Origin of the sequence: Paraburkholderia sp. BR10882, from assembly GCF_040948855.1 — a bacterium.
GTDB lineage: Bacteria > Pseudomonadota > Gammaproteobacteria > Burkholderiales > Burkholderiaceae > Paraburkholderia > Paraburkholderia nodosa_A.
The window spans coordinates 1-57,671 of sequence record NZ_JBFPKP010000024.1 but is presented as its reverse complement, the minus strand read 5'-3'; the positions used below and the strand labels follow the sequence as shown (position 1 = coordinate 57,671).

Below are 57,671 nucleotides of genomic sequence, written 5' to 3'. Positions count from 1 at the left end.
GTGCCCTCGGGTTTTCGCATTTCAGGGGCCGACTTGCGAAAGACGACGCGGGCGCTGCGGATGCGAATTTTGCGCCGATTGCAGCGGCCCTGCCCGCAGACTCTGGTCCATTGGTGGCGGTTGGCACGGACCTTGATGGGGCATCAGTCAAAGGGCCGTTGTCTAGCTGAAAACGGTGGTCCCGATACGAAAGGGCGCCACCTTTTATCGCCTCCATTAGAATCTCGCTTGCTTTGAAGTAACGTTCTGGCACCGCGTCCACATCTATCCCGAAGTAACCTCGCTTGATCGGAAGAGAGCCGAGCCTGTGCTGTTTCGAACCCACCACCGTTCAGGTGATAAAGCATGCAGATCTCTTCAAGCGCAAGTAGCGGATGACGAAGGCTATAAGCAGCATGACTAGAGGGCCGAGACGAAGTTACGCGGCGCGCTGTGCGACGCTCGACAGGAACGGCGTCGTCAATGCGCCGTAAAATGGTGCTCCGCCAGAGGGTAGGCGTAAAAGCCTCGCTGTTGACAGGCTTCGGCTAGCCCGAGGCGGTCCACGTATTGTTGTCCAATTGCGCAAATCGTCGTCGTCCAAGATGCCGAAGGCCCGCTTAGGCGGTAAAGCGTTTCTCATTCAACTCTCTCCAACTTATATCCGGATACCGGCCTAGATTGAGGTGAATCAGGGTTTGCGGGTGCGATTACCGTTTTGGTCGTCGCGCTCCAGCCCATAGACATCCCCCTCAAGCTCCGTCGCTTCTGCCAGAACTCCGGTGATAAGGTCCATATCCTTGGCGGTCAAGGTGAGACCTGAGATGGCGACGTTCGAGGCTAGATGAGTGCGGTCGCGCGCGCCGATGATGACGGCCGCCACCCCCGGTCGGTCGAGCATCGCAGCGCTGGCGACTGTGGCGATGTCGGATCCGTGCCGGTCCGCGATCTGGCGGAGCATTGTCAGAAGGGCCTGGAATAGATCCCAACCGCCGATGTCGTCGATAATCCGCTTATATTTGACCAGCGAACGGTTCTCCAGCTCCCATGTCGGTTCCGGTGCGCCGAACCATCTGTCGGCGAGGAAGCCGCCTGCCACGGTTCCATAGCACAGAAGGGGGATACCGTACTCGACTGCCGCCGCAGCCATCCGCCGCTCTGGACGTCCGTCGAGCAGCGAATACTGCACCTGCATGCAGGTAAACGGCACTCCTGCGTTCACGATCTCCAGCATATGGTAAGTGTCGAAATTGGTGCCGCCGATCTTATCAATCTTGCCGGCGCGGCGAAGATCATCGAGCCACAGCGCCACCTCGATCCAACGTGGCTCTCGGTATTCCCACCAGTGGAGTTGTACGAGGTCGAGCCGCTCCTGGTTGAGGCGTTGCAGTGACTGGTCGATCACCCTCTCGACATAAGACTTGCTGATGCGCCGTAGTATGTCTAAATGCGGCACAAATTTGGTATGGACTTTGATTCGGGCGAGGGCCTCTTCCCCTCGCAGATCGCGATAGCGCCTTCTAAAATGACCGATCAGTTCTTCGACCCCGGTATAGATGTCGGCACAGTCGAAGGTGGTTATTCCGGCATCCGCGAAGGCCACCAGGTCCGCCACGGGATCTTCGCTTCGGGGCGTGCAGTGGCCACTCGCGAGTTGCCAGCCTCCGTGGATCACTCGTGAAATCTCGTAGTTTGGGGCGAGCTGGATACTCTGCATCTTAGTTGCGCCTTATAACGGTCATCATGGTGCGGCCCCGGTGTGCTTGCGAGGGGTTGAACTGGCATTGCCAACGCCGATCGGATAACTAACCATATAGGAGGAAAGCCGACCGATCGGGAGGTTGGCGCGCTTGGAATTCGCTGAGTATGGACATGCGGAAGGCTGATACGCAGGCCTGCCACTCCTAAAGCCTCCTGCCGTTCCCCGATCCGTTCTATGGCCATTTGTCCGACCTTGACGTTCATACGACCCGCTCCAGCATCATCCGACCAGCTTCCGCGTAGTGCCGCTGGTGGACCATGGCGTGTTGCGCAGCCGCCTGCAGATCGCGCAGCCGCCGCTGAAGTGGTGAAGATTCATACACTGCGACACCGCCGGCCAGGGTAAAGCAGGCATGCGCTGCGCGGGCACAGATCGTCGCAATCCAGATTCCAGTCTGTATGCCCTCGCTGTACAGCGCTTGGCCATTCAGCGTGCCGGCCAAGGCGTGCCGCCAGTGACTCTCCGCCTGAACCTGCATGGCCGCCCGCGCCGCACGCACATCTGCCTCAATTCGGCCCAGCTCGCCCAAGACCATCTCCGAGTCGCGCATAGGAGCCGGCGCTCGAAGTTGTTGCCTGCCGCTTTGGGCGAGCTCGGCAACATCCGACAACGCGCCCTCCGCGATGCCTACGCAGACCGCGCCAATAAGCACCGACTGGAGGTGCCGCCAAGCTTGATAAAGCGGTCCCGGTTCGCATGATGCGCCAGCCGGAAAGTCGAAAAAATTGGCCTCCGACGCGAGTACGTTCTGTAGGGCTATGTGGTGACTGCCGGTACCTCTGAGGCCGGAGGCGTGCCAAGTGTCTTCAATATGCCAAGCCGAGGCCGGCAAGGCGACACCCCGGACCAAGGCTGGCCCGGCATCCCCTGCCGGGCCAAGGAGTGGCTTTCCTCCTTCCGACATGACACACAGACCCGCCATCCAGTCGGCGTTGCGGCAACAACTGGCGAACGGCCAACGGCCGCTGATCTGCCACCCACCTGGCACTTTCTCGGCGGTGCCTCCAGGCATGGATACGCTAGCTATGATGATGTCCGACTTCTCCTGATACATCAGATCGTAAGTCTGTCTCGGCAATCGAGGGCTCATAATTGCCGATGAAATGCCGATCATCGCGGTCCAGCCGACTGACCCGTCGAGCCGAGCCAACGCGCTGATCACTTCCATTCCCCAAGGCAAATCTAACTCTAATCCTCCACGGCTGCGTGGCACGAACACGCGGAACACCCCGATCGATCGCAATTTCTCGATAAGGTCGGACGGCATGCATCGTCCGGCTTCGATTTCGGTTACGCGCGCGAGCATGTCCGGGGCAAGATCGCGAATCGCGTCGAGGATCCGACCGGCTGCAACTGACGAGATCTCCAGGCCCTCGTCGTCAGACGGGGCTTGAATTTCAGCTTGATGCCCCTTTGGCACCGGGCGATCTGACTCGTGTAGAGCATTACTTTGCTTCATTAGTTTCAGCATGTGTCTGATTAATTAAATGAGCGAGCATGCCTTCACCTATGACAGGTTCAGTGCGGCGGTGGTTAGTTGTTGCGCCTTACGTCATGATTGACCAGCATTACGCGGTTCTCGTGCTAATCGCCTACCCGGCTGCAGTCTATATGCTATTGGTTCTGTGACGGGCAGCGTGCGTTCATTTCTGTGGTTTATGTGGCAAGCATCAATTGTGGCTGTAGGCGGGGGATTGGTGAGCCGGACCATGGGTTTTCCTCCTGTGCGCTTAGCGTGGTTGGAATGCAAGACCCGCGCAAATAGGCACTCGCGGTTCGGCCTCGGGTTGACAAATCTATTGTTCGTCGACGGATCTAATACTTTATACACGCTTTCAGAAGTGTGCCTCGCGTTCAGTAGAGACGCAAGGCAATTAATATCAAAAGAATTGAAATGTCGTTCAGTTATAGTAATGTCGCAATCATTGCATCGCCGAGAGATGACCGCTCAGATATTCCAGTTGACGGTTTCGCGTTCACCGCGCGTGACAATCGTCTTATCCACATGGCGTTGAGCTGTATGCTTGCATGCTGGAAGTCGATCGGTGCGGCGCCGTCAAAACCCGGCGCGAGCGATGCTAACCCGCGTTTAGATTCTTAACGGCAGGCCACTCACACCTCAGCAGAAAGCATGCTGCCAAGGAGTAAATGTAGCGAAAAAAGGCGCGTCATGCGGGTGGGCATGACGCGAAGGGAATAACCGCCGATGTCGACCCAACTGCGTTAATGTCCGACTATCAGGACTAGCGAGGGCACTGTAACGTAAGATGTCTCGATGAAGAAAAGAAAATCGCTTTATCACGGCCACCGCTTCCCAGCGGCAATCATTAGTCTCGCGGTTCGGCGGTGTTTCTGGTTCCAATTTAGCCTGTGTGATATTGAAGAACTGCTGTTCGAGCGCGCTGTCGTTGTCAGTTACGAGACGGTGCCGAAAACAGCCATCAACCTACGCGTGAGCGCGAACGCCGGATGTGTGGTTTCCGCGATCCTGGTCGCACACAAGCGTTCTTATCGAGCTTCGGACCGATTCGCCAGCACTTCGCGCTCAAGCGACATTTACTGCGTGCATCACTCTATCGCAAACAGCTCGACGCACGCTCTGCCGGGTGGCATCGCTTCACTAGGCTCACCCAAGATCCGTCCAATTTCTGAGCGAATGTACGTCCTGTGCGCTCTTGCATCTCGTACCTTAACGTGACAACGCCAATTCTACGGGTGAGCCCGTCTCCCAAGAACCATATGATGCATATCAACGTCGATGTCGAGTCGCATGAGTATCTTTGCGAATGCAGGTGCGCAAGCGTGCGGCAAGCCGTTAGCGCGTGGCGCACCGCGTTTACTAACATTTTCAAAGTATTGTCACAATGACGAGACAGTACGAGCATGAAATCCAAACGTCATCCCTATGGCCGGAAACTGGATCACGTGAGGTTGCAGGCAATGCGCCAGCAAGCAGTGAAGCCGTTGGCGAACGACAGGACGTGGCGAGTGTAGTGGCGGCCTGCGGGGTGAACGAACGCAGCGTCTATCGTTGGCTGGCCGACTTCGCCAACGGCGGACAAAGCGCCTTGCTCGTCGAGCCGGTCCTCGGCCGGGCGCCAAGGTCACTGCCGAGGAGATGCGCTGGCTGGCGCAAGCCGTACGGGGCCTCACGCCGTTGCAGTTCAAGTTTTAATTCGCACTGAAGCTGGACGACTATGAAGAATATGATCGACACCGACACGATGGAGCGGCGCGAGCGAATCCGAAAAAAGGCCTTCGAATTCGCCGAAAGCGGTGCCTTTACCAATTGGCAAGCAATTGGGGTGGCGCTCCGCTCACAATTTCCAACTAGTCACGTGGAGGATATCCTCGCGAGCCCATTCTGTCGTCTGGATCTGAATAATCGATGCGACAAAGCCCGCCGTCACGATCTGTCCGATAAAGATATTCACGAGCGAGACGGCAAGCAAGGAGGCATTGAATAGCGATCAACCGATCTTGCGCGAGATGCTCAATGCGTTGCGCTGGATGGCTCGCGCTTGGGCGGCGTGGCGAGTGCTGCCGACCAATTTATACGCCGTGGCAACTCGTGTACCAGCAGACACAACGATGGCTGGCGGCCGTCTGTTTGGCTTTTTCAAGTCGAAGGCGGTTAGAATGAGAGGGTGAAGAGGAACAAAACGCCGTACTATGGTTTGCGTTTTCCGGCCGCGATCATCAGCTGCGCGGTACGCTGGTACTACCGCTTTAACCTGAGCCTGAGCGACGTGGAGGAGTTATTGCTCGAGCGCGGCGTGATGGTCAGCTACGAGTCGGTGCGAAACTGGTGCGACCGGTTCGGGGCCCACGCGGCGCGGGAAAGCCGCGCGCGCAAAGCCTGGCTCCACCTGGCATCTCGATGAAATGTTCGTGAAGCTGCGCGGCGGGTCGTACGTGCTGTGACGCGCGGTGGACGAACATGGAGCAGAGCTTAGATGTGCTGCTGCAAGAGCGCCGCGACAAGGCTGCGGCCAAACGCTTCTTCAGGGGGGCTCTGCTCGCACCCCCGGTGCCCACGAAGATCGTTACCGACCAGTTGCGGAGCTACCCGGCAGCCAAAGCGGAAGTGACCGAGCTGGTCGGTGTGAAGCACCTCTTCGTGAAGGCCTCTGCCGGGGTCAACAACCGCGCCGAGAATAGCCACCAGCCCACGCGCGGGCGTTAGTGTCAAACGCAGGGGTTTCGCGATCCACACCGAACGCAGGCGTTTCTTACGCGCTTCGGACCGATCCGTCAGCATTTCGGCGTTGCCCCGGCATCAAATGAGCGCAGCCTGCCATAGAGCTGAACTTCAGGCGCACCTGCGCTGCTGGTTTGAGTGGACCGGTACGAACTGCATGGTTATCTGATAAGGATGCCTATTGTTAATGGGGTTTGGCAAACTCCATCGCTTAACTTGACAAAGCCAGACAAGGCATTCCAGACGTGGAAGCCGACCGCACCGAAGGCGGCCGGTTCGAACTGATCGCATCGACTAGCACGGAGGACAGAATCAGGTGAAAGGCGATACGTACAAGCACCTCATCGCCGAGTTGCAAAAGTTGAACCGGCGCATTGAGAGTGCGAGGCAGGACGAACGGCAAAACGTTTTGCGGGAGATTCGTGAGAAGATGACCGAGTGGGATATTACTTCGAACGAGCTCCGGCGATATCGACGTGGCACGTACCACATGAAGCCGGTTCTCGCGAAGTACCGAGACCCGGCCACTGGCCGCGAGTGGAGCGGCCGGGGCCGTGAACCGGCCTGGATCGCTGGCAAGGATCGCAGTCTGTTCCTCATCGAGAGCGACGATGCACCAGCCGGCACGCTGCGGGCCGTTCGCGCTGGTTAACTCTCTCTCGGCCTGCGCTACGTCGAGCCTCGTTGCGAGTCTCTGGCCAGGTGCGGCCGCACGTAGGCGCCCGCCGCGCGGAGTTCATCTCGGTTTCGGTTTGTGCCTGTGGCCGTTTCCCTGATTCGCCGTCCTGTCACGCACAATAGCTAACCCGCTACGGCCATCAAGGGCCGCGCGGAGCTGCGACGCGTCGAGCAGGGACTGTGCGAGACGCTCGGAATTCCGAGCGCGGTAGGATGATATCCTGAGCAGGGATGATCGCGTCCTTTTTGACTGAAGCGTAAGTGGCGGATGAAGCAGCTGCTAGTTCGAGGCAGAGCCGGCCATCGACGGTGAGATTTTTTGACAGTCGCAGGGTGAACCTTTGCAAGATAATCTGCAACGCCAATTTATGGTAAGACGAAACGCTTCAACAGCGTGTTAGACGCTCAATGGCCCCGGCTACCGGGCGAGGGATAACCGACAGGGCGGCGCAGACAATCAAGCGACGCCCGAAGGGATCTGTCAGATTTTTAGTTGCGGAGGTCATAAGACTACTAAGATTTCGGAAAGTGCTCTGCATGACTACATGAAAAGTCTTGTTTTCGTGCCGTTTGGCACGAAAACCCGCAGCGTGCTCATGCAACATGCATTACTCTCCGCGGTATGTAGCCACCTGCTCCATCAGTTGGCGCTCCGAGCGAACGCTGTAAAGCATCCAGACTAGCATGGCTCGCAGCAACTTCCCTGGCGCGACGCTCGACCGTCCAAGCGTGGTCAAGTTCATCTTTTCCATGTGTTCCATTGGATACCAAATAAGGTGCTTTTTCAACGATACAATGGACTAAAAGGGGCATCAATATGATTGAAGTATCCAGAAGAAATAACCATTTATATAAAGCGAATTGGTGCTGCTAGGATTTGTGCCTCATCGTCACTGAGCCGTGTATGAGCGAAGAATCGGATTCCGTCCGCGTAAATCGTAGTGCAAGTGGGCCCGCGCCTATCATGGCCATCGCGTCGATGTGCAGCGTACAGCTTGGTGCCGCGTTGCCGCGGCCCGTGATGGCACAATATGGTACGTTCAGCACGACTTGGGTGTGCCTTTGTTTCGCGGGCGTGGTACCGTCAATCGTGGTGCGACCGCCGCTTCAACCTTCTCCGGCGGCGCTAGATCGCCGCCATCGTCCTCGGTAGTGCGATGGCGGGCATGACGCTGTGCTACTTCGAAGCCGTCCGGCGCGTGCGTGTCACTCGGTCTTGCAGTCGCCATCAGCTTTCTCGGGCCGCTCTCCTTCGGTCGGTAGCCGCAAGTTCCGCATGCAGTGTGGCCCGTGCTTGCGCTGGCCGGCGTCCTGCCGCTTGCGCAGCAGGACGGCATGTAGGTCCCCTGGTTCGGGGCGCTCGTGTTTCCGATCGGGTCTGCGAGAAATCGTCAAGAATGGTGTATGCGGGTCGGTGGCATGATCAGGCGGCCAGCGCTTGATGGCCAGCATCGGATGTGGCCGTCAGACATAGGCCCACGCCAGCAGACTGTATCTTGGCATCGAACGCGACGGCCCGCTGCCGACGACGGTGTGGAACCGCTTCGTCGAATGGTAATCGGACCGCTATAACAAGACGGTCACTGAGGCCGCGGGCCGCGCCTTTTGTCTCGACACCGTCAAGGGTTCGCTGGAAAGAAACCTCGATCTTCTGCATGACTTGATCCAGCGCACGAGCGATTCTGGCATCTCCCGCTAAGGGGGCGATTAGCATGGTTTGATCAAAACGTGCAAATCGCATGAGGGCAAAGACGCAAAACGGTAGCGCTGGAACGGAACTTCCTGCACTTCGGCTCGGGCAGTGGCGGCGAAAGGGTTGCCGCAATCTACGCGCTGGTCGCCACGGCCAAGCTGAACGGCCTCGACCCCGAAGCTCTGCGCTACGTCATTGCATGTATCGCCGATCATCCAGTCAGTCGCGTCGGCGAACTGCTTCCGTGGGTAATTGCCGATCATCTCAAGAACGACCACGCCTGAGAATCCTCAAGCACTCACCGGTGTCAAGAACGGCCTGCACCGTACGCTTACGCGAGGACTGGAGGCGGCCACATCACTCGGTGGTGACGGCGAAGTTTTTGGACGCGAAAGACAGGCCACTAGGCGACGACGTGATCTCGAAGCCGTACTGAACCTCACCAAGCACGACGTCATCGAAATAATTCCGCGACTTGAGGTAATTCATGAACGCCAGCACGTCGAGCGTGGTGTGGTCGGTCTTTGTTGTGCGAAGAAACGAATAGACCGTGTTACGGCCGTTGCTGCCCACGTAGACATTCCAGGTACCACCCGACAGCGGGACATCTTTCTGAATTGGGATCGCACAGCCGGAGAACGTCCAGTTCGCGGAAATCGGTTTGACGTTGCCGCAGCCATCAGGCAATCCGGTATAGTTGAGCCAGACCATGATTTCGTGCGCATTGTTTCCGGCCCAGATATCGAAGGTCGATTCCCAAGCGCCGCCGTAAGGCGTGGTCGATGAGACGACAGCGGTCAGCGAGTTAAGCGAACTGAGTGGCTTGTTGACCGCGTATCCGATGTGCGGATAAGACTTGATGTGGCCGGTGTCGGGTTGTTTTGAAGAGACGCCCCAGTCAACGTTGCTCTTGGCCCAGATCGTCTGCTTGCCTGCGGCGACACCTTGGCAGGGCGCCCAAACGTCATTGTTGAACGTATAGCTACCGTAGGAGCTAGAAGCAAAAAGGAGATCGGCCGGATAGCAGGACGAGGCTTCGGGCGAAGTTGCAGACCAGCCATCGGCCTGTGCTTCTGCACTGCAAACCATCAAAACTGTGGCGGCACAGCCGGCGAGGAATGGCGTTCGCGGCATAAGGTTGCTGTCTCCTATACAGTGGATGATGTCAGTCGAGATTGGTCTCTCTTGGCTTTTAGGGGATATGAGCGGTAACTTTGCGGAACTATCATTCACTCATCCTGTTGCCACTTTTGACCGCCGGTCGGAACCAGCGGCGTTGGTCAAACGGGAACAGAACGTAGTCGCGAACCGTATGCGGTTCCGGTTGGTTGCGAAGACCCACTTCCGGCCATTCCTCTTTATCCGGCCAGTATGCCGTGCGAAAAACCGTGTCCCAGATGGTGGTGAAGAACCCATAGTTTTGGTGCCGGTGATGCGACTCCATTGAGTGGTGAATGCGGTGAAACTGGTTATCGCCGATGATGTATCGGAGCGGCCCGAGATTCACGCGCGTGCTAGAGTGAGAAAGATGTGCCTGAAAACTAATTAGCGTCATGGCAATCGCGGGCACGACACCGGAATTGAAGTGGATTAGCGCGAGTGGCAGTGCTACAAACACCGCGTAAACAAGCGGTTCGGAAATGTGATGATTACAGTTCCACGCGGTCAGCTCGCGGATCGAGTGATGAGTGGCATGCAAGCGCCACAGGAGCGGAATTGCGTGCTGTGCGCGGTGCATCCAGTAGTAAAAGAAGTCGCCGGCAATTGCAACCAGGACGCCAGAAAGAACCGCCATAAACACGCCGACAATCGTGTTGCCGGAATGGAACAACGCCCCAAAATCGACTGTCAGGAGTGGTTTCACCCCTAGCCACTGCAGCCCCATAGCGTAAAGGTGCCAGATTAATGCACCACAACCAATGCGGATTATCCAGTTCCGCACGCCTCGAATGTATGACGCAAAACTGTAGCGGTAGGCCGGATAGATCAGCTCGAGTACGACGCAGACGTTAGCGAACACCATCACGAGCTCTAATGAGCTCACGAAGAACCGGGCCATCTGATCAATATCGACAACGTGCATTCATTTGCTCCGGCGAATCGGCGCTCTATGCGCGAGCCTAGATTAAAGCGGTAATCGTCAGGCAGCCGCCTTACAGCTGTCGCTTCACCGGTCCGAAACTATTTGGTCCGGCGCGTCCTATAAATACCGATTCGGCATGCCATTCGATGTGAGGGTGGTAGTGCGCGGGTTGCACCTAGCAGATCAAGCAACATCAGTACCGTAGTACTTCAAACCATATCAAACTATAACCGTGACGACTGCACGGTAAGTTTTAGTATGCATCGCTTCGCGCCATTGCGAAAATCAATTGTTTGGATAGGAAACATTCGTATTCTAAATGCCGTTTTCGCTTCCGTCGTAAGTACTGGCGGCATTCAGCCACAGCTGACTTGCCGCAGGAGTTGATTGCCACACTGTTCACCGATCCTGCTCTTCTGCGGATAGGACGGCAATCTCATCGCGGCCGACCGTCCTTCCTATGCCGTCACAGTTGGGTTGGCGCGGCACGAAACCCACAGCAGCGAGTCGGTCTCTCAAGGACATCTGGGCACTAGGAGACGCGAGAAACCACAGCTGGCATTCAACGATTTGACTTCCCTGCCTGATGCACCGATATCGCCCTACATCATAGTTGAGCGGATGGGCAAGTGCGGAAGAGCCAACGGCCGTTCGGTGAAGGGGCCTGTATGGTCCAGCGACGTGGTGTCCTCGGGGCGGAAATGTCCAAAGTCCCGGTGCCGGACTGACAACGTGACAACGCCGACGATTAGCGGCTGATAGTGCAGTCTGGTTCTATGTGCGCGTAAGCGATCAGGTCTGGCTAATTGCGCATCGTCAGATGCCTCGATTTTACTAAAACTTTCTGAGGGATTTTGATGGCGCAGAACGGTCCTCTTCGAGGCGCCATTGCGCGCGACCGTCCGCTCAAATCTTCCGTGAGGAACGGACCGTGTCACGTCGGAAACAGATATCTGACAGCCTCTTGTCTAGTCTCTTCCACTCCTATTACGTCAGTAATCAGTCCATCAGCCTTTAAAAGATTAGGATTCTGGATCTCGTCAGATAGCTTCCGCATCGTGTCTTTAATAGCGCCTTCAGCACCAGACATCAGTTTGCCCATCGTGTCCGGGCTAAAAACGCCGATGTGTGCGTGCGGATACGCCAGCACGGCTATTGGATCGAATCCGGGGCCGCTCATCGCATACACACCGCCGGTGTAGGCTTTTCGGACGACAAGGAGTAGCTTAGGTACGTGGCATCTGACATGTGCTCTGAACAACTCCGCTGCTGCCAAAAATATACCGCTACTTTCAGCTTCCCTGCCTATCATGAACCCGGGAACGTCGGCAAGGAAGATGATTGGCATGCTGGTCTTTGCAGCTATGTTTATCATTTTTGCCATCTTGGCCGCGGATTTCCGGTGGATGGCGCCGCTGTTGAATCGCGGGTTGTTTGCCACGATTGCCGCGAAATGTCCCTTAATGCGCGCATAGCCCGTCAATGCTTCTCGTGCGTATTCGGCGTTTGTTTCAGTGAAGCTGCCTTTGTCCACAAAAGAAAGCAGCAAATGATGCATGTCATAGGGGGTGCGATGATTGGACGGAATCAAATTTTCAAAATCGACTGCGTCGGGTTCCTCATATTCAAGCGTGGTCGACGGTGTGCCTTTGACGAGGCAGCGTAGAAAATCTCTTACGCATTCAAACAAATGGCGTTCATCTTTGAACGCGAGCTGAACTGACCCCGAGCCCCGGCAGTGAACGTCTGTTCCGCCAAGCGAATGAAGATCCGACTGCTCAGCCAGCATCGCCTTCACCATATCCGGACGGCCCATACATAGAGCCCCTTTCTCAGTCATCAAAACCAGATCGGCGAGCATGATCGGAAGAGCCAACGGGCCTGACGTCGGTCCTAGTATTGCTGAGATCAGCAGATTGGCTTCTGCTAACTCTGCGAGCGACGCGCTGACCCTGCCCATCCCTGCTGGAGACAAAAGCAATCTCGACATATCTGATGAAATTACTTTCGTTGTATCGAAACTGCCCACCTCTCCCGGATGATCCTGAATGTATATCAACGGAGCCCGCTGGTCCCGGGCCTGATTCACAGTGCTTATGATTTGCTCGGCAGTACGCCATTGTCCGGTTCCATTGAACATACAGTCTTGTCCACGATTCATGACCAGAAATGACTTGACCGAATTGATTAGTCCCTCGCCGCAGAGGAAGTGGGCGTCCGCTCTTGGATCATGTTCGACAAAGCTACCCGCATCAAAAAGCATGCCAACTCTTTGCAACGAAATCTGCATGAACTGTTTACCTCCTGGCAGTGCGTGAGCGTTTGGAAGTCCAGCGCCAGCGCGATTGAGAGTCGCGTACGCTACGAAGCAAGAATCTCCTCCACAGCGGCCGCCATCAGAAGGAGCCGGCGGTCTTGGCCACGTGCGGCATCAAGGCTCAATCCCACGGGTAATGCATCGTTCGGCGCCACAGGCAAGGTAATGGAGGGCATTGCGACATTGCTTGCGAGGTCGGTGTTGCGTATTACGTCTGCGAACAGTCCCGGACGCTGTGCATCGCTAACGTGAGGAGTGCTGCGCGGGACAGTGGGATAAGCTAGAAAATCGATCCATCGAGCGTTGAGCAGCGCATTCATTTGTAGCCGCAAGTCGTTAATGTTCTGCACTGCGGCGGAATAGTCTTTCGCGGAAATCAAACTTCCGTCAAGGTGTTGATGAATGATGCTCCTCACGCACTTGTCATGGATGTTGTCGAACACAGCATTAACCCTGCTTCCCCATCCAAACGAGAGCAGTGCGCGCGGAAAGTCCGTAAAAAATTCGTAAACTGGAATAGTAAAAGTGCCGAACTTATTTAATTCTGAAACAACAGCGTCATCGAGGTCGACGCACTGAAAGCCTGCACGAGTGAGACGCCTGATCGCCTGCCAGGAATGCTTCCGAACATCATCATCCAAGTCGTTCCACATGGAGCTTGGAAGACCGATTCGACAGCGAGTATTTGTTTGTTTTGGCGGGCTTTGGCTATCGGAGCTCAGCAAGTCGTATAGAAACAATGCGTCTTTTGCCGAACGCGTCAGGAGGCCCGGTGAATCCTTCGTGCGTGAAACCGGAATGATCCCGGATGAAGACCACCGGCCACTTGTTGGTCTGAAACCGACTATGCCGCAAAAGGCTGCGGGTATCCTCACCGAGCCGCCAGTGTCGGTTCCGATCGCCATCGGGACAATACCGGCTGCCACAGCTGCGGCGGAGCCGCCGCTGCTTCCGCCGGCCAAATGGCCCGGAGCCGCCGGATTGCCCACGGTTCCCCAATGGGGATTGACGGACGTGATTCCAAAGCTCAGTTCATGCATGTTGTTCTTGCCGGCGACGACGGCACCGAGGGATTTGAGCTTTCTGACCACAAGTGCGTCGCGTGTGGCTATACAATCTACCATGCCCGGTGTCCCGGCGGTTACAGGGAGTCCCTTGACGCAAATATTGTCTTTTGTAGAAAAAGGAATGCCGTAGAGTGGCGCGCCTCGCAGATTGTCCCTCGCCCTCGCGAAGTGAGCCTCCGGACTGCGAGCACGTATGAAGCAGTTTAGATGTGTCTGGTTAGCGTCTGCGTTCAGCGCGCGATCCCGGATCTCTTCCGCTGTAACTGCTCCAGACCTTATGACGTCGCGAAGTGATTCAAGAGTGTTGTGAAAATGCATGAAATTTTGCAAGTGGGAGGTCGGGGAGTGCGATATTAGTAGCTGTAGGCACTGCGTATATCGTCAAGAGGGTTGCCAGGCAAAAGATCACCCCCGACGCTACGTATAACGGCGCATGCGCTGTTGATCGCTGTCTGCACGGCTCCCTCAACCCACCCACCGGTGAAAGAACAGCCGCATCCTGCCAAGTAGAGTCCTGTATCGCTTGCTGGATCGTTTGCCGTCTGAAATTGAAAAAAAAGACGCTGCGAATAGACGTCCTCGCCGGGGTAGTTGAGCTTGAAGGCGCCGGACGAATGCGGGTCGGTCAGCCAGTCATGATGGAGGACGCAGCGTTCATAGTCCTTATCTGCAGGGACGAGGTGACGCGCAAGTTCTGGATGGAAGGTTGACAGGTCGTCGACGAAGCACTCGCATCGCTCTTTTTTGTCCGAAACGCTCAGCAACTTATGAGCGTCGTCCTCCCAAGTGTAGCTGAGCAAAACCACACCCCGACCATCTGGGTTGTGAGGTTCGTAGTCAAGGCAGTATACGCCTCGTGCGAAGCTGTCAGACTGGATGGTTATGGGCAGTTTCTTGTTTATCCAGAACTTGTCTCGGGTGAGCATGAAGAGTTTTGACGATCCGGTCAGATGAGTTTCTCTGACTGCTCTGGATACGTCGCGGCTGAGAAACGTTTCATCATCTGTCAAGCAATGAACCATCTGCATCGCCCTGTTGTTGCTGGTGACGATCACCCGGTCAAAGGTCGCAATTTCGTTATCGTCAGTCACGATCTTGATCTCTGAACCTTCTTTGTAGATGCGACCGACGCCGCTGAAGCGAACTCGTTCGGAAACGGTGTTGCCATAAATATTCTCGCCTGCAATGCGTTCAGCCAGTGTTGAAATTCCGCACGAGATGAGGCGTTGATCGTCCATGTAACCGTTAATGACGAGACGCAAAATTTCAGTGAATCCGGCCTGATAGACAGGGAGAAAACCACCTGAGCCAATCCCAAGGGACCCAAACAGTTCGAAGTCGTACGGCCTTTCCCAAGCGGTACCTCCAGGCGGGCAAGGACCCGTGAAAATGGTGACGATGGCGGCATAGAACGAGCTGTCGCGAAATAAATCCAGCCATGTTTGCCACGCGGTGCGTGCTTCGTTCAAGCGCTGCGATTTTAACATGGCAGTAATTTCGGCTGGCGCGACGAGAGCTGTGCCATTGATCACGCATCCATCCTGCAAAAGAGCTCTCCACCCTTCGTGTACACGCCTGAATAGAGGCGGCGGTGGATTTCCGGCCGGCCAGATATGGCGGACGCCGCGATAATGCAGTTCCGTATCAACGACTCCAGGATCGGGGAACGATGCTGTGGTGGGAATATCATACCGGTCAAGGTAATGAAAAAGACCGGTCGAACTTGGGGGAAACCGCATTGCGCCCATTTCGGCGATGAGATGTGGGTGCTCTGAATCAAACGCCTGTGACCACAACCTGCCGCCAATACGATCGCGAGCTTCAAACACAGTGACGTCGCATACACCTGCTCGCATCAGTTCGTTCGCGGCCAGAAGGCCGCTGATGCCAGCTCCCACAATAGCAACGCGTGGACTTGCGATATTCGAGGAGAGAGTTCCGATGGCCCCTACAGATGCGCCCCGGTCCAAAAACGGAGCATAGTCATACAGTAGATCGACGGTCGTCGATGGTACTTTTGAAGATGCGACGCAGTTTTTCATGAATTCCTCTCCTGTAATGGCAATGCATCGACGCGAAAGACGATGATGGCGGGAAGTGACGCACGAATCTCGATAGAACGGGGCGAGATCCTATATTTCGTTTCCGATAACGTGTTGCTCGTCAGTAGAAAATGCCGCGCCGGAATGTCTATGCAATCGACGATAGCAATCTGCTGTAGCGAAATCAAGCAAGTAAAATTGATGTCTGTAGCAATCTGGAAGCGGGCTATGGATAGTTGTGCCGATAGTGTGAAAATGGAGATGCTATACCTGAGGTCCGACAATGTGCTCTGGGTCAACCTTAAGGGCGCTGACAACGATGGTCTTTTCATCGGGTCAGAAACCTCGTCGCGCCCGCGCGTTTGCGAGGGTCACGGCGCCAGCACCTTGATCTAGGTGCCATTGCAAGCGTTTGACGCTTCGTCGTCCTCTTGTCCATCTCATTGCCTGTGAGCTCAAGAGCGCTCGAGGAGCACGACCGGTGGACCTTCCAGCGTTGGCTTCCCTAACTGCAAAAGGGTGGGTTAGGCGTGCTCGACGAAATCCAATGCCAAGCAGCGCATCGCTCGTCCTCGCACGGCAATCATGCTGACGCACGGGTGCCGGGGAGTGTGTATTTTGAATAGACGAAGACATCGCTACTGCACAGTTGGACAACCAGGTTATGACTGGTCTTTTGGCGTCCCCTGATGATTTGCACCCAGCAACATATACATCGCCGGTACCACGAACAGTGTGAACGCAGTGCCGATCGATAGTCCGGTGAAGATCACCAGACCCATTGCGTTGCGGCCTGCTGCGCCCGCGCCCGAGGCGACGACTAAGGGCAGTACGCCGAGCACCATGGCGACCGTCGTCATGAGGATCGGGCGCAAGCGTGCACCTGCCGCTTCCTCCAAGGCTTCTCGCTTGCCGCGGCCCACGCGCTGAAGCTGGTTCGCGAACTGCACGACAAGAATCGCATGTTTGCTGACGAGTCCCATGAGCGTGACAAGTCCAATCTGCGTATAGATATTGAGCGTCGAAAAGCCGGCATTGATGAAGACGAGAGCACCGAAGAGCGCCATCGGGACGGACACCAAAATGACCAGGGCATCGCGGAAGCTTTCGAATTGCGCTGAAAGCGCAAGAAACACGATAATCGTCGCGAACATGAGCGTGACCGAGGAGTTACCGGACTCTTGCATGAACTGGCGCGATAGCCCTGCGTAGTCGGTGTTGTAACCTGCCGGAGCTGCTTCGTTCGTGGACTGACGAAGGAAGTCGAGAACTTCGCCCTGGGAGACGCTAGGTGAGATCACAGCGGAGATCGTTGCCGCATTGAGTTGCTGGAACCGATTGATCGATTCAGGGACGACTGCTTGCTTCAGGTGCGCAACCGTCGATGCCGGAATCATGCTGCCGTCCGGCGTGCGCAAGTAATAGTCGAGTACCTGTGACGGATTCAGTCGATCTATTTGCTGGACTTGCGGAATCACCTTGTATGAGCGGCCAGCGATCGAGAAATAGTTTGCGTAGTTACCGCCGAGTGCAGCGCCTAGCGCCTGTCCTACATCGCTTTGCGTGAGGCCGAGTGACGCGATTTTGTCGCGGTCAACTATGACGACCGTTTCTGGCTTGTCGATCCTTAGATCGCTATCAATAAAGAGAAACATGCCACTTGCACGCGCTTTCTGGAGTACGGCTTTCGTCACCTGGTCGAGATTCTCGAAGGGCTCTGTCGTGCTGATCACGAATTGCACGGGGAAACCCTGTGCGCCCGGCAAAGGCGGGAACTGGAACGCGGCGACACGAGCACCAGCAATGCCATTCCACCTCTGCTGGAGCTCCTGCTGTAGTTCGGTTGCGCCTCTTTTCCGCTTGTCCCAAGTCTTGAAGAGAACGCCACCGAAGCCCTGATTCAATGTTGGCAGGCCAGTTAGCTGAAACAGCTGGGCATATTCGGGCAAGCGCTTCGACATTTCTAACACCTGATCGGCGTATGTCTGCATTTGCTGGACTGTGGCATTCGGCGGCCCCTGGATCAGCGATAGGACGATGCCTTGGTCCTCCTGCGGCGCAAGCTCTGCCTGCGAAGTCGAAAAGAGATAAACGGTTCCGCAAAGCAGCATAACTCCCATGACGACGAACACGGAAGATGTGTCGAGGGCCGCATGCAAGAGCCGCGCATAGCCGGCATGCACACGATCCAGCTGTCGATTGACGAAAACGGCGAAACGCCCGGACTCGTGCACATTTTGGAAAATGCGCGAGCACATCATCGGCGACAGGGTTAGCGCAATCACGCCTGACACCGCGACGGCGCTCGCAAGGGTGAACGCAAATTCAGTGAAAAGGGTGCCTGTCAGGCCGCTCTGAAAGCCGATAGGCAGATATGCGGCGATCAGCACGGCGGTCATTGCCAGAATCGGGCCGCCAAGCTCGCGCGCGGCAGTTAGCGCGGCTTCCATGGGAGACTTGCCTTCATTCATGTGGCGGTCGACGTTCTCGACGACTATGATCGCATCGTCGACCACCAGCCCAATCGCGAGCACCATCGCGAGTAACGTCAACAGATTGATCGAGTAACCGAGCAACTGCATCATGGAGAACGTGCCAATCAGCGAAAGCGGCATCGCGACCACGGGTACGATGACGGCGCGCAAACGACCGAAGAAGAGGAAGATAACGGCCGTGACAATCAGCAACGTCTCGACGAGCGTCTTCACTACTTCATCAATCGCGCTGTTGATGAAGTCTGTCGCGTCGTAGACGATATCACCAGCCATCCCCGTCGGGAACTGCTTCTGCAGATCGGGAAACACGGATTTAACGCGTCTGGCCACATCGAGCACGTTTGCGTCAGGCGCTACCTTAATTCCGATAAATACAGAACGCTTGCCGCCAAATGCGACGCTGGAATCATAATTGTCCGCGCCTAGCACGACATTGGCAACGTCCTCGAGACGCACGATCACTCCGTTCTTTTGTTTGACAGCCAGTTTCTGAAAGTCCTCCACCGAACGGACGTCGGTACGCGCGTTTAGACTGACGCTGGTCATCTGGCCTTTTGTTGTGCCGAGTGTCGCGAGGTAGTTATTGTTGTTGAGTGCTGTGTAGACATCAGAAGCAGTGACATTGTGCGCTGCGAGCTTGGTTGAATCTAGCCATGCGCGCAATGCGAACTGGCGACCGCCCAGTACTTCCGCGGTCTGCACGCCCTGAATGGAGTCGAGCTTCGGCTTCACAACGCGCAGCAGATAGTCGGTGACATTGTTGGGCGGCAGCACGTCGCTGTAGAAGCCCATATACATCGCGTCGGTGGTCTGGCCCACCTGCATCGTCAGCACCGGCTGCTGGGCCTCGCGCGGCAACTGGTTACGCACAGACGCTATCTGTGTATTGATCTCGGTGAGTGCGCGGTTCGGATCATAATTCATGCGTAGCGTCGCGTTGATCGTCGACACGCCCGTGCTGCTTTTCGACGACATGTAGTCAATGCCCTGCACCTGAGCGATGGCGGCTTCTAGCGGCTGCGTGATAAACCCAGCCATTGTGTCGGCGCTCGCACCGTAATAGGAAGTGGTAAGCGTGACTACGCCCGTCTGGGTTTGAGGATATTCACTGACCTTCAGCGTGGAGAGCGAACGCAAGCCTAGTACGAGGATCAGCACGCTCAGTACTGACGCGAGGACTGGCCGGTTGAGAAAAATGTCGGTGAATTTCATTGGGAGGCCTCTCACTCCTCCTGAGGCGTCGGAGCAGGACTGTCCGCAGGCAGCACACGATTATTGATGATGAGCGGTGTGCCGTTCTGTAGCTTGAGCTGACCGCTCGTGACGACCTGCGCGCCTTCGTCGAGACCCCTCAGGATCGCCACCTGATCCCCGCGCGTGGGTCCCGGCGTCACGAATACCTGTTGCGCCACCGGCATTGTTTTACCGTGCGCGTTTTTTTGCTCGCGCCGTCTAATGACGAATACCGTTGCACCGTACGCATTGTGCGCGATCGCGGTTTGCGGCAAGGTCAGATAGCGCTGCTCGCTACCCACATCTATCTTCACGTTCGCGTACATGCCGGGCAACAGCTTGCGCTCGTGGTTGTCCAGGACCGCTTCGATCTGAACGTTGCGGGTTGTGCTGTCCACGCGCGGATTTATCGCGCGGACTTGGCCACCGAAGCTAAGGCTCGCAAATGTGCTTGTATTTACGGAGACGTGCTGTCCGGCCTCGAGTTGCGCCAGTTGTTCCTGGGGTAGGTGAAAGTCGACGTAAATGGGATCGACGACTTGCAGGGTAACAATTGCGTCCCCCGGGTTGATGTACTGGCCGGGATTAACGGTGGTGATCCCCACGCGTCCTGCGAAAGGTGCGCGAATGGTTTTCTTGGCGACGAGGGCAGCTTGCTGTTCGACTTGCGCCCGTCTGCTCTTCAGTTCGGCTGTGTCGGCATCCAACTGGGCTTTTGAAATGGCCTGTATGTCATACTGTGCCTTGTCGCGCGTGTAAACCGTTTGCGAAAGGTCCGCGGCAGCTTTTAGCGATGCGAGCTGTGCGCGATCAGAGTCGGCGTTGAGGCGCAGGAGAACCTGTCCGGCCTTCACCTCCTCACCGGAACTGAATTCGAGCTCGCGCACGAGGCCTGCGACTTCTGTCGTCACGTCGACGCCGCGCACCGCGCGTAGGCTGCCCGTGGCGGAAAGCTGCGGCTGCCAAGTCTGATAGCTGACCACAGCTGACGTGACCGTGGCGGCGGCCATGCCATCGCGCATCATGAACTTTTTAATCATATGCGCTTTGTAAAGATTGAAGCCGATCAGCGTGCCGAGTAGACTGCCCACGCAGATCAGCATGATGGTCATCCGTTTTCCTGTTAGTCTTTTCATCGTCATCGTAGTGTCCTTGCACGGCAAACTCACGAGGCACAAGCGTCTTTGGCGCGCTACCCGTGAAACGTATGCGGCGGCAGCAATCGTCATGAGCAGTCACTGGGAGCGGGCGCCGGCGTTTGCATGCCCAGCATGCCCCTTCTCGTCATACGCCGTGTCATTCCACCAACCGCCACCCAGTGCCTGGAATAAAGCAGCTGTATCTGCATAGCGAGCTGCTTGCGCCTGCGCGAGATTCACGACGGCCTGCTGATATTGGCGCTGTGCGTCGAGCAGCGACAGATAGCTGACTCCGCCGACTCGAAACTGTCCGCGCGCCACATCCAGTGAACTGCTAGCCGCGCGCCAGGCGTCGGTTTGGGCGGCAAGAGCAGCCGCGTCGTGATCGAGTGCGCGCAACGTGTCCGCCACATCTTCGAATGCGAGCAGCACGACTTGCCGATATCGCGCGTTGGCCTCGTCAAAGGCGGCTTCCGCCGCTCTTTTTTTTGCGGTCAATTGCCCACCATGGAATATTGGTTGCGTGAGTCCCGCGCCGATGTTCCAGATCATGTCGGCATACTTCAGCATGCCAGCCGGCGTTAAAGACTGTGGGCCGTAATTCGCGGAGAGCATGAGTTGTGGATAGAGGTTTGCCGTGGCGACACCGACCTCGGCGCTCGCCTGGTGCAGCACGGCATCAGCGGCCAAAATATCCGGCCGCTGCCGGACCAGCGAGGAAGGCAGACTGACCGGCAAGGTTTGCGGTAGTGTGAACATCGACATCGTGAATTCGGACACACCTGCTTCGCTCGGTAATCTGCCCGAAAGCACGGCAAGCTGGTGTCGAGTCCGATCGAGCGACTGCCGCAGCAGCGGTAGCGTCGCCCGTGTTTGCGCGACTAACGTCTCTTGCGAGAGCACGGCAATCCGGTCCGCACCGCCGAATTCGAATTGCTTGCGCAAAACGCCAAGCTGCGTCTCCTCGTCGGCTACGATGTTCTCGGTCGCGCTGATCTGCTCACGCAGCGACGCTTCCTTGACGGCAGTCGTCACGATGTTTGCCGACAGTGCTAGGTAGGCGCCTTGCAGCTGAAAGCGCTCAAAATCGACCTGCGCGCCCTGCGATTCGAGCTCGCGCCGAACTGCACCAAACAGATCCAGATCATACGAAACACTTACCGACGTGTTGTATAGAGTCAGTATTTTGTTGATGTTGGGCTGCCCCAACGTCGCGCCGTTCAGCTTCTCCCGTATCGCGTTGAGCTTGATATCGACAGACGGGGAGAGTGCGCTGCCTGCTTGTGCGCTCATATTCTCGGCGGCCTGGCGTAGCGCGGCACTGGCTGCTGCGATCGTTGGGCTATTTTTAAGTGCTCCGCTTATCAGCGTGTTGAGCGGCTCGCAGCGATAGAGCGTCCACCATTGAGCGGGCAGGTCGCCGCCGGCCGCAAACCGCTGCTCGAGACCCGCCTCGCCCTGCGACGAAGCCGTGCGATCAGGTAAAGGCGTTGCTGTGTAATGCTGAATCGCGGGTGGCGCTGGCGTGTGGTATTCGGGGCCGACCGTGCAGCCGGCCAGCGAGCCGAGGAGTGGAAACACTACAGCGATTACTGCGGCACGCGTGACAACCCGGCCTGTTGTGCAGTGAAAAGCTACCGCGCTGGATTGCGGATGCAAACGTGCACGACCGGAGCCGCATTGGACCTCGTCATTCATCTATCTACCTGGCTTGCGAGCGATGGGTGTTCTCAATTGTTGGATGCAGAACTCCTCCAGTTTCAACGGTGTTGCTGCGAGCGTGTATGCAATCACGAATGATGGTAACGGTCTGAACTGCGGAGCCAATTCAGGACCATATCGGCACCTTCGTCGATGGACTTGCAACATGTGTCGATGAAGACGTCCGGATCCGTCGGCGCCTCATACGGGGAGTCGATGCCGGTGAAGCGCTGGATTGCGCCGCGCCTTGCCAGCCGATACAACCCTTTAGGGTCACGGGCTTCCGCCGCGGCTAAACTCGCGTGGACATGGATTTCGGCGAAGTTACGGCGGCCCGCCGTAGAGCGGGCGAGTTCCCTATCGCGGCGGAACGGCGAGATGAGACATACCAAAACTACGATGCCGGCGTCGGCCATTAATTTTGCGACCTCTGCGACGCGCCGTACGTTCTCGTGACGGTCTGCATCGGTAAAGCCAAGGTCTTTGCATAGACCGAGCCTGACGGAGTCGCCGTCAAGAATGTAGGTGAGTCGGCCAGCTGTATGGAGACGCGCCTCCACGGTGTCAGCAATAGCCGACTTTCCCGCGGCTGATAGGCCGGTAAACCAGAGAATGGCCGGCGTTTGCCGAAGCAAGCGTGCTCTTGCCTCCGGGGGAACCCGGAAGCCGTGCGCATACAACTCTGAAGTGGAAGGCTCATTCGCCATACTTGCCTACTTAGATCGGTCCGGTCGGGGCATGAGCTAGCGCTCACTTGTTGCGGCATTGCGGTGAAGATCCAAAGTCATGCGAGTCCAAAAGAGACCGGCTCATCGACTGACGCCGAAATCTCGTCTCTGCATGTCTTGGTAAATAGAAGACCATTGCACCAAACGTGTTCGACACGTCCCCATTCACACGCCGACGCAGCATCGGGAAAAAAGCCTCGTCCCAGGTGGTTGGCGCTGGTGTTGCACAGCAAGGGAAGGCCTGTGAGCTTCTCGTATTCGATTAGCAGCTGCGCAACAGGGTGTTCGGATGACCTTGCAATGGTCTGCAACCGCGCAGAACCGTCGAGATGCACGACGGCAGGTATCTTGTCCCGCCATTCGTCGCGTGTTTGATGATCGAACAGCATGTAGGGGTCTGGAGTGCCGGGGAGAAATACAGCAGGCGCCCGGTCTTCAAGACATATAGGTGCCACAGGACGGAAATATTCCCGATGCTTGACATCGTTGAGAAGAGCCTTCATGCTCGGCGAAGTCGCAGCGGCGAGAATACTTCTCGCCCCAAGTGCTCGTGGGCCCAGCTCGGCGCGTCCGGCAAGGAAAACGACGGGTCGATTTTCGGCGAGAATATGTGCAAGTTCAGCTAAGGAACAAGGCGACGCAGACCAGCCGGGCACTCGGGTGCCCGTTTTCATTGCGGGGCCGCTATATACCGACCACTCTAACGGCATGAAGCCCTCGTTCGCGGCTATCGCGCAGCATGCGGTACCGATCGCCGAACCGCTGTCGTTCGGAAAGGGCGGAATCCAGGTAGCATCGAACAAGCCACTTGTGCGTAATGCACTGTTCCATTTGATATTGAGCCCGCATCCGCCGGATATGCACAGGTTGCGCGGCCCGGGAATACAATGCTGCCGCAGGGCCTTCTCCATTTCGCGGACGAGTAGGCGTTCAAGGAAAGTATGGAAAGAGGCGAGTACGTCTTCGGGAGGTTTAGCTTGCAGGTCCGGCACGCATGCGTGGAAGAAATCGCGTATCGCTGCGAGCGATGTACTCGGAAGGTGGAGATTCTGGCGATAGTTTCGCGCGAGTTCTGTGTCGCCTGCGAAGCGTTCCAGGTAAAGGTGACGAAATATATCAATGATGTCTTCGTCGACTGACCCCAGCGCGATGTACGCCATTAGCTTGCCAGCCACTCCCAGGTCCCACTCAGCACCCGCCGCCTTTGCGTACGGCCCGAAATGATGTCCGGCCGCTGCATACATTTGACCGATGATGGGGAACAGCTGGTCAATGAGCCGCACGTCGTCGCGTCCTACATGGTACAACCGTGGCACCATGCCGCCATCCCACACTAGGCATAACGCAGGTTGCCCTAGTTGTGCGAATGGACTCGTGCAGTATGCGGCGGCGACATGGCCGGACACGTGAGGGTAGCTCCTGTATCGATATGACTTGCCGCCGATCAGCAGCCCAGTGCCGTCGACCGAAGCCAGAAGATCGCCGTTTCTTCGTTCCGTATAGGGGGCACCCTCGAGGACGATTGGGGTGGGGCCGCTCAGCGCCTGGAACTTTGACGTCACTTCGCCGTCCCAGCCGTCTATCACAAATTCGTCGATGTCGTCTGTCTGTAGACCGTGCTCGGCTAATGCGGTTTCAATTGCATCGAGGTTCCATATAGCGTGATATCTCGGATTGTTGTCCCGCTTCTCCTGTTCGATGCAAAAAAGGAGCTTTCCATCTTCGACAACGGCGATCGCTCCGTCGTGTGTCAGCTTGAGGCCACAGATGCGCATGGTATCTTTCACCCTAGCGAGGTAAATCTGATTGATGGGAAAAATGCACTGCGTTCTGGAAGCGTGCGAGCAGGCAATCCTCGTTGGACGACTGGCCGACGCACTCGACTCGCTCAATCTCGGTGAACCGTTCGTTTAGCATCTTCAGCACCGTTTCGGCACCAGCAATATGTCCCCAGCGTCGACAATTGGCGTCACGTGCTGAACCGAATATCAACTGGCCCTCAGGCGCGAGTACGCATGCCAGATTGCGGATAGCATCTCGCACTTCGGCGATGTCGGCGAGATAGTAGAAAACCTCCGCGACTACGATCAGTTCGAACCGCTCTGCGCTAGAAAAGTGCTGGACGTCTGCAACGATCCAGTTCACGTTCGGCGGGTAATTTAAGCGCTTGCGTGTTCTCGCAAGCGCTTGCGGCATCACATCCATCACGGTGAGCCGCCCACAGTATGGCGCCAATTTCTCTGTGAACGCGCCCCCCGCACAACCAACCTCAAGGGCATGGGCAACGGGGCCTTTAGAGAGGGATAATCGAAGCATGTGCATATGACGCTCATGCTCGAACGGATTACTGTCCAGTTGCCACGGGTCGTCCGCGTCCAACTCCCGTCGCAGCAAGTCAAAATGCGTTACGGTTTTCAATTTAGTTACCCGAGAGTGTGCGTTCTAATCTCGTTGCAGGACAGATCGAGCCGCTGACCGCATGTCCGGTACAGATGCAGGCGAGTCATAGCTCAGGGCCATTGCGTTCGATTTCAGTCCCGTGCGGCCACTCACTCATAGCCCTATCAATTGGCAAAATCACCGCCAGTACATCTTCAACACGTGTTGCCGGCAAATCGAGGTGAACGTTGGGAAGCGTTGAACGGACGCGAACTCCTGGAATGATCGTTCCCATTCCATGTCGACACAACCTCGTGAAGTGGTTCTTCAAAGCATGGCGGACGGTGCCAAATGCGAATGGCACGCGAAGCTCCTGCAATACAGGATACATCGCGCGAATGGATTGGCTAATTCCGAGCCCCTCGAGGTCTGGCCGCACTCCATACAGACCCAGTTCCGCCACCAGCACATCGGTTGTGCCAACCTTGATGAAGCGGCGCAACGAACCCATGTGCGCCGCCACACCTTGCGAATCGTAGGCAATTGCGCGGAGTTCGGGCCTCGCCCCGGCCCAACTTCGACCGCCATCGAACGGCTTAGCATTGAACGGTCCGGTCGGGCCATACGTCGTCCGAAAAAACTGGGCCAATTCGAGATGATCGGAAAGCTGGAGCTCATTTTCCCAGCACAGTTTCCACTGCACCTTTGAAGACATGGAAAGATACCTTGTTCAATTGCGTCTACGCGCAACCAGTGGCGTGCGATTACCCAGGAGGTGGAAGCCTCGCGTTCGGGATGTTGCGCCAGTAGGGAACGCAAGATCGTAAAATTAGTCTTTCGATAGCAGACTTGTTTGAAGGATAGATTTGGTGCTGCTTCTATGGAAATGAACATGGGCGAACATGGATCCTGCCATTACAGGAAAGTCCACCTCTCGCTGTTTCAAAAAATCTCTCATGCTTCCCGCCACTGAAGTGACATTTCAACTCGTCGAAGTTGAGTACGGTCTGCTCCAGAGGCCGTACTTCCTGCCTTTGAAGAACTGTCCTGTGAGAGCAGGGATGCATGGAAGTCCCAAGGTACGTCTGTACCGCTTCCATGCATCCGGCGGGATCATCGAGGAGGTTTTCATAGTCTATTGAAAGCAGATTCTCTGGCGCGAAAGAGTCGACGACTTGACGATGAAAATCGTCTGCAGCTTTGAAGTAGGCTTCGCACAATTCAATGGTCAACGCGACCTGAGGAGGCGGAGCTGATCCATTGTCCGAACCGTACTTCAGCCATTCACCACTTTGTCTCGCTTGCACCAGAGATCGCAGCGATTCCAGCGTATTCCTGCGGACTACAAGCATTGCCTTCAGGCATGGCCACCGTGCCAATTCCTCAAAGAATCCTGGGCGTTCCAGAAATTGCGGCTGATTGATCTTGCAACCGATATGCGTGGCGTGTGCCTTTCCCTTTTGGACCGGATAGCGAAGATAGGCAAGCTCGAGAAGTTCCAGATTGCTGCACCTGAGCCGGTTGGTATCAGGCCAATTGGTGTCATAGGTGTTGAGCAACTCGCCATTGCTCAAGACGCTCGGATGAGCATTCAGCAGTTCTTCCAGATAGTGAGTGCCGGTTCTGGGCATCCCGAGAATCACGAATGGCTGAGTTTTCGGCATCAAGTGGGTCATGGCGTGCATTTCATTAGGTTGAAAGCGGTGGTTCGGGTGTAGCCCCAGTCTGACGCTTGTCACAAGACTGCTGCTGAGGCGCAACGCCGTCGGCATCAAGACATCAGCCGGTGGCGGACCAGTGTCGCAGACAGGAAGAACGGCAGTATTGTGTAGACACAAAGCACGCCCAGATGCAGCCCCATTCCGCCGACCGGACGTGCAAGCATCGCCGGACGGATCAATTCAACGGAGTGGGCAAGCGGCAGGAACTGTGCAAGGTCTTGAAGCGCGCCGGGCAGTTGGCCCACAGGGAAGACGACACCACTCAGGAACAACATGGGCGTAAGCACAAGCGTCTGGTAGAAAACGAAATAGTCATAACTCGGCGCGATCGCAACGAGTACCATTGCCACGCTCGCGAAAGCGAGGCCAGTCAGAAAAACGACAGGGATCACAGATACGATGCTCGAAAACGCCGCGTAACCGAGCGTCGCCGCAACTACCATCACGGCGGAGCCCGCGAGAAGGGCTTTTGTAGCGGCCCATGCCAATTCGCCAAGAATGACATCGCCAATTGTCAGTTGGGTACAGAGCACGGCTTCCCACATGCGCTGAACTTGCATGCGAGCGAAGGCAGCGTAAATCGTTTCGAAAGTCGCTGAGGTCATGGCGCTTGTCGCAACCATTCCAGCCGCCAGGAATGCAATGTAAGGAGTGCCATCGATGTGACCTATCATTATTCCGACGCCGAAGCCGAGACCGAACAAGTACATCATCGGGTCAGCCAGGTTGCCGAGAAGGGAGATAAGTGCCGCTTTTCTCCACGCCAGATAATTGCGCCGCCATACTGTGCGCCAGTTCCAGGCGTTGCCGGGTAGAGTAATCAAAAACACTTCGCGCATCATTCAATCCTTCATTTCTCGTCCGGTCAGCCGAAGAAAAACGTCCTCCAGGTTCGCGGGACGTTGCACAATACGCAGACCGTTACGCTCACGCAGTCGCGCGCATACATGTTGTGGATCGGCCGTGTAGCAGAAGAGTGCATCACCGCTAACCTCTGTACGCTGCGCAAACGGCATGAGCAGCGCTTTGAGTTCATGTGGGTTGCCGCCGTATATCTCGATAACGTGACTTCCAATCTGCTCCTGGATTAATGCATTAGGTGCACCCTCAGCAATGCTGCGTCCCCCGTCGATTACACATAGCCGATCGCACAATCGCTCTGCCTCTTCCATGAAATGGGTAGTGAGAAGAATTGTTTTGCCGCGTGCGAGTAAACAGCGCAAACGATCCCAGATGAGGTGGCGCGCATGCGGATCTAGCCCGGTTGCCGGTTCGTCCATGACAATAAGTTGCGGATCGTTGATGAGCGCGCGTGCAATGGTTAGGCGGCGCTTCATCCCGCCCGATAACTCTGTGACGCGTGCGTGAGCCCTGTCCTCAAGACGTGCGAAGTGCAGCAAGGATGGAACGACCGCCTCGATTTCGCCTTTGCTCATCCCAAAGTAGCGCCCGAAGAGTTTCAGGTTCTCGCTCACACTAAAACCTGGCTCCAAGTTGTCGAATTGCGGAACGACACCAATGCGCCTCCGCGCCAGGCGTGCCCGCGCTGGCACCGGTTCTCCGAGGACGGTAATCACGCCTGCGTCAGGCAGCGCCATACCCAGCACCATTCGCGTGGTAGTGCTTTTGCCGGCACCATTAGGCCCGAGCAGACCGAAGCACTCGCCGGGCTCTACACGGAAGGACAATCCGTCGACGGCAAGCTTACCGCCATAAGATTTCCTTACGCTGGAGAAGGTGATCGCTGCATTAGACATGGAGCCGGAAATGTATACAGACCACTGTTTAAGGAAGATTCCGTAGCGCGCGCGATGCTACGCATTACTCGCTTTTGGGAACATGGTGCTCGTCGCGGTCTTGGACGGCAGAACTGCGGGAAAGCCAGTCACTGTTGTCCAATGTACATAGAGCGTATGCCTTTACAGGAAGCAGGAGCAAAAGATTTATGAGTGTGTGCACTGAAAATCCGAGAAATCGAAGCTCGCGAGCGCGAATGGCCGCAACGGAGCAACGGACCATCGTCATTGAAGCAATAACGAAGCATGCCTGCCAAGGAGCAGTGGCTGTGAGCGCGATCTGCAGAAAGCCAGAGATCATTGAAATGGCCAGCAGCAGAGAGCCAATGTTCTGCGCTACCACATCAAGAGTTAGGTAGCGGTCAAGACGAGGCAAAAGGCGAAGGGCGAGCAGCGTGTCGCGATAGGTACTGCGCGCCCAGCGCAGTTGCTGGCGCAGGTATGGTCGCAGCCTATCCGGAACCACGGTCGCGGCGACTGCATCTCGAACGTACTCCGTCCGATAGCCCGCCGCGAGCATCAGAATTGTCAGATGGCGGTCTTCGCCGAAATCGCTGCGCTTGCCCCGGAACATTTGCGTTTCGTACTGGTCCAGCAGCAGAAGAAGCGCTGTGCGCCGGTATATTGCACACGGTCCGCAGCAGCACATCACGGCGCCAAAGCGAGCTTGCGCCGCGCGCTCCTCGTTGCACGCAAGCCAGTATTCCATATCGATTAGGCGGGTCAGCCACGTGTCGCTGCGATTGCTGGCTACCAATTGACCCATGGCTGCACCGACCGATGGGTCGCTCATTGTCAGCACGAGTTTCTTTACTGCGTCCGGCGCCAGAGTGGTGTCGGAATCTACGTTAAGTATGAGATCTGAGGTCGAAGAACGTATCGCGGCGATTTGCGCTTTACGCTTTCCCACATTCTGTGGAAGAAGCAGTACCTTGAATCGCGGATCATGCTCGTGCTCCCGATACACCACGTTCAACGCATCGCGGTTGGCGGATCCATCATCGACTACGTGAACCTTGATAGCGCCCGCGTAATCCTGGGCGCCAATCGAGTCGAGACACGCCCGCAGCGTTTCGGGGTTTTCGTTAAAGCACGGGACGATGACGTCGATGTCCGGCAAATACTCTATGTCGAATACCTTGATGCATGCAGGTGGGCCGCCGCTAGTCGGTAGAGTGTGAAGAACCTGCGCGCTTTTATAGATGGCCGAAAGTGACGCGTATAGTAGGACAGATGTCGTGTTGATTGCGGCAGGAATGTTCATCGGGTCAGTGTGCTAGGAGACGTTGGGATTCTCAGTACAGGCCTGCCGTGAGCGATGGCGCGGGAGTCAGGCGCGGTAATACCATCCAGGTTCATGCATGATTCGAGTGGCAATTATTCTCGTGCCTGTAGAGTTGACGTTTCTCCATGGGGCAGGAAAGACGCTGTTGTGGCGTACGAGAGAAATTTCCAGTAATGCACCTCATGGTAGCGAGGTCGCCCAGGACGCTTCCATCGGTATCGGCTGAAAGTCAGATCAGCCAACGCCTGCTTCTGGGTCAGTATTTCCTTAGTTCTATCCATGATCGTCCGCGCGCGGACCACGCGCATACTTGAAGCTGTTGGTGAAACGTCTCTAGGGGAGCATATCGTCCACTTGTCGACCAGCTTGGGGTCAGAGATACTCGTAAAGCGAGATTTTCCGTTGAACTTACGGAAGTGAACCGATGACGAAGCCCCTTTTCTTCAATCCTGGAATCAGGCGTGATAGTGCAATGACAGTCTGCGCGCGCGAAGCATCGCGATGATGCAAGTCGCACTCTTCGGGAGGAGCCCCGTCGTGCAGTAATACGATCGAGCCGGGCAGCACTGATGCCAATACGGAATCGACAATCGCCTCGGCGCCCGGACGGGACCAGTCTCGTGGATCTACCGACCAGTGGAGTGGCATTAGTCCCGATTTCATGGATTCGGCGATAACGTCGTTCGTCCATTTGCCATATGGCGCACGCATATATCGCACCCCTGCCGCTGGACAAGCACGCTGGATAAGCGCGTTCGCTTCTGCTATCTCGTGCCGTATCTGATCTGGCTCACATTTCGACAAATCCCGATGGGAGAGACTGTGATTCGCGACATCGTGGCCTTCGGAAACCATGCGCCGGATAAGTTCCGGATACTCCGCCGCGTAGGCACCGAGTACGCAGAAGGTTGCCGGTACCTGTTGCCGCGCCAGCAGATCTAGTACTTTCGGCGTCCATATCGGGTGCGGTCCGTCGTCAAAGGTAAGGTAAACCTTACGCTCACCGTTACGCTTACGCTCGTTTAGCACTTCCGCAATAAATTGCGGCATTTCCCAATCGCTGAGTCTTCTCATGGTCTTTCACTCATCTTTTGATGAGTCACCGTCTACCCTGGAACCGTCCCCAGTCGCAACGCGAAATGCGGCGTAGCAGATCAATATCTGGGAGTTGATGTCGAGTGTCGTTCAGTAGAACGACATGAATACTCATATTGATGACTTGCATGTCAAGCTGAATTGCCGTAACTTTGCGGTACCTCAATAAATTTGTACAATCGATTGTTTCGATATGTGTCATCCATAACGCGGATAATTAAAGATGCGCTTCAAAGGCCTCGATCTGAATCTTCTCGTCGCGTTGGACGCATTGATGGCGAAGCGTAACGTCACGCTCGCGGCACGCGACATCAATTTGAGTCAGCCTGCCATGAGCGCAGCGGTGTCGCGGTTGCGAGACTATTTTCGCGACGACCTCTTCGTGATGAGAGGCCGAGAATTCGTGCCCACATCACGAGCGATAGAGCTTGCCGGACCGGTGCGGGAGGCTCTATCGCATATCCAGCTTTCCATCATCTCGCGCGACGTTTTCCAGCCGGCCAAGTCGGATCGCCGGTTCAGGGTCTGCCTATCTGATTTCATGACGCTCGTCTATTTCCAGAAGGTCATTAAGCGCGTTGCACGCGAAGCTCCCGCGGTCAGTTTCGAATTGCTTTTCCCAGATGACGAGCCTGGGGATTTGCTGCGGCGTGGCGACGTCGATTTTTTGATTCTGCCCGATCTATTCCTGCCGGATACTCACCCGAAAGCGCCGCTCTTCGACGAGAAGCTTGTGTGTGTCGGCTGTCCTGCCAACAAGCAGTTGTCGGAGCAGCTTCCGCTCGACCGGTATATGTCCATGGGACACGTGACGGTGAGGTTCGGGCGGGCACGCAGGCCTTCGATCGAAGAGTTTTTCCTACTGGATCTCGGTCTCAAACGGCGCGAAGAGGTCGTCGTCCCGACCTTTCACCTCATTCCGTCGGTGCTAACGGGTACCCGTCGCATTGCGACGATCCCTTTGAGGCTCGCTAGGCATCTCGGGGAAGCCTCTCCTCTGCGGATCGCCGAAGTACCGCTTCCGCTATCGACTTTTACTGAGGCTATCCAATGGCCTGCGCTGCATAGCGGTGATCCTGCAAGTATCTGGATGCGCGAGCTATTGCTGGAGGAGGCGCAAAGTCTTGCGTAGCGTCATGTCATGTGTACTGCTATTCGGCGAGCCCACACTCTCTGCCAGCGTGTAGCGGAAATCGCGCAACGTCGCGCGAATTGCCCTGTCGACTTCTTCCTCCGATGCGCCGCGATAGCGGAAGCGTGCGAGGATGTTGCCCGAGCAGCTGGAACCGTTGAATAAGTGACGTCTCGCCGGGAGCACAGCTTCGTAAAGCCCCGGGATAGTGTTCGGCAATTGTGCGTCGACGAATATCTTGCCGACTGGCTCTGGCAGCATCAGGAATCCACCGCGTGTGATCGAGGTTGACGCGATTAACGCCGCCTGCGCCCGTGCGGCGTACCGCGCTTCGTCACCTGATTGGTGAGTAACCCAGAGGTCGAAGAGGTCGACGCCGTACAATTCATGGAAGAGAAAGGGAATTTCCCCGCTGCCGACACGGGCACCGACATCCAGAAAATAGAATCCGTCGCAAGCTCCGATTATCTCGAGATGAAACGGTCCATTGCTCAAGGCGAGCGCTTTCAGGCATGCCGCCGCGAATTCAAGCACCGCATCATTGAGCGGCCCCGGGTCGAGCATCACCGAGCCTAGGGGTTTTCCTTGTGCAAACTGAAGACGGTTGTTGATGTAGCGGGACGCGCGCGCAATTACCCATGTGTCGTCTCGCACGAAACCGTCAACGTGATAGACGGGTCCTTCGATGTACTCCTCGCACTCGTACTCAACCAGCGGTAGTGTCGGCCACAACATATCCAATCGCGCACGGGTGTCGATGCGCGGTACGTCTAGGCCTGCCGCGCCGGTACGTGGCTTTACCATGATCGGAAAGCGCATCACAGGGGACGAATTTGCTTTCGCAAAGGCCACATCTTCCAACGCTGCAACGCGTGGCACACGCAGGCCCGCGGCAGCAACGGTATGCTTCATAGCGGTCTTGTCACGAAAGCGGACGACGGTATCTGGCAGATCGCCAGGGATATTGAACGAATTGCGCAGTCGCGCGGCCTTCAGAAGGTCGAATTCGGACAATGCGATCAGCCTGTCGATGCCGCCGAGCGCCGATTGACAGGAGCTCATGGCCTTATGCAGCGCATCTTCATCAAGGATGTCTGCTAGCTCTTCGACATGCGCGGTTTGAGAGGCGTCGAGCGCAGCCGCGCCGTTCGGCGTGCAGATGTAAGCGACGTTATTCGTCGCGTGATCGATGTAGCGATGGTAAGCTGCAAAGCCGTCGGACCATCGGTTAAGCACGACTATGCGGCTACGCGGGGCGTGTTTGTTGGTTGTCATGAAGGGCAAACCGTTCAGATATCGTTACAGGCGCGGCCGGATCCGAGCGCTCTCAGCGCTTCAGCAAGGCGCAAATCAAGGTCGACCGATCAGGCGCGATGAACAACACATGGCCGACACGGCCGCTCGTCGCGGGACTGAGCCGCCGATTGAGAATGGACCACCACCTCCTGGAAAACTGGTATGGCGCGAACGCGTTCGACGGCGGCCGCGTCGCCTACCGGTGCGAAGAACCGCACGCCGCTGACACACAGGGCAGGTCTTGCATCGACGTCGGGGGCTGGATCAGGATCGCCGAGGTGGCTGCGTATCGCTAATTCCGGCAGAGAGATTGACCTGCTGAGTTCGATGAGCCGATAGGTGCGATCACCTCCGAGGCAGGCCGCGATCTTGATCAGCACCGGACCGTCGCGTGTTATGCGCACTTTGGCGTGGAAAACACCGAGGGTCAGTCCAATCTGCGCCGCGGTGTGCTCGACGTAATTGACGAGCGCGGCTCCTTGGTCCGCGCTCAAAGAGGCTTCGACAAAGTGGCCCAATTTTGCGAAATTCTGCTCTGCGCCCAAAAGATTTTCGGTTACTGCGACGACGCGGGGTCCGTGCTGGCTGCTGACGTAGCCTTCGATGCAGTACTCTGGGCCCTTCAGATACTGTTCAAGGAGCAACACGTTGCCGGCCTTGTGGCCGATATCGACAACGCCGTGATGCATGGCACACTCGACCGCAAGTTGCAACTGGGAAAGAGAATTGACGTACCTCACATGCATGCCGCCGCGGACAGGCTTGAGGACGGCTGGAAAACCTACGTGTAAAGCGGCTGTTATGACGTCGCGACGATGTGCGATGAGGGCGAACTCAGGAACCGCCAGTCCGGCGGCGGCGAGATGCATGCGGCTGCGATATTTATCACGCGTGAGTGCTGCCGCTTCCGGCTGCAAATGGGGAAGACCAAGGAGCGCCGCTGATTCAGCTGCTACGCCGGTTGCGTATTCGCAACCGGGTACGATCGCATCGACGCCGATGGCGCATGCGGCGGCCGCCACGGCGTTCGGCGAGGCAGTGTCCACCATCGTGTACGACACCGCGGCGGCCTGCAGTTCGCGTGACAGGGGGGGCTCATCGCTTTTGGCCGAAAATACGTGGGTGGCCACGCCAAGGCGCACGGCTGAGGCGACCAGTGCGGTCCCGGACGAGCGCGGCTCTATCACGATGATGGCGGTCATTTGATCGCTGCCTGTTCAGTGCCGGTTTCCGGCCGGGGTAGGGTCGCCACACGCAACTCTTCGAAATACTCGTGAATCATTCCGACAAAGTTGTTCAAATAGATTTCTGCTTTCTCCATTCCGCCCCAGCCACCGATCGCGAGCTTCAGAGCGATCCATGTGGAGTCTTCCAAGCTGCGCGATTCGGCGTACTCAATGTGGCTGAGTGTACCCTTTACGTGATCGTGCCCGAATGCGCGCGCGGCTGATTCCGCGATGACCTTGTTGTAGCGGCCCGAATACCATGCCTGCAACCAGTTCAAGAGCATCGTAGGGAGCGGGCCATCGCGGACAATGCTGAGGTAGAGATATCCGATTAGCTTGTCTGTGCTATTGAATGGTCTAATGCTGTCCACGCTTGCTGCGGTCAGGCCGAACCTCTCGAGGTCATGCAGAAGAAGGCATTCTTGCCCATACTCTTGTGCGAGGTGTTGCGCCAGCATCTGCGCGAGCGAGTTGTCCTGGCAGCCTATCTTGTAAAGCGCGAATGCGCCTACCTCGTTGTTGAGCCGGATGCGCAACACGGTTTCGACGAGATGGCGCCGATAGTACTCACTGTCGATCCAGTCGCCGCAGTGGAACGCAGCGGTTTCCGGCGAAATTGCGAGTGCCTGGTCCATGGCATGCTTGGCAAGCTCCTCGAAGCGAACCCGATCGTTGGGTGTATTCATGTGATCTCCAGATAGGATGAGAAGGAGCGAACGCGGCGCGCTGCGTAGCGGGTCAGCGGCGAATAAACCGGAGACACGAACTGCTCGTGGCACGAAGCAATGGTGGCTCGCTAGCTTTGCGAAAGTCCCCACGCTTGGCCTCGAAGCAGCGCACCGGACGCCGTGCAACGAGAGGGCGTTGAAGGCCGACCGCTCTCGGGTGGCCCCAAATTGGGTCGCTCTTTGCAGAGCGGTCTGCTTTGGCAAACGCCATCGCATCGAAATGATTGCTGTCAACCGACAACTGACCCAATCGTTTCCTTAAACACAGCGAATGCTTTTTGTAACAGGTATCTAGGCTCCATTCCCATTCGTTTTTTGCTCACCCATGCTCTCGACTTGGGCGACGGAAGGATACTAACTGCAGCGGTATGCGTGGTATAAGCTGATAATGTTTATGTTTGCATGAGGGAAATTGATGATTCGCGATCTCGACAGCACACTACTGCGTACGTTCGTGACGGTAGTGGAAGCCGGCAGTGTGAGCAATGCTGCCATGGAGCTGCATCGTACACAGGCTGCCGTCAGCATGGCCCTCCGGCGGCTCGAAGACGAAGTCGGCCAGCGCCTCCTTGAGCGTTCACCGCGCGGCGTGAAGCCGACCTCTGCGGGCAATGTTCTGTTGCCGTATGCACACAAGCTGCTCGAAATTGGCCTTGCGGCGCGTTCCGCTCTTACTTCGGGTGAAGTTGCGGGTACCGTGAAAATTGGACTTCCCGAGGACATCGCGATGAGTCACCTCCGCCATGCACTGCGGCAATTTTCGACATTGTTTCCTGATGTAGCCCTGGAGATCGTCGTTGATGCGAGTCCGGCCTTATCGCAGCGGCTCATGAGCAACACACTCGATTTCGCGATTGGTGATCCAGCCCAGATCCCCGCGGAACCGCTCGTCACCTGGCGACATCCCCTTCGCTGGGCGGCTGCGCGCACGCGCAATGATGATCTCGGAGACGGTCCGCTGTCGATTGTTGCATTCGGCGGTGCATGCAGGTGGCAGGAGAGCTATTTTGCCACGTTGCTTGAAGCAGGTATCGCTTGGCGCGTGGCCTGCAAAAGCACGAGCCTCTCTGCGGTTCAGTCAGCCGTTGAAGCTGGGCTCGGCGTTGCGCTACTTCTGGATTGGCAGGTGCGCCGCGATACGATGCGTGCGATCGATCCCAGCGCAGTAGGGTTGCCGCTGCCGCCGGTGGCGGAATTCGGTCTCTTTAGTCCTGGGCGATTAGAAGACCGCTCGTCTGCGGCCAACGCACTTCAGCGTTTTCTCTTCCGTTCGCTGCAATTGAGTACTCTTGGAGACGGTGTACACGACGGAGCGTCATCAGGCTTGCCACTGCGTGCTTCAAACTAATGAGCCTCTGAGGTAAAACGCGTCGAAGGGCCGAACTTCGGCGCGCCAAATGGAGGTTCAGACGATAACGTCCTGTCTTTTGAATCCAGCATCAACGCTACGTGAAGCGCATTCTCTAATTCACGCGCAGTTATGCTATTTCCGCACAAATCAAGTGCGACTCATGCATTTAAACATAGACTGCCGCACAAATCTAAATTTGTCGTAAAACCAACGCTTTCTTTCGGTAGTATCCCATCTGCGCACAAAGATACCTCGTGTTTTTGTCGTATTTCTGACACCGCGACTCCGATTGTCGCGTCTCTGTCTGTTTTGTCGGCTTTCGTGCCCGTTGCGATAAGAATTCACCGTGGCTTGCGCAAATGTAGCGCCGCCATTCATTGTGTTGGGACCCGGGTCCCGCGGCGCTAACGTGCAATTTCCGGAGTTCAGATCTATGTCGCAGCTCGATGTCAATGAGAGTCATCTCAATTTTGATGTGGTCTACAAAGTAGTAAAGACGTTGACCTCGTCACGAGATACCGAAAGGACGTTGGAGAGATCTTTGCATTACCTCTCATATGCGTGTGGATGGCGCTCCGCGTTTATTGCGGTCACTGAGCCAGACGGCCATCTGGGCGGCCTGTGTGGCACGGGGTTGTCAGCGGGCTGGCGTGAACGTCTGCGTTTCTTGCCCAATGACGGGGTATTGGGGCGAATACACACAAACGACTCAGCCGTCGTGGTGGCGAGACTGCGTGATGAACCACTCTTCGTGGACAGCATCGATATCTTCGACGGATTGGAAGGTGAGCATGTGGCACTGCTCGGGGCGCCGATCAGGTATGAAGGGCGGCCGCTCGGCGTACTTGTTGCGTTCTGCGAGAACACGGACGGACAGCGCGCCTTTGCGAGCGACCTCCAACTCATGAAGGTCGTCGCGGCGCCGATGGGCCAGGCACTTCTGCTTGATCGTGCGTCGGGACAGATGGACCAAACCGCGCGACAGGAGATGAGACGAGCGGTCAACGCAGACCAGACTTCGTCTCGTATCGACAATGTGCTCGGAGAATCTGCCGCCATGCAACGCGTCTTTTCGCAAGTTCATCAAGTAGCGCCAGCGCGGACGACGGTGCTTTTGCGCGGCGAGAGCGGAACTGGAAAGGAGCTGATCGCGCGCGCGATTTATGGGTTATCGCCCCGCAAGGGCCGGCCGTTCATATCGGTGAACTGTGCGGCGCTCACTGAAACACTGCTAGAAAGCGAATTATTCGGCCATGAGAAGGGAGCGTTTACCGGTGCGCAATATCAACGCAAAGGGCGTTTTGAACTGGCGCACGGTGGGACACTTTTCCTCGACGAGATCGGCGACATCTCGCCTTCGTTCCAAGCCAAATTGTTGCGAGTTTTGCAGGAACGAGAGTTCGAGCGGGTGGGTGGCACCACCCCGGTAAGAGTCGACGTGAGGCTGATCGTTGCCACGAACCGCAACCTCGAACAAATGGTGAAGGCGGGGGAATTTCGTGCGGATCTCTACTACCGCATCAACGTCGTTAGTATCCTTTTGCCGCCGTTGCGCGAACGCCGTGAGGACATTCCGGCAATGGCGCAGCACTTTTTGGATCGCTTTAACCGCGACAATCGTCGATCTTTGCATTTCAATGAACAAGCGTTTCGGGTTCTTTCCAGCTGCTACTGGCCTGGCAATGTGCGCGAGCTGGAAAATTGCGTTGAGCGTACCGCGACCATGGCGGATCACGACACGATAGATCGATTTTCCTTTCTGTGTGAGAGAGGCCGGTGCCTCACCAAAGAGCTACATTACATCGAACGAGAAGACGCTGTGCGTGCTGCCCGCACGTTGGACGCTACAAACAGTGAAGTGCCGAATGCCCTGGCGAGCGTAAGTGCCGGTGATTGGAATGGGCGTAGCTTCGATACGCCAAGCGGTAGCGACATGCCGGGCAGCGAGCGGGAACAGCTTGTGTGGGCAATGGAGCGCTGTGGATGGGTGCAAGCGAAGGCCGCACGACTCCTACATATCACGCCGCGGCAGATCGGCTACGCACTGCGTAAGCACGGGATCAAGCTGCGCCGCTTCTGAAGGCAGCGGCGGTTGCGCGGATGCATTTGGAGAGACTGGGCGAGAAGGCTACCGGCAGGCTCTCGCGTGTCGCAACATTGTAGTGATTGGTTCAACTCCTTCAACGCAGGTAACAAGGACGACAAATCCGGCTTCGGCATAGCGTCACTATGACTGTTAGCTTGGGCTACGATGGTGGTACGCAATTTGCCTGTAGTCGTGGACTTCTATTGTCAGGACTCTACGATGTGGCTAAAGACGAGCGCTGTCGAGATCTTCAACGAACCGGGTTGCGCAAAGAACCTCGCGAAGAGCGAAAAGGAGCGCAAGCAAGGCTGTTCGAAGCAGGTTTCGCCGGGGGCGGCCGCTGGCGGATGCGCATTCGACGGCGCGCGGATCGCATTGCAGCCCGTGGTCGACGTTGCACACTTGGTGCACGGGCCTATTGCATGTGAAGGAAACTCTTGGGACAACCGCCATTCGGCATCGTCTGGGCCGACTCTCTACCGCACCGCGTTCACAACCGATATCAATGAACTCGATGTAATTTACGGCGGTGAGAGGCGGCTTTTCAGGAGTCTGCGTGAAATTTTCGAAAAGTACGATCCGCCTGCCGTGTTCGTCTATCAGACGTGCGTGACCGCATTGATCGGCGATGATATAGACGCCGTATGCAGGCACGCGTCGGCAAAGTTCGGTAAGCCCATCATACCGGTGAATGCGCCCGGCTTCGCAGGATCCAAAAACTTCGGCAACAAGCTCGCAGGGGAGACGATCCTCGATTACGTCATCGGCACGCGCGAGCCGGCGTACAAGACACCATTCGATATTAATCTTATCGGTGAATATAACCTCTCGGGCGAGTTGTGGCAGATAAAGCCGTTGTTCGAGGCGCTCGGCATCCGGCTCCTGTCCTGCATCTCGGGAGACGGCCGCTACAGCGAGATCGCGAGCGCACACCGCGCGAAGGTCAACCTGGTGGTGTGCTCCAAGTCCATGCTCAACGTTGCGACAAAAATGCAGAAGCGCTACGGTATTCCATACCTCGAGGGTTCATTCTACGGAATTGGCGACACGAGCGACACGCTGCGCGGGGTCGCGAGGCTACTGGTGGAGCAGGGTGCGCCGGACGATCTTATCGTGCGCACCGAGCACCTTGTCAAGGCAGAAGAGGCGCGCGTATGGGGGCGCGTTGCCCCGTACAGGCAGCGGCTCGATGGCAAACGTGTGCTGCTCATCACGGGCGGCGTGAAGTCATGGTCAGTGGTCGCGGCGCTGCAGGAGGCCGGGCTCGAGATCGTCGGCACTAGTGTGAAGAAAAGTACGGATGGGGATAAGGAAAGAATCAAGGAGATCATGGGCAATGACACGCGCATGGTCGACAATTTGACGGCGCGCGAGATGTACAACATGCTCCGGGATGCGAAGGCGGACATCATGCTGTCTGGCGGGCGCTCGCAGTTTGTCGCGCTTAAGGCGCGCATGCCCTGGCTCGACGTGAATCAGGAGCGACACCATCCGTACGCTGGCTACGAGGGCATTGTTAAATTGGTGCAGGAGATCGACCGCGCAATCCAGAACCCAGTCTGGCAGCAGGTGCGTATTCCTGCGCCGTGGGACGACGAAGAGGTAGTGCATCGCGAGGGGATTCTTAAGTCTTCCACGCACATCAATCCGATTCCGCGGGGCGCAGACGGTGAGGCATACGATTGGAACCTCCGCGCGGCGGTATCGAGTTGAGTTTCGGAGTGGAGCACATATCATGGCGATAGTCGTCGAGTCAGAAAAAGCCTGTACCGTTAATCCCCTAAGAATGAGTCAACCGCTCGGCGCGACGTATGCAGCCATGGGGCTTGATGCATGCATGCCGGTAATGCACGGCTCGCAGGGCTGTACGTCGTTCGCGCTCGTACTACTGGTGCGCCATTTCAAAGAAGCCATTCCGCTGCAAACAACGGCGATGAGCGAGGTCACCACGATTCTCGGCGGATACGAGAACGTAGAGACAGCGCTGCTGAACATTCGCAAGCGCGCGGCGCCTAAGATCATTGTGCTCTGCACGACTGGCCTGACTGAGACGAACGGCGAAGATGTGGAGGGGCACCTTGCGATGGTGCGAAAACGCAAGCGCGAACTGGACGATACTGAACTCATCCTCGTATCGACACCGGACTATATTGGTGCCTTTGAGGACGGCTACAGGCGCGCGGTGACCGCGATCGTCGAGACACTGGTGAAGCCGTTGCCGACGATACCTCAGCAGATCAATCTGGTGCCGGGCAGTCATCTATCGCCTGGTGACATCGACGAGCTTCGGGAGATTATTTGCGCATTCGGGCTGGAGCCGATTGTGCTTCCAGATGTTTCCGGCTCCCTCGACGGCCACCTTGATTCTGCGTGGCGTGGGACGACGCTGGGCGGAACGACGATTGATCAGATCCGTGCGGCGGGGGCGTCGTCATTCACAATTGGCGTTGGTGAGCAAACGCGCGACGCCGCCGAGACGCTCGAAGCAATTGCCGGCGTGCCGTTCGAGATCCTCGAGCGGCTAACGGGGCTGGAGCCGAACGACCGGTTCTTGCAACGTCTTGCACAACTTTCGGGGCGTGCAGTCCCGGCCCGGTATCGCCGGCAGCGCAGCCAACTACTGGATGCGATGCTCGACAGCCATTTTTACACGGGTGGTCTAAAAGTGGCGATTGGTGCGGAGCCGGACATGCTGCTTTCGATCGGTTCGCTGCTCCGTGAAATGGGTGCGGAACTATCTGTTTGCATCAGTACCACTGCTTCGGCATCGCATGCGCTGTTGCCGGCAAGCGAAGTCATATTGGGGGACTTGGAGGACATGGAACGAGGCGCGAGTAACTGCGACCTGCTGATCACGCATTCGCACGGCAGGCAGATGGCCGGTCGCCTCGGAAAGCCGCTGATGCGCGCGGGCTTTCCGGTGTTTGACCGCGTCGGCAACGCCCATCGTTGCCAGATAGGTTATCGCGGCACAATGAATCTTATTTTCGAGATTGCCAATCTTATGTTCGAGAGGATCTCGCAACCTCATCCCGGCGACTGGAAACTGCCGCAATCATCGGGCGGCCTTGATGTTTCGGTTCAGGGTTAGGTTTAAGAGAAGGGTGTTACATGCCGTAACTTGAACTTGATGAGGAGACCAGCGCATGAAGATCGCCTTTGCGACACAGGACAAAGTGCACGTCGACGCTCATTTTGGCTGGGCGAAAGGCATTGCGGTATACGACGTGACGACGGAAGGACATTCACTTTTACAGATTTTTGATTTCGGCGACAAGCTGATGCAGGACGGTGATGATGAGAAACTTGCGCCGAAGCTCGAAGTGATCCGCGACTGCGCGATCTTGTATGTCGCGGCCATAGGCGGTACGGCGGCTGCGCGCGTAGTAGCGCTTAAGGTCCATCCAGTGAAGGTGCCGCAGCCATTGCCGATCGAAGAGATTCTAATCAAGCTGAGCAGGGTTCTGAAAGGCACGCCGCCTCCGTGGTTGCGCAAGAAGCTCACCAGGGAACGTGGCACATCGTACGATTTTGCGGGGGATGACGAGTTGCCCCTGGCTAAAACCGATCTCCCTAGTATGACGGTTCTTGTTGCCAGTGACGCCTGTAGTGCGTCGTCCGATAAGGAGGACATGATGTGCAACGACTCGCGGGAACTTAAGACGCGCCTGAAAAAACTCAACGCGTTGGCCACGCAGGCCAAGATGGATCTGCATGATCTGTCAGAAGATCTACCAACGGGTTGGGAGCAGATAATGGTAGTCGCGCAACGCTGTCACGACGCGCATGCGGCGTTGATGCAGGCACGTCAGACCGCAGTTTCGGCTTCCGATTAAACTCCGGACCTTCAAATGAGCCATCCTTTTAGTGTGATACTCCCAAGCGGAGAGGCTTGGATACCTCACTTTGTTGATTCACTCGACGAACAAAAGTGCATCGGTTGCGGGCGATGCTTCCGGGTTTGTTCTCGCGGCGTACTTCAACTGTTAGGCATCGATGAAGCTGGCGATCATGTTCCACTGGATGATGACGATGAAGAGGAGGACGAGCATGAAAAGAAGGTCATGACAATTGCGCATCGAGGTCTCTGCGTTGGCTGCACGGCATGTGCGAAGATATGCCCGAAAGGGTGCTACACACATGCTGCGGCCCAAGTGTGAGCAAGCGAGAATTCCTATGGATTACTACGCGGTGTTAATGCGCCATGCGGAAAGCCCGGACGACTTGACGGTGCTTGCGGTCGCCGGTGTGCTCGCGGCGGCGCTCGACGAAGGCGGTACGGAAAGATTGCCTATCCCCGGACTGGATGCAGCGGAGACACACTGGATGCTTGCTCGCTGGTTCCCTGATGCCGAGAGTTCTCTGGGTCTTTACTTTGGCGCGTCGGCTGCAGATTCACAGCTAGGACCGTCTTATGACGACATCGATCTTGTAATGTTGTTAAAGACACACGCCAATCCGGGGGCAGGCACAACGACCGAGATCAATTGCATTTCTCACGCGCTGGTCTACGCTTGCGCAGGCAAAAAACATCTGTGGCAGGAGTTGCGCCTTTCTTCGCGCGGCGAATTGTCGGCGCTTCTCGAGTACTGGTTTCCGGCGCTTGCTGAAAAGAACGTTCACGGCATGAGGTGGAAGAAGTTTCTCTACAAGGAACTTTGCGGGACCGAGGCGTTGAACGTCTGCCGGGCCTCAAGCTGCGGGGAATGTGCGGAATATTCCAGTTGCTTTGGGCCGGAATGAATGTGCGGATCAGTGGCGACTCCGATTGACGTAGGTATATTTGATTCGTTTCCCTGTCGGTTGCAGGAAGAATCGCGTAATGTATGTGATTTGGTGGGCAGTACGGAGAGTGATATGAAACGAAGACCATTAGGGATATTAACGTTGACCGACGGGGGCAGTTATGAAGAAGCTAAAGAGGGTGCTGTGTGGTGCTCTGATGGTCGCTGCGCTGGTCGGGGCGGCGGTGTTGGCTGCTGCTTCGGATAAGGAATGCACGTGGCAGAATGCGGAAAACCCTTTAGAGAGTTTTACCCTCCAATGGTGGCCCGGCGGGGGGGAGGAGTTCACGCGGCGGAGCGAATGGACTGAGTATTGAGCTTCACCAATGCTGACGGGTGAAGCCTATGCCAGTTGGTGTCGATATCGCAAAAAAAATCTTTCAGGTACACCACGTGGACGAAGAGACCGGCGAAATCGTCAACAAGCCGATCAAACGGGCGGAGTTTCTCGCGTACTTCGCAAACCGCGCAATCGAGCAGATGAAGAAGCGCCGGCCACTGAACGTCGTGATCGTTGCACTGGCGGACAAGATGGCCCGTACCATTTGGGCCATCCTCGCACATGGTTGTTCCTATCGGAGTGGATATGTGAGCGCCAGGCCAGTTTGAGCGATTTTCGAACGCACATGAAATCAGCTCTGTAGTCGGAGGATGGGACGTCAAAAGGTTGCGCTGGCACTTGAGAGTGATGGCAAAACATGTCGGACCGGGACTCGCCAAACCTGAATGTCCTTTCGGGCTAAAAGCCCGCGACGAAAATGAGGCGCGAGTCAGCGGAATCCATAGGGGCCCGCAGTGAAACACTAGCTGCAAAGGCCAGATATAAAGCTGCAGCCGTTCCTGTTACGTCAGAACACTCAAAGCCCTTCGCAAAAGGGCGGCGTCCATATAAAGGACATGGCCAAGCCAATACTCGACGACGAACTGTGGGCACTCATCGAACCGCTGCTGCCCCCTCTCAAACCACGGCGAACCCGTTATCCGGGGCGCAAGCCGCTCGACAATCGTGCGGTGCTCACCGGCATTCTCTTCGTCTTACAGACAGGCCTGCGTTGGGACCTGCTACCTCGAGAGATGGGGTGCGGCAGCGGCATGCGTTGCTGGCGGCGCCTACGTGACTGGCAAGCCGCTGGCGTGTGGGAGCATTTGCACGAGGTGCTGCTTGGGCGATTGCGCGCAGCCGAGCAAATCGACTGGCCTCGCGTCATCGTCGATTCCTGTTCAATCCGCGCTGTGGGCTCAGGTCAAAAACAGGACCAAATCCCACAGACCGCGCGCGACCCGGTTCAAAGCACCATCCCATCACCGAAGCGCAGGGTATCCCGCTCGCGGTGATTCTGACCGTCGCGAACCGCAATGACGTCACTCAACTTCAAGCGCTGGTCGAGGCATTTCCGGCCAAGCATGGCAGACCATATCAAAGCCTCGGTTCGTTCAGGGCGACAGAGGCTACGACCACGACAAATATCGACGTCCACTGCATGCTGCCGGCATTGCAACCGAAATCGCTCGACGTGGTCTGCCTACATAGTAGTGGGCTAGGCAAAACACGCTGGGTTGTTGAGCGGACCATCTCGCGGCTTCACAACTTCCGCCGACCGCGCATCCGCTTCGAACAGCTCGCTTCCATCCACAAGGCTTTCCGCTGCTGCATCATATGTTGGCGACACCAGCAAAAGTCATTCTGTTAACACCGCTTATTGCGCCAACGGCGGATGGAATACCGGTGGCCGTGATCACCTATTTCGGCTTTTCCTTAAGTTCCCTAACCTAACCGCCCTTGCCAACGTAAGCTCGCTTTTGGCACAAATCGCGACTCATAAATGTGCTTGATGCATCCAAAAAAAATAGCGACTTATACGGAACGAACCCGCGCTGTTACGATTCGTACATCGTTGCCACGGGGCTAGGTGCGAGCGCGGAGTTGGACGCCGTCCAAGCGAATTGCATTGCCACAGGGTTTGCGCTGGTCGCACACGGCGATCTGTCGAATCCAGCTGCGCGGAGTTGTCGCGGCCCGTGACAAGCTAGTTCAGCGCGCCTCCGATGCCTTTTTTGTTCGCGAGCTTGGAGCTCGAGAGCGTGATGCGGCGGCCGCGCTGGATTGCCACTGTCCGTGTGTCCTCGCAAGGATGGCCCTGTCTACTTCGAACCGGTCAAAGTGTGCTAGGGCGGTCTCGCAATAGCAGTCGCCATCTGCGTCGTAGGGCGGCTCCGTGTAGCGACGGTCAGGATATTTGACCACCTCGTTCACCGAGCTGGTGGTCGGAATCGGCTCAGCAGCTCGGCTGCCTCAACTGCATCGTGATGATGAGGCGGATGGGCGCGCTGTTCCATGGTCTGCCAAGGCCTCTTGACGTCGCTGTTCATCGCCACGCCGTTCGTTCTTCTGCAATGTGGCGGCCATGGCCTGCCGTGCAACTGATTGCTACCCACCGTTGCATGCGTAGCGATCGTGTTTCCCCTCATGCGGTCCTGCTGAAGTTTGACGACGACTTGCGAACAAAGCGGCAGCTGTCCACAACGTAAATGCGCTGTGCGTGTTGATTCAACTGCCGGCAAATCCACATAGACTGTTAACCTAACAAGAACAAACCGTATGGCTTTACGTCGCATCGCAACCGCATTACTGCTGGCTGGATTGATTACCGCCCATACCGCGCAGGCAGATGTGATGCTCAATTTCGTCGATGCCGGCATCGATCAGGTCGCCAAGGCGGTCGGCGCGGCGACAGGGAAGACGATCATTGTTGACCCGCGCGTCGAAGGGCGGCTGAATCTCGTCTCTGAGCACCCTGTTTCCGAGGATCAAGCATTGAAAACTCTGCAGTCTGCGCTGCGAATGCAGGGTTTCTCGCTGGTGCAGGATCACGGTGTGCTCAAGGTCGTGCCCGAAGCGGACGCGAAAGTGGAGGGTGTGCCGACGTACATTGGAAATGCGCCTTCGGCACACGGCGATCAGGTCGTCACCCAGATCTTTCGCCTCAGGAACGAATCGGCGAACAACCTCCTGCCAGTGCTGCGTCCGCTCATCTCGCCGAGCAATATGGTTGCGGCCTATCCATCGAATAATACGATCGTCGTCACGGACTACGCTGATAACGTCCGCCGCATTGCGCAGATCATCGCGGGCGTCGATTCTGCGGCCGGCCAGCAAGTGCAGGTAGTGGAACTGAAGAACGCGAATGCGACCGACGTTGCGACGCAGATGACCAAGATGCTCGACCTTGGGTCGATCGGCAATACGGATGCGACGCTGAAAGTCTTGGTGCAGGCCGATCCGCGCACGAATTCGCTAATGCTGCGAGCGTCGAACGCAGTGCGCCTCGCGGGGGCGAAGTCGCTGGCGAAGCAGCTTGATGCGGCAACCGGGCGGCCCGGTAACATCCACGTTGTGCAACTGCGGGGCGCGGATGCCGGGCGTCTTGCGAAGACGCTGCGCGGCATGCTCGGCAAGGGCGGCAATGATTTGATGTCCACAGGGGGCGGTGGTGCCGCGAACTCGTTCAACCAAGGAAACATGGACTCGTCGGCGGGCACGCCGGGCCAGCCCCCACTGCCAGGCGGATCCTTGGGCGGTTCGTCATTCTCGTCGATGGGAAGCAATGGACTTGCAGGCGGCGGCAACAACGGCGGTCAAGGTAACAACGCGGCGTTTCTTGGCGAAAAGGAAGGCGGTGACAGTGAAGAGAACCAGCCCGGCGGGATGATCCAGGCCGATCCGGAGACGAATTCGTTGATCATTACCGCGTCGGACGCCGTCTACGGCAATCTGCGCAGCGTGATCGATCAGCTTGACGTCCGCCGCGCGCAAATATATATCGAGGCGTTAATCGTCGAACTGTCGGCGACGACAAACGCGAACCTCGGCATCCAGTGGCAGGGTGCGCTGCTTTCGAATGGTGGAAACAACGGTCTCTACGGCAGCTCCAACTTCAATTCCAACGGCAGCCAGGGCATCGTGAACCTGACTGCGCAGGGGGCGATCATCGCGAACGCCCCCGCCGCAGCGCTCGCGACGAAGGGCGCGGACCTGCTGAACAACGGCCTGAACGTAGGCCTGCTGCACCGCTTCGGCGACGTGTTCGGTCTCGGGGGGCTGTTGCAGGCGCTGTCGCAGTCGAGCGACGCGAACGTCCTATCGACACCTAACCTCATCGCGCTCAATAACGAAGAGGCGAAGATCGTCGTTGGCTCGAACGTGCCTGTAGTGACGGGTTCATACGCCACGCCGACCGCGAATGCCGCAACGTCCGTGACCGCATTCAACACGTTCGATCGACAGGATGTCGGGATCGTGTTGCACGTGAAGCCGCAGATCACCGACGGTGGCATCATAAAGCTGCAAATCTATGCCGAAGCTTCGTCCGTCGATTCGGCATCGACGAACAATCAGGGCGGCGTGACAATCAACAAGCGCTCGGTGCAGTCGACGGTGCTGGCCGATGATGGCGAGATCATCGTGCTCGGCGGCCTGATAAAAGATGGGTACGCGAACGGCAACAGCAAGGTGCCGCTGCTAGGCGACGTGCCGTGGATCGGCCAGCTGTTCCGTTCGGAGCAGAAGAGCCGCGAAAAGACGAATCTGATGATATTCCTGCGTCCGGTCATCATCGACGATCGGGATAAGGCGCAGGCTGTCACGTCGAACCGCTACGACTATATTCAAGGTGTGCAGGGCGCGTATCGTCAGGACAACAACCTGATGAAGGACGACGACGACCCGGTCGTGCCGCAGAAGCCGGTAGGCCCAAGTCAGGGCGGGTCAGCCCTGAATCTATTCGATCTCGACAAGATGCGTCGCCAGTAGATCGATGTCTTGGTTTTCATGTTGGGATGCCCCCCTATGCGGTTCATCAAGCGTTAAGGGCTGACTTGTGTTCGGAAAAGGTCCCGTCGCATGGCGAACAGGACGTCGTAGCGTCGCCGTGCCAGTGAAATGAGCGCTTGGTTTTGTCGCTTGGACTGCTGGACTTTGCGTGCGTAGAGAGGGCCGTAAGATAGGTCTCTAAGGCCACGAGGGTCGATAGAAGCAAGTCGCCGAGCCAGTTCTTTCGTCATGCGCGGCCAGCCGTACTCACCCTTGACCTGCGCATGGATCGCGCGGATGTTGGCCAGCAAGGCATCGTCGCTGATTTGTACCGGGCTGTGCCTCTCCCGGCCCGCTGCAGCCCGCTGACGCCGCTGGTGATACCCGCTCGGGCTGACCTCCAGCAACTCGCACAGCAGCGACGCCGGCCAGCGCTTGTGCTCCCGTTCGATAAAGGCGTACTTCACGTCGATTCTTTCGCAAAGTACGCTGCCGCCTTTTTTAGAATGTCGCGCTCCATCTTCAGTCGCGCATTCTCCGCACGCAGTCGAGCCAGTTCCATCTGCTCCTCGGTTACCGGCTTCGTACCCGGGCCGACCAGCGTTCCTTTTCGGTCCGCCTGCACCCAGTTCGAGATCGTCTGGCTCGACACCCCCAGAATCGCCGACACCGCTGCCAGGCTCTGGCCGGCCTTCACCAGCCGCACCGCCTCCAGCTTGAATTCCAGGGTGTACCGCGCACGCTTCAATTGGCTCATCTTCGTTTCTCCTTGCTGCAGTTTAAACCTCAGCAAGGGATACGTTTTTCAGGGGCAAGCTCAAAGCGCCATGCGTGGGGGAAGGTCGATACGCGACCAGAGGTCGACGTAGAAGCTACCGTCAGGAGAAAACTCGATGTGATGATTGGCCGGTTCTGGCGTAAGTGATGTCAGCCCCCTTTCCGTCGAAGCCAATTCGGTAGGCATGAACGAAATAAGGGTCCTCGCCGACATTCATTCCGCTTGCTTCAAACCAAATTTCCCTTCTGACTGGATCGATGTGGTCCACCGCGCGGACAATCCAGTCACCTTTGGTGATTTGGTTTTTTAAAACACCGGTACGGCCATTAAAGAGGTACAGATGTTCAAATCCATCGCGTTCGGATGCCCAGATAATTTCCTCTCCATCATTAACATTGTAGCGAAAGTATTTTCCGGAATCTATTTGGTTATTTCTTAAATCTGTATAATCGACGAACGTGGAGCTGACCTCATCGATCAAAGAGCGCGTACGGCCGGTGGCGGCCTCCACCTCGATTACTCGGTAGAGCTGATGGCCGCGTTGGTTGTACTCAAATGTAAAGCCTTCCCCATCCTTCCGCCAATTAATTTTGGAAAGGTCAAAAGGATTCGGGAACAAAGCATTGTCGATATTGATCATGCGCTTGTTGACTATGTCGAATAGTACCGGTTGCGGTCGCGGAAGAATATCTCCCGCTTTGGCATACTCTATTGGCTCATACTTGGCTTGATGGTTTGTTGCTGAGGAATTGACAAGCACGATTTGACGCGGTTGGCCGAGGGCGACACGGTAACCTGCGAGGTGATTGGAGTCAGGGGACCACTTTAGGGATGAGAAGACGTAATTGTTCGCTTCTGTCCCGTCCCAACTTAACGGTACATTTACGGATCCGTCCTTACTCATTAGAAAGACGTTGGAGTTTTTGATATATGCTTTCCACTTGCCGTCCGGTGAATCGATTGTGATTCGACTATCGCTTGCAGCCGTTGGCGTGAAGTCGTTATGAAATGGCAAGATTTCGCCCTGAGAGATCCTAGTGCAGATGTAGCTTGAAAGATCACAACTCCACTGAACGGAACCAATGGAGAACAGCAACTGGTTGCCGTCTTGTCCGATTTCGAAGCGGTCAAAGGGCAGCGAATTGCCTCGGAAATTCGAGGAGGCCGCCCTATTTAATGCTTCGGCAAGGCGGCCATGATCGAAAGCTGGTTGCTTCTTCCCAGTTTTGATATTGAGTTTAATGAACTGGCGCTCACCATGTGTCGTCCGTCGGTAGGCAAGGGTCTCGGGCGAAAGCCAGAAAGGGGGGTATCGACGAAATTGACAATTTTATCCGAGTATTGATAACGAACTGTGAGAGCCCGCTGAAAGTCTGAGGGGGTAAGAGGAAAGGGGGGGTATGGTTCCGTTCCCCTGGTTGTCAGCAGCCGATAGCAACGTGCAGTAGGAAATTAGAAGCAGAAAGATGGTGACAATTTTTTGCATGGATGTTTGGCCTTGACTATGTATAGGTGTATCGGTTACGTCGTCGGCTTACCTTGAGGCAATTTTTATGCCATCAGTGAATGCGAGTGGGTATGATCAGTGTCCGCTGAGCGCAAGCGAGGTTCCAGCGACCGGTGAGATTAACTGACTGTAGTGAGGTGAAGACCTTCGATAATCAGTGAAATACAAAGCAAACTGGCGGCACGTGGAACGGAGTCGCATTTGTTCGACACTGGCCTTTGTCATCTCGTCCTTGCCTCCCATGTTGTCGAGGAAGTTACAAACAGCAGGGCCCCTTCGCTCCACCAGCGTTACCCGGTTTCACGGCTACTACGGGCCCATCCGCCACCCTCTCGCCTTCGGTCCACTTCCCGGGTTCGCCGGTTATAGAACCTACCTTGCTCCGGCGATTTCGCGCCGGGGCGAGGAGGGCTTCTCCAGTTGCTCAGCATGTCCTTGTCTTCGTGCCGTCGCTTCCACCCCGCCGAAGTGGAATAGCCGTATCGGTCAGAATTCCGCTACCCATGCTGCCTTCACCCTCACGGTTGCGGGCTCGGCCCTCGGAGCTTTTCATTTTCGAGGCCACATCTACGTTCACTTTTGTTACGGCCCGATGACTCGCGCATTCCCCTAGGAAATGCCTGTCGATAGGCTTCAGAGGCTTGGTTTCCCCCCACCCTGCTATCCAAGCTACGGGGCCTCTGACTTCTAGCGAAGTCAGCTTGATAGATCGAGCAACAGAGTAAAGCTTGGACGAATGACGTCGAAAGGTTGCGTTGGCAATCGAGCGTGATGACAAGACTGGTCGGACCGTGACTCGCTGAACTTGAAGCATAATTCGAGCGTTGAGCTCGTGCGACAAATGAGGGACGAGTCAGCGGATTTCATCGGGGCCCGCAGCGAATGAGGCTGGCCGCGATGTCGATCGGGTTCTCGTTGCGAAACGTGTCGAATTAACACACAAGAAAAACTGGCGCATCGGGGGCGTTCATATAAATTATGTTGGTCGGCGTGTCCGACGAAGTCGTCGCGACGGTGGCACCGAAGATCGACGCGTTCAAGGCGAAGCTGCCGGGCGGCTACCGGGTCGAAACCAGCGGCCTATTCGAGGAAAGCGCGATCTCCCGGACGTCGGTCTTTGCGGTGGTGCCGGTCATGATCGTGCTGATGTTCACGAGCATGATGGTGCTGCTGGTGTGCTTCCGGCGTCTGGCCATGGAGGTTGCGGTGATGCCGCTGGGCCTGATCGGCGTGGTGCTCAGCGCTGCTGGTGTTCAACCGGCCGCTCGGTATCGTCGCGATTCTGGGCATTCTGGCGTTGATCGGCACGAAGGGGCTGATCGACGTATGCCCATGCCCGCGTCCCCGCACCGCTCACGTGGTTCGCCATGGTGCTGGCCTCGCTGATCGGGCTATGAGTGCTGTATCTGCACATCCCGGTTGGCACGCTGCTCGACGCGCTCGCGCCCGGGGCGCTGTGGCCTGTCCTGGCTGGCGCGGCGCTTGCCATCGGCTGGGATCGATGGAGGAGGAAAGTGCCTCGCGCACCGGTAGGAGATGTGGGCGTGATCCTGCGCGAACTCCAGCGGGGCGCAGCGGCGGTGGCGCGATTCGCGCAATGCGCGGATACCTTCGTGCGGGAATGGTCCGTGTCGTGTCTGACGCTGCTGCTGGTTGCGCTGCTGTCCGGATGCTGCCGTGCAACCAGAGGCCTTTGGGACGCGAAAACCAAGCAGAAGGTCGGTTCCAGCCAGATCCACCAGTTGGTGCTTCACATTGACCTGTTCTCGCAGCGGATGCCGGAGCAGATTCTTCTCCACTAAACGTACCGTTGACCTCGTCTGAATCTCGCTAGGATTCGCGAGGCGACAGGTCAATGTCCTTGAAATTGCACCAAGACGGCTCCCACCGGGAAGCCGCCGCTGCCGGACGCTCAGCTTGTTCAGGACCGTCGAACGACAACGAACCTACAACGCAACGCGGTCGGCTGAGTGCATTCATAGTAGTCAAGGTCGCGAAGGCCAGATTTCCGGCGCCATAAGCCTTGATCTACCCTTAGACTTGGTAGCGGAGACCTAGGCATGTACCGTAGATTCACATGTCCGCCTTTGGCAAGTTCGTAGGAGCACTGGACTGACGCCGATTGCACAACACCGTCATTATCAAGCTGCGGTGGATCAAACGTGGCTGAGGTGAATTCCTTGATATTGCCGTCGTCCGGTCCTCTCGCAAAACCCGTCCATTCCCCCTCGTTATCGCTGGTTGTTGCAGTGTACACGTTCCGCGCAATTTTGATGACGGCGGGCGTCGGGCAGCTTTCGTATGTTTCAGCAGCAGCGCAATACGATGCGCTGAGCGCAAGGGTAACAAGAAAGAGATTTCTCATCTTCGGCTTTATTCCTCAATTTTGCAATGGCAGTGGGCTAAATTATCTGAGCATCTGGCAATGCATTTAACGAAAATTAAAATGCAAGCCATTGCAGTTTAGATGATGTCTAATTCCGCCTTTTTAGAACTTCGATTGCGTGATCGCCTGAAATCGAGCACATAGTTTATACCGTAATAGCGCTAACCATAACAAATAAAATTTATGCGAGAGTCAATGTCGTTGATGGGTATGGCAGATCCATGTTTTCGAGGCGTTAAGGCATGGAATGCCAAAGCCCTGTAGTTTCCACCCCTCGGCTATCCTCGAAGCACCGCAGAGAGATAGCGAGCAAGCGCATAATACCGGATTGGCGAACGGCGGTAGGAGTTTGAGCCGACGATATTGCGGGCAAAGGATTCGAGAAAAAATGACGAAGATAACCCGGCGCATGCCCTCAATGGCGTTCGGCGCGAATGCGGCCACTCGCAATGGCCTTCCGCATATCGTGAAGGCCCCTGACCACGATTCAGCCGAATAGCGATCATAAGTGTAGAAGTTATGAGGTGGCGGATCTTTATGCCTTGGTGGAGTAAGGAAATCGGGCTGGGGATGCTTCCCTGAGCTATCGCGTCCGCTTGCGTCGTCGAGATGCAGATAGGTCAACGTGGTCAGCCAGCGCGGGACGGCCGAGTCCTTGGCCGACTGGTCTGAATGTGCGATTTCTTACGCGGACATCGTTCGCGCCAAACCCCGTATGACATCACTTAAAAGTGTCGTGCCGGGGACCGTCGGACGCTGCGGCAACGACCCGGAGTACGTCACCTTCGAGCCTTGCCTTCCACGAAACGATACGACGGAGGTCACGGGAAAGCGGGTTAGATTTTCCCAACCAGGCGCTCGATGCCCTGTATGATCTCGCGCCGTATTTCGGGTGGAACACTTTTATCAAATCCGATCTGATCGCGTAGCGCTTCAGCACGCTCTCTCGGGCGGGAGGCTGGTATTCCACGCCGCCGCAATCGCCGTTAGCGCGCTCTGATATTCCTCCAGTGTTGGATGATCGGATACCTCATCCTGAAGCATTTGCGCGAGAGCGCCAGGAGATTTTCTGCTCCGGCGGCAGTTCATTCCGATCGAGAACGATAGCGTCGGGTTCCCTGACTGAACCGCTCCCCGTCGCAATGCATCCAGGTCGCCAACGCCCAGTTTGCGGGCACGCGACGATTTTTTCTGCTGGCTGGCTTTGCCCATGTTTCTGCCCCTTCGCTGCGTTCTGAATCCGAAAATTATCGCGGCCAACTGGTTGCTCAAGACTGGCACAGGTGTGACGGCTTTGCCGGATTTTTTGCGCTACACTGGCCAGCCCATTCGAGATCCGGAATTCGGCATGGCGACCATCGAAAGTACCGCGTATCCGAGGTTTCCCAAGGTTTTTTCACCGGAGGAATTGCAAGCGTTCTATTCGCCGGACGTCGAAGAGCTCGAGTGGGTGCGCCGCAACGCGCGTGGCCAGTCCTCGAGACTGGGCCTGCTGGTTTTGCTGAAGGCCTTTCAGCAGATGCACTACTTTCCCTTCGTTGACGCCATTCCCCCCGCTGTCATCGAGCACATCCGGGCGAGCGCGAACATAGGCGCCGAGGCCGCATTCGGCTACAACAGGGCAAGGTCGCCCGTCTTGTTTCGTCACTATGCGGCAATCCGGGAATTTCTCTGCATCCAGCCCTATTACAACTCCGATACCAAAGGTGCAATACGAAGGCGGCTTACCGATTGCTTTCAAATCCGAAAGCTTGTGAGCAGGATATCGTGCGCGGGCACTTTGAAGCTACGCGAAGCTTCGAACGCTACGCCTCTTACACGATATCTCCTCAAACTTGCCCAGCTTGGCGGACATGGATCGAGCCAGTGCCCCGCCGCCCGGAAACACCGCGATCTGGAGAGGTTTGCGAAGACTCATCGATATACAACTCGGCTTTGAACTCTCAAAAAATCATGGGTTACCGCAAGTTTAATGGACCGCATACCGCCTTTCTTCCATGCCGCTGTCACGACGCGACGCGGGGCGTGTCTCCAATCGCCCTACGCGCCCCTACGCCGCGACCTGCATCGTCGTCATACCGCTCACAGCGCACTTAGCGCTTGCAGTATCTGGATTGTTCGCCCTTTGTCGCGACGTCGATATACGACGTCGCCTGAAAAGGGCGGACACTGACCGCCATCGACACCTAGGCCCCGCCAGAAAAAACTCGTTGTTTGCGGGGCTCACTTCGCGCCGGGGAACGGGCCTCTGCCATCATGAGCCTGATCCGTTCGGGACAACTGAACAGGCACGATCCGCTCGCCTATCTGAAGGATGTGCTCGCGCGCCTGCCCACATATCTCGCGACTGACATCGACGACTTGCTGCCTCACCGATGGGAACCTTCCGCCAGCGCTCTATAGATTCCGCGCGCGCCGGGCAAGGTGACTTCACCGGTTGCTTACATCACAAGGCAGGCGTCGATATTGGAGCCAGAACCAGAGCGTGCGCTTGCATCCATGACCCTGTCAGGCCACGCGCTCGCGTCTAACGTGCAGAAAACTGCCGCCTCATGATCTCCGTCATCCGCTCGATATGCATTAGCAATTCGGGCACCGCCGTCGCCTCCCAAAAGCGTCTTCTAAGCGCGGGGCCAATATAAAAGAGTGACGGATTCGTGCAGCCATTGACTCGGACTACGCGGTAAGACTCATCAACACACAACCCCGCCCAGTCAAATTTTGCAATCCCGTCGCGCCGTAACTGATCAAAAAGAGAATCGCACCCGTGTGCTATAGGCCGATGTAGGCGATCTGCATGCGGTACTGTATCTGACGCCGCAGCTGAATGAGCGGGAGCCATCCCGGCACCCGTGCAATTGACGAAATACGATGCGCGTACAACGCGCGAGCCCGTTGCTGCGCGCGGGCGAATAGCCAGCAGCAGCCCGTCGCCATGTGCGCTGATTGTCTCGATTCGCCCACTCATAAGCGAGAGGCGGCCACTCATCCTGAGTGACGCGACGAGCGCTGCCGTGGAAGGTGGCTGTCGGTGACGATGTGTTTCCCAGTAAGGCGCAATATGACGCACGAAAGCGCGCCGGTCGGCCTCAGACCAGTTTGACCAGATCTGCGGTACCGCAGGACGCAGGCTATCGATCACCTCGCGCCAGTCACCGCCTCTCGCGCGATGTTCAGCAATGACTTTGCGTACGGCGGTGAGGCAATGCCTAGGGCCAGCAGTCAGTTGATCGAGAAGCGCCCGCCGCGCTTGTGGCTGAAGTTTCGGCAGTGACCGGCGGTGGTGTTGGGGCAACAAACCACGGCGGGACATAAGAGTGAAGCACAACTTTTCGCTGCGCCGATGCAGCGCGTAAACAACGTCGAGTGCCGTCAGACCAGACCCGTACATGAAGAACTGGCTGTCATCCGGCACGGCCCGCAGTTTAACTGCGTCCCAGGGATTCGCGAGGAAACGTTGATCGAGTGAAGCGCCACCGGTCGCTGCTACAGTGATGGAGGGGCGGCCATAGCTGTGGCCCGTCGCAAGGACGACGTGATCGGCAGAAATCTCCACACCCGTGTGCAAGTAAACCTTCGTTCGGCCATCCTCTTCGGGCGCCAGCGCAACGGCGTATCCGTCGTGTTGAGAAAACTGATGCTTCCCCGACTTTCCTACTGCCTGTTTTAGCCGATGTGCAAGATAGTCACCGTACCATGCGCGTGGCAGGAAATCATCGGGTTCCGCAGGCCGGCCCCGCAGTCGGCAATAATCGACAAAGCCGTTCCCGTTGTCCCGCTCAACACTGAGGGCCCGTGCGGGTGCGTTCAGGAGCCAACCTTCCTCGTCCGACCGATAAGCAATGCCGCGCGAAACGCTATAGCTGGCATCGACCAGTGCGATCGACAGGGGCTTTGCGGTTTGATCCGATAGTAGCCATGTGGCGGTCATCGTCCCGCAAAAGCCGGCACCCACTATCACGATCGATACAGTCATTGCCACGGTTCCAATGGTTGTTCGTATCCGCTCGCGCAGAAAATTTATTTTGACGTTCACATGAATATTCGTGCCGATAGCGTCGCTTGCTGACCTTACCCCTGTTTGACGTATCCCATAGCCGAGGGAATTCAGGCGGCTCGCTGGGCAGCGAGCCAGTTCTTCTCGAACGTCATAGGGCTGACGTAATCGAGCGTCGAGTGTAGCCGATGGGCAT

Annotated in this window: 42 protein-coding genes and 12 pseudogenes; 25 read left to right on the top strand and 29 right to left on the bottom strand. The window is 56.7% G+C overall.

Going from position 1 to position 57,671, the window contains the following annotated elements; all coding sequences use genetic code 11:
* Positions 1-670 precede the first annotated feature (670 nt).
* Positions 671-1,696 (bottom strand): aldo/keto reductase, encoded by a 1,026-nt coding sequence (locus AB3X99_RS35770; protein ID WP_069268311.1) that lies wholly within the window; start codon positions 1,694-1,696, stop codon positions 671-673.
* Between the two features lie 244 nt (positions 1,697-1,940).
* Positions 1,941-3,212 carry an acyl-CoA dehydrogenase family protein gene (locus tag AB3X99_RS35765; RefSeq protein ID WP_218108682.1) on the bottom strand — a complete coding sequence of 424 codons (1,272 nt, stop codon included), beginning with the start codon at positions 3,210-3,212 and terminating at the stop codon, positions 1,941-1,943.
* Between the two features lie 804 nt (positions 3,213-4,016).
* On the opposite strand from AB3X99_RS35765, the pseudogene AB3X99_RS35760 reads away from it, so the two are divergent.
* From AB3X99_RS35760 to AB3X99_RS35735, 6 genes and pseudogenes are all read left to right on the top strand, one after another.
* A pseudogene (locus AB3X99_RS35760) lies at positions 4,017-4,393 on the top strand (transposase).
* 231 nt (positions 4,394-4,624) lie between these two features.
* A pseudogene (locus tag AB3X99_RS35755) lies at positions 4,625-4,913 on the top strand (helix-turn-helix domain-containing protein); the annotation flags it as partial.
* A 25-nt stretch (positions 4,914-4,938) separates the two neighbouring features.
* A complete protein-coding gene (locus AB3X99_RS35750) occupies positions 4,939-5,208 on the top strand; it encodes a hypothetical protein (RefSeq protein WP_069268312.1) in 270 nt (89 codons plus the stop codon).
* 13 nt (positions 5,209-5,221) lie between these two features.
* A pseudogene (locus AB3X99_RS35745) lies at positions 5,222-5,336 on the top strand (transposase); the annotation flags it as partial.
* Positions 5,337-5,388: 52 nt separating this feature from the next.
* A pseudogene (locus AB3X99_RS35740) lies at positions 5,389-6,111 on the top strand (IS6 family transposase).
* A gap of 147 nt (positions 6,112-6,258) precedes the next feature.
* On the top strand, positions 6,259-6,594 hold the full coding sequence (locus tag AB3X99_RS35735) for an H-NS family nucleoid-associated regulatory protein (RefSeq protein WP_069268313.1): 336 nt from the start codon (positions 6,259-6,261) through the stop codon (positions 6,592-6,594).
* Between the two features lie 655 nt (positions 6,595-7,249).
* On the opposite strand, the pseudogene AB3X99_RS35730 reads toward AB3X99_RS35735, so the two are convergent.
* Together AB3X99_RS35730 and AB3X99_RS35725 are read right to left on the bottom strand one after the other, a co-directional pair.
* A pseudogene (locus AB3X99_RS35730) lies at positions 7,250-7,345 on the bottom strand (transposase); the annotation flags it as partial.
* Between the two features lie 698 nt (positions 7,346-8,043).
* The gene (locus AB3X99_RS35725) at positions 8,044-8,277 is read right to left on the bottom strand and encodes a hypothetical protein (protein WP_176732985.1); all 234 of its coding nucleotides are present in this window, start codon (positions 8,275-8,277) and stop codon (positions 8,044-8,046) included.
* 116 nt (positions 8,278-8,393) lie between these two features.
* On the opposite strand from AB3X99_RS35725, the pseudogene AB3X99_RS35720 reads away from it, so the two are divergent.
* Positions 8,394-8,597 (top strand): annotated as a pseudogene (locus AB3X99_RS35720) (transposase domain-containing protein); the annotation flags it as partial.
* A 73-nt stretch (positions 8,598-8,670) separates the two neighbouring features.
* Here the strand turns inward: AB3X99_RS35720 and AB3X99_RS35715 are convergent.
* The 17 genes from AB3X99_RS35715 to nodB form a co-directional block, all read right to left on the bottom strand.
* Positions 8,671-9,447, bottom strand: a complete 777-nt coding sequence (locus tag AB3X99_RS35715) for a glycosyl hydrolase (protein ID WP_069268316.1) — start codon at positions 9,445-9,447, stop codon at positions 8,671-8,673.
* Positions 9,448-9,538: 91 nt separating this feature from the next.
* Positions 9,539-10,396, bottom strand: a complete 858-nt coding sequence (locus AB3X99_RS35710; RefSeq protein WP_069268317.1) for a sterol desaturase family protein — start codon at positions 10,394-10,396, stop codon at positions 9,539-9,541.
* 934 nt (positions 10,397-11,330) lie between these two features.
* A complete protein-coding gene (locus AB3X99_RS35705) occupies positions 11,331-12,686 on the bottom strand; it encodes a carboxyl transferase domain-containing protein (protein WP_368619623.1) in 1,356 nt (451 codons plus the stop codon).
* A 71-nt stretch (positions 12,687-12,757) separates the two neighbouring features.
* A complete protein-coding gene (locus AB3X99_RS35700; RefSeq protein WP_368619622.1) occupies positions 12,758-14,098 on the bottom strand; it encodes an amidase family protein in 1,341 nt (446 codons plus the stop codon).
* Between the two features lie 35 nt (positions 14,099-14,133).
* On the bottom strand, positions 14,134-15,822 hold the full coding sequence (locus AB3X99_RS35695; protein WP_368619621.1) for an NAD(P)/FAD-dependent oxidoreductase: 1,689 nt from the start codon (positions 15,820-15,822) through the stop codon (positions 14,134-14,136).
* A gap of 662 nt (positions 15,823-16,484) precedes the next feature.
* Positions 16,485-19,529, bottom strand: a complete 3,045-nt coding sequence (locus AB3X99_RS35690) for an efflux RND transporter permease subunit (protein ID WP_368619620.1) — start codon at positions 19,527-19,529, stop codon at positions 16,485-16,487.
* An 11-nt stretch (positions 19,530-19,540) separates the two neighbouring features.
* Positions 19,541-20,692: an efflux RND transporter periplasmic adaptor subunit gene (locus AB3X99_RS35685; RefSeq protein ID WP_069268323.1), complete on the bottom strand. Its 1,152-nt coding sequence runs from the start codon at positions 20,690-20,692 to the stop codon at positions 19,541-19,543.
* Between the two features lie 93 nt (positions 20,693-20,785).
* Complete coding sequence (locus tag AB3X99_RS35680) at positions 20,786-22,387, bottom strand: efflux transporter outer membrane subunit (protein WP_368619619.1); 1,602 nt, start codon at positions 22,385-22,387, stop codon at positions 20,786-20,788.
* Between the two features lie 92 nt (positions 22,388-22,479).
* Positions 22,480-23,097, bottom strand: a complete 618-nt coding sequence (cysC, locus tag AB3X99_RS35675; RefSeq protein ID WP_368619618.1) for an adenylyl-sulfate kinase — start codon at positions 23,095-23,097, stop codon at positions 22,480-22,482.
* Positions 23,098-23,174: 77 nt separating this feature from the next.
* Entirely contained in the window at positions 23,175-24,893 is a 1,719-nt protein-coding gene (gene nodU, locus AB3X99_RS35670) for a nodulation protein NodU (protein WP_069268347.1), read from the bottom strand.
* A 13-nt stretch (positions 24,894-24,906) separates the two neighbouring features.
* Positions 24,907-25,536 (bottom strand): nodulation methyltransferase NodS, encoded by a 630-nt coding sequence (gene nodS, locus AB3X99_RS35665; protein WP_069268326.1) that lies wholly within the window; start codon positions 25,534-25,536, stop codon positions 24,907-24,909.
* Between the two features lie 85 nt (positions 25,537-25,621).
* Positions 25,622-26,212, bottom strand: a complete 591-nt coding sequence (locus AB3X99_RS35660; protein WP_342922752.1) for a NodA family N-acyltransferase — start codon at positions 26,210-26,212, stop codon at positions 25,622-25,624.
* A 163-nt stretch (positions 26,213-26,375) separates the two neighbouring features.
* Positions 26,376-27,173, bottom strand: coding sequence for a sulfotransferase (locus tag AB3X99_RS35655; RefSeq protein WP_083245588.1), 798 nt, complete (start codon positions 27,171-27,173; stop codon positions 26,376-26,378).
* 95 nt (positions 27,174-27,268) lie between these two features.
* On the bottom strand, positions 27,269-28,060 hold the full coding sequence (locus tag AB3X99_RS35650) for an ABC transporter permease (protein ID WP_305120853.1): 792 nt from the start codon (positions 28,058-28,060) through the stop codon (positions 27,269-27,271).
* Positions 28,061-28,975 (bottom strand): nodulation factor ABC transporter ATP-binding protein NodI, encoded by a 915-nt coding sequence (gene nodI / locus AB3X99_RS35645; protein ID WP_368619617.1) that lies wholly within the window; start codon positions 28,973-28,975, stop codon positions 28,061-28,063.
* Positions 28,976-29,039: 64 nt separating this feature from the next.
* Positions 29,040-30,278, bottom strand: coding sequence for a chitooligosaccharide synthase NodC (nodC, locus tag AB3X99_RS35640; protein ID WP_083245589.1), 1,239 nt, complete (start codon positions 30,276-30,278; stop codon positions 29,040-29,042).
* Positions 30,279-30,707: 429 nt separating this feature from the next.
* Positions 30,708-31,373, bottom strand: coding sequence for a chitooligosaccharide deacetylase NodB (gene nodB / locus AB3X99_RS35635; protein ID WP_083245590.1), 666 nt, complete (start codon positions 31,371-31,373; stop codon positions 30,708-30,710).
* Positions 31,374-31,617: 244 nt separating this feature from the next.
* Here nodB and AB3X99_RS35630 point away from each other — a divergent pair, with 244 nt between their 5' ends.
* The gene (locus AB3X99_RS35630) at positions 31,618-32,526 is read left to right on the top strand and encodes a LysR family transcriptional regulator (RefSeq protein WP_069268331.1); all 909 of its coding nucleotides are present in this window, start codon (positions 31,618-31,620) and stop codon (positions 32,524-32,526) included.
* On the opposite strand, the gene AB3X99_RS35625 is transcribed toward AB3X99_RS35630, so the two are convergent.
* The 3 genes from AB3X99_RS35625 to AB3X99_RS35615 form a co-directional block, all read right to left on the bottom strand.
* Positions 32,494-33,801: an acetyl-CoA carboxylase biotin carboxylase subunit family protein gene (locus AB3X99_RS35625; protein ID WP_368619616.1), complete on the bottom strand. Its 1,308-nt coding sequence runs from the start codon at positions 33,799-33,801 to the stop codon at positions 32,494-32,496. The genes AB3X99_RS35630 and AB3X99_RS35625 overlap by 33 nt on opposite strands.
* An 89-nt stretch (positions 33,802-33,890) precedes the next feature.
* Positions 33,891-35,024 carry an acetyl-CoA carboxylase biotin carboxylase subunit family protein gene (locus tag AB3X99_RS35620; RefSeq protein WP_256095001.1) on the bottom strand — a complete coding sequence of 378 codons (1,134 nt, stop codon included), beginning with the start codon at positions 35,022-35,024 and terminating at the stop codon, positions 33,891-33,893.
* Positions 35,021-35,734: a hypothetical protein gene (locus AB3X99_RS35615; RefSeq protein ID WP_342950207.1), complete on the bottom strand. Its 714-nt coding sequence runs from the start codon at positions 35,732-35,734 to the stop codon at positions 35,021-35,023. Before AB3X99_RS35615 ends, AB3X99_RS35620 begins: the two co-directional genes overlap by 4 nt.
* Positions 35,735-36,191: 457 nt before the next feature.
* On the opposite strand from AB3X99_RS35615, the gene AB3X99_RS35610 reads away from it, so the two are divergent.
* The 12 genes and pseudogenes from AB3X99_RS35610 to gspD all read left to right on the top strand — a co-directional run bounded on the left by AB3X99_RS35610 (position 36,192) and on the right by gspD (position 48,807).
* Positions 36,192-37,124, top strand: coding sequence for a LysR family transcriptional regulator (locus tag AB3X99_RS35610; protein ID WP_069268336.1), 933 nt, complete (start codon positions 36,192-36,194; stop codon positions 37,122-37,124).
* A 436-nt stretch (positions 37,125-37,560) separates the two neighbouring features.
* Positions 37,561-39,207 (top strand): nif-specific transcriptional activator NifA, encoded by a 1,647-nt coding sequence (gene nifA / locus AB3X99_RS35605; RefSeq protein ID WP_368619615.1) that lies wholly within the window; start codon positions 37,561-37,563, stop codon positions 39,205-39,207.
* A 225-nt stretch (positions 39,208-39,432) separates the two neighbouring features.
* Positions 39,433-40,926 (top strand): nitrogenase iron-molybdenum cofactor biosynthesis protein NifE, encoded by a 1,494-nt coding sequence (gene nifE / locus AB3X99_RS35600; protein WP_069268338.1) that lies wholly within the window; start codon positions 39,433-39,435, stop codon positions 40,924-40,926.
* A 22-nt stretch (positions 40,927-40,948) separates the two neighbouring features.
* Complete coding sequence (gene nifN, locus AB3X99_RS35595) at positions 40,949-42,304, top strand: nitrogenase iron-molybdenum cofactor biosynthesis protein NifN (protein WP_069268339.1); 1,356 nt, start codon at positions 40,949-40,951, stop codon at positions 42,302-42,304.
* A 55-nt stretch (positions 42,305-42,359) separates the two neighbouring features.
* Positions 42,360-42,764: pseudogene (gene nifX, locus AB3X99_RS35590) on the top strand (nitrogen fixation protein NifX); the annotation flags it as partial.
* A gap of 84 nt (positions 42,765-42,848) precedes the next feature.
* Positions 42,849-43,049: a CCE_0567 family metalloprotein gene (locus tag AB3X99_RS35585; RefSeq protein ID WP_069268349.1), complete on the top strand. Its 201-nt coding sequence runs from the start codon at positions 42,849-42,851 to the stop codon at positions 43,047-43,049.
* A 15-nt stretch (positions 43,050-43,064) separates the two neighbouring features.
* Positions 43,065-43,373, top strand: coding sequence for a ferredoxin III, nif-specific (fdxB, locus tag AB3X99_RS35580; RefSeq protein WP_083245591.1), 309 nt, complete (start codon positions 43,065-43,067; stop codon positions 43,371-43,373).
* Between the two features lie 16 nt (positions 43,374-43,389).
* On the top strand, positions 43,390-43,956 hold the full coding sequence (locus tag AB3X99_RS35575) for a nitrogen fixation protein NifQ (protein WP_069268350.1): 567 nt from the start codon (positions 43,390-43,392) through the stop codon (positions 43,954-43,956).
* Positions 43,957-44,342: 386 nt separating this feature from the next.
* Positions 44,343-44,468 (top strand): annotated as a pseudogene (locus AB3X99_RS35570) (IS110 family transposase); the annotation flags it as partial.
* Positions 44,469-44,606 (top strand): annotated as a pseudogene (locus AB3X99_RS35565) (IS110 family transposase); the annotation flags it as partial.
* 288 nt (positions 44,607-44,894) lie between these two features.
* Positions 44,895-45,688 (top strand): annotated as a pseudogene (locus tag AB3X99_RS35560) (IS5 family transposase).
* Positions 45,689-46,596: 908 nt separating this feature from the next.
* Complete coding sequence (gene gspD / locus AB3X99_RS35555; protein WP_368619614.1) at positions 46,597-48,807, top strand: type II secretion system secretin GspD; 2,211 nt, start codon at positions 46,597-46,599, stop codon at positions 48,805-48,807.
* 236 nt (positions 48,808-49,043) lie between these two features.
* Here gspD and AB3X99_RS35550 read toward each other — a convergent pair.
* Positions 49,044-49,564, bottom strand: a pseudogene (locus AB3X99_RS35550) (transposase); the annotation flags it as partial.
* A gap of 121 nt (positions 49,565-49,685) precedes the next feature.
* Positions 49,686-50,600 (bottom strand): DPP IV N-terminal domain-containing protein, encoded by a 915-nt coding sequence (locus AB3X99_RS35545; protein WP_368619613.1) that lies wholly within the window; start codon positions 50,598-50,600, stop codon positions 49,686-49,688.
* Positions 50,601-52,082: 1,482 nt separating this feature from the next.
* Here AB3X99_RS35545 and AB3X99_RS35540 point away from each other — a divergent pair.
* Positions 52,083-52,478 carry an efflux RND transporter permease subunit gene (locus AB3X99_RS35540; protein WP_141710968.1) on the top strand — a complete coding sequence of 132 codons (396 nt, stop codon included), beginning with the start codon at positions 52,083-52,085 and terminating at the stop codon, positions 52,476-52,478.
* An 11-nt stretch (positions 52,479-52,489) separates the two neighbouring features.
* Positions 52,490-52,894, top strand: a complete 405-nt coding sequence (locus AB3X99_RS35535; RefSeq protein ID WP_368619612.1) for a hypothetical protein — start codon at positions 52,490-52,492, stop codon at positions 52,892-52,894.
* A 119-nt stretch (positions 52,895-53,013) separates the two neighbouring features.
* Here the strand turns inward: AB3X99_RS35535 and AB3X99_RS35530 are convergent, their stop codons facing one another.
* Positions 53,014-53,349, bottom strand: coding sequence for a DUF3757 domain-containing protein (locus AB3X99_RS35530; protein ID WP_368619640.1), 336 nt, complete (start codon positions 53,347-53,349; stop codon positions 53,014-53,016).
* On the opposite strand from AB3X99_RS35530, the gene AB3X99_RS35525 reads away from it, so the two are divergent.
* A complete protein-coding gene (locus AB3X99_RS35525) occupies positions 53,255-53,527 on the top strand; it encodes a hypothetical protein (RefSeq protein ID WP_256095114.1) in 273 nt (90 codons plus the stop codon). The two genes, AB3X99_RS35530 and AB3X99_RS35525, sit on opposite strands and share 95 nt — an antisense overlap.
* An 884-nt stretch (positions 53,528-54,411) precedes the next feature.
* On the opposite strand, the gene AB3X99_RS35520 is transcribed toward AB3X99_RS35525, so the two are convergent.
* Positions 54,412-54,690 (bottom strand): hypothetical protein, encoded by a 279-nt coding sequence (locus AB3X99_RS35520; RefSeq protein WP_141710967.1) that lies wholly within the window; start codon positions 54,688-54,690, stop codon positions 54,412-54,414.
* Positions 54,691-54,826: 136 nt separating this feature from the next.
* Here AB3X99_RS35520 and AB3X99_RS35515 point away from each other — a divergent pair, with 136 nt between their 5' ends.
* On the top strand, positions 54,827-55,417 hold the full coding sequence (locus tag AB3X99_RS35515) for a DUF4158 domain-containing protein (RefSeq protein WP_368619639.1): 591 nt from the start codon (positions 54,827-54,829) through the stop codon (positions 55,415-55,417).
* Positions 55,418-55,676: 259 nt separating this feature from the next.
* Positions 55,677-55,881, top strand: a pseudogene (locus AB3X99_RS35510) (transposase domain-containing protein); the annotation flags it as partial.
* Between the two features lie 124 nt (positions 55,882-56,005).
* Here AB3X99_RS35510 and AB3X99_RS35505 read toward each other — a convergent pair.
* A partial coding sequence (locus AB3X99_RS35505; protein ID WP_368619611.1) for an FAD/NAD(P)-binding protein occupies positions 56,006-57,671 on the bottom strand: 1,666 nt, incomplete at its 5' end.

Coding starts and splice junctions, on each gene's coding strand:
- fdxB (WP_083245591.1), top strand. CDS start 43,065: ATGAGCCATCCTTTTAGTGTGATACTCCCAAGCGGAGAGGCTTGGATA.
- AB3X99_RS35620 (WP_256095001.1), bottom strand. CDS start 35,024: ATGACCGCCATCATCGTGATAGAGCCGCGCTCGTCCGGGACCGCACTG.
- AB3X99_RS35575 (WP_069268350.1), top strand. CDS start 43,390: ATGGATTACTACGCGGTGTTAATGCGCCATGCGGAAAGCCCGGACGAC.
- AB3X99_RS35660 (WP_342922752.1), bottom strand. CDS start 26,212: ATGTCTTCAAAGGTGCAGTGGAAACTGTGCTGGGAAAATGAGCTCCAG.
- cysC (WP_368619618.1), bottom strand. CDS start 23,097: ATGGCGAATGAGCCTTCCACTTCAGAGTTGTATGCGCACGGCTTCCGG.
- nodB (WP_083245590.1), bottom strand. CDS start 31,373: ATGAGAAGACTCAGCGATTGGGAAATGCCGCAATTTATTGCGGAAGTG.
- AB3X99_RS35715 (WP_069268316.1), bottom strand. CDS start 9,447: ATGCCGCGAACGCCATTCCTCGCCGGCTGTGCCGCCACAGTTTTGATG.
- AB3X99_RS35700 (WP_368619622.1), bottom strand. CDS start 14,098: ATGCATTTTCACAACACTCTTGAATCACTTCGCGACGTCATAAGGTCT.
- AB3X99_RS35685 (WP_069268323.1), bottom strand. CDS start 20,692: ATGACGATGAAAAGACTAACAGGAAAACGGATGACCATCATGCTGATC.
- nifN (WP_069268339.1), top strand. CDS start 40,949: ATGGCGATAGTCGTCGAGTCAGAAAAAGCCTGTACCGTTAATCCCCTA.
- gspD (WP_368619614.1), top strand. CDS start 46,597: ATGGCTTTACGTCGCATCGCAACCGCATTACTGCTGGCTGGATTGATT.
- AB3X99_RS35680 (WP_368619619.1), bottom strand. CDS start 22,387: ATGAATGACGAGGTCCAATGCGGCTCCGGTCGTGCACGTTTGCATCCG.
- nodI (WP_368619617.1), bottom strand. CDS start 28,975: ATGTCTAATGCAGCGATCACCTTCTCCAGCGTAAGGAAATCTTATGGC.
- AB3X99_RS35650 (WP_305120853.1), bottom strand. CDS start 28,060: ATGATGCGCGAAGTGTTTTTGATTACTCTACCCGGCAACGCCTGGAAC.
- AB3X99_RS35770 (WP_069268311.1), bottom strand. CDS start 1,696: ATGCAGAGTATCCAGCTCGCCCCAAACTACGAGATTTCACGAGTGATC.
- AB3X99_RS35765 (WP_218108682.1), bottom strand. CDS start 3,212: ATGCTGAAACTAATGAAGCAAAGTAATGCTCTACACGAGTCAGATCGC.
- AB3X99_RS35690 (WP_368619620.1), bottom strand. CDS start 19,529: ATGAAATTCACCGACATTTTTCTCAACCGGCCAGTCCTCGCGTCAGTA.
- AB3X99_RS35630 (WP_069268331.1), top strand. CDS start 31,618: ATGCGCTTCAAAGGCCTCGATCTGAATCTTCTCGTCGCGTTGGACGCA.
- AB3X99_RS35655 (WP_083245588.1), bottom strand. CDS start 27,173: ATGACCCACTTGATGCCGAAAACTCAGCCATTCGTGATTCTCGGGATG.
- AB3X99_RS35615 (WP_342950207.1), bottom strand. CDS start 35,734: ATGAATACACCCAACGATCGGGTTCGCTTCGAGGAGCTTGCCAAGCAT.
- AB3X99_RS35750 (WP_069268312.1), top strand. CDS start 4,939: ATGAAGAATATGATCGACACCGACACGATGGAGCGGCGCGAGCGAATC.
- AB3X99_RS35585 (WP_069268349.1), top strand. CDS start 42,849: ATGTGCAACGACTCGCGGGAACTTAAGACGCGCCTGAAAAAACTCAAC.
- AB3X99_RS35710 (WP_069268317.1), bottom strand. CDS start 10,396: ATGCACGTTGTCGATATTGATCAGATGGCCCGGTTCTTCGTGAGCTCA.
- AB3X99_RS35625 (WP_368619616.1), bottom strand. CDS start 33,801: ATGACAACCAACAAACACGCCCCGCGTAGCCGCATAGTCGTGCTTAAC.
- AB3X99_RS35610 (WP_069268336.1), top strand. CDS start 36,192: ATGATTCGCGATCTCGACAGCACACTACTGCGTACGTTCGTGACGGTA.
- nodC (WP_083245589.1), bottom strand. CDS start 30,278: ATGAACATTCCTGCCGCAATCAACACGACATCTGTCCTACTATACGCG.
- AB3X99_RS35515 (WP_368619639.1), top strand. CDS start 54,827: ATGGCGACCATCGAAAGTACCGCGTATCCGAGGTTTCCCAAGGTTTTT.
- AB3X99_RS35725 (WP_176732985.1), bottom strand. CDS start 8,277: ATGCAGAAGATCGAGGTTTCTTTCCAGCGAACCCTTGACGGTGTCGAG.
- nifA (WP_368619615.1), top strand. CDS start 37,561: ATGTCGCAGCTCGATGTCAATGAGAGTCATCTCAATTTTGATGTGGTC.
- AB3X99_RS35705 (WP_368619623.1), bottom strand. CDS start 12,686: ATGCAGATTTCGTTGCAAAGAGTTGGCATGCTTTTTGATGCGGGTAGC.
- nodU (WP_069268347.1), bottom strand. CDS start 24,893: ATGCGCATCTGTGGCCTCAAGCTGACACACGACGGAGCGATCGCCGTT.
- nifE (WP_069268338.1), top strand. CDS start 39,433: ATGTGGCTAAAGACGAGCGCTGTCGAGATCTTCAACGAACCGGGTTGC.
- AB3X99_RS35695 (WP_368619621.1), bottom strand. CDS start 15,822: ATGAAAAACTGCGTCGCATCTTCAAAAGTACCATCGACGACCGTCGAT.
- AB3X99_RS35520 (WP_141710967.1), bottom strand. CDS start 54,690: ATGGGCAAAGCCAGCCAGCAGAAAAAATCGTCGCGTGCCCGCAAACTG.